The organism is Novosphingobium sp. (assembly GCF_031424035.1).
Taxonomy (GTDB): domain Bacteria; phylum Pseudomonadota; class Alphaproteobacteria; order Sphingomonadales; family Sphingomonadaceae; genus Novosphingobium.
This window is the reverse complement of the sequence record NZ_JANPGP010000115.1, coordinates 1-55625: the sequence shown is the minus strand read 5'-3', so window position 1 is coordinate 55625 and position 55625 is coordinate 1. Positions and strand designations below refer to the sequence as shown.

General features: G+C 64.8%; 58 protein-coding genes (1 of these 58 running past the window's edge). 30 read left to right on the top strand and 28 right to left on the bottom strand.

Translation table 11 applies throughout. The annotated features are described in order from the left end of the window. From RMO89_RS15995 to RMO89_RS15970, 6 genes are all read right to left on the bottom strand, one after another. Positions 1–149: the beginning of an SDR family oxidoreductase gene (locus RMO89_RS15995; protein WP_310534370.1), read on the bottom strand. It extends 637 nt beyond the left edge of the window; 149 of the gene's 786 nt are visible here — the first part of the coding sequence; it begins with the start codon at positions 147–149; the stop codon falls past the left edge of the window. A 193-nt stretch (positions 150–342) separates the two neighbouring features. Continuing rightward, on the bottom strand, positions 343–789 hold the full coding sequence (locus RMO89_RS15990; RefSeq protein WP_310534369.1) for a nuclear transport factor 2 family protein: 447 nt from the start codon (positions 787–789) through the stop codon (positions 343–345). Between the two features lie 23 nt (positions 790–812). Further along, positions 813–1475: a carboxymuconolactone decarboxylase family protein gene (locus RMO89_RS15985; RefSeq protein WP_310534368.1), complete on the bottom strand. Its 663-nt coding sequence runs from the start codon at positions 1473–1475 to the stop codon at positions 813–815. A gap of 96 nt (positions 1476–1571) precedes the next feature. Then, complete coding sequence (locus RMO89_RS15980; protein ID WP_310534366.1) at positions 1572–2342, bottom strand: SDR family oxidoreductase; 771 nt, start codon at positions 2340–2342, stop codon at positions 1572–1574. A 110-nt stretch (positions 2343–2452) separates the two neighbouring features. After that, positions 2453–3826: a class II 3-deoxy-7-phosphoheptulonate synthase gene (locus tag RMO89_RS15975; RefSeq protein WP_310534365.1), complete on the bottom strand. Its 1374-nt coding sequence runs from the start codon at positions 3824–3826 to the stop codon at positions 2453–2455. A gap of 88 nt (positions 3827–3914) precedes the next feature. After that, positions 3915–6866 carry an insulinase family protein gene (locus RMO89_RS15970; protein WP_310534363.1) on the bottom strand — a complete coding sequence of 984 codons (2952 nt, stop codon included), beginning with the start codon at positions 6864–6866 and terminating at the stop codon, positions 3915–3917. Positions 6867–7055: 189 nt separating this feature from the next. Here RMO89_RS15970 and RMO89_RS15965 point away from each other — a divergent pair, with 189 nt between their 5' ends. Then, the gene (locus tag RMO89_RS15965; protein ID WP_310534362.1) at positions 7056–7568 is read left to right on the top strand and encodes a hypothetical protein; all 513 of its coding nucleotides are present in this window, start codon (positions 7056–7058) and stop codon (positions 7566–7568) included. Between the two features lie 21 nt (positions 7569–7589). Here the strand turns inward: RMO89_RS15965 and RMO89_RS15960 are convergent, their stop codons facing one another. Both RMO89_RS15960 and RMO89_RS15955 read right to left on the bottom strand, forming a co-directional pair. Then, positions 7590–8114: an FKBP-type peptidyl-prolyl cis-trans isomerase gene (locus RMO89_RS15960; protein WP_310534360.1), complete on the bottom strand. Its 525-nt coding sequence runs from the start codon at positions 8112–8114 to the stop codon at positions 7590–7592. A 24-nt stretch (positions 8115–8138) separates the two neighbouring features. Continuing rightward, positions 8139–8633, bottom strand: coding sequence for a hypothetical protein (locus RMO89_RS15955; protein ID WP_310534358.1), 495 nt, complete (start codon positions 8631–8633; stop codon positions 8139–8141). 154 nt (positions 8634–8787) lie between these two features. On the opposite strand from RMO89_RS15955, the gene RMO89_RS15950 reads away from it, so the two are divergent. The 13 genes from RMO89_RS15950 to RMO89_RS15890 all read left to right on the top strand — a co-directional run bounded on the left by RMO89_RS15950 (position 8788) and on the right by RMO89_RS15890 (position 19265). After that, entirely contained in the window at positions 8788–9363 is a 576-nt protein-coding gene (locus RMO89_RS15950; RefSeq protein WP_310534357.1) for a NifU family protein, read from the top strand. Then, complete coding sequence (locus tag RMO89_RS15945) at positions 9360–9959, top strand: malonic semialdehyde reductase (protein ID WP_310534356.1); 600 nt, start codon at positions 9360–9362, stop codon at positions 9957–9959. Before RMO89_RS15950 ends, RMO89_RS15945 begins: the two co-directional genes overlap by 4 nt. A 14-nt stretch (positions 9960–9973) precedes the next feature. Continuing rightward, positions 9974–10642, top strand: a complete 669-nt coding sequence (gene tsaB / locus RMO89_RS15940) for a tRNA (adenosine(37)-N6)-threonylcarbamoyltransferase complex dimerization subunit type 1 TsaB (protein WP_310534355.1) — start codon at positions 9974–9976, stop codon at positions 10640–10642. Continuing rightward, positions 10639–11094 (top strand): GNAT family N-acetyltransferase, encoded by a 456-nt coding sequence (locus RMO89_RS15935; protein ID WP_310534354.1) that lies wholly within the window; start codon positions 10639–10641, stop codon positions 11092–11094. The genes tsaB and RMO89_RS15935 overlap by 4 nt, the downstream gene beginning before the upstream one ends. A 163-nt stretch (positions 11095–11257) precedes the next feature. Then, the gene (locus RMO89_RS15930) at positions 11258–11740 is read left to right on the top strand and encodes a MucR family transcriptional regulator (protein ID WP_310534353.1); all 483 of its coding nucleotides are present in this window, start codon (positions 11258–11260) and stop codon (positions 11738–11740) included. A 91-nt stretch (positions 11741–11831) separates the two neighbouring features. Next, positions 11832–12275, top strand: coding sequence for a Fur family transcriptional regulator (locus RMO89_RS15925; RefSeq protein WP_310534351.1), 444 nt, complete (start codon positions 11832–11834; stop codon positions 12273–12275). Further along, complete coding sequence (locus RMO89_RS15920; RefSeq protein ID WP_310534349.1) at positions 12275–13042, top strand: 1-acyl-sn-glycerol-3-phosphate acyltransferase; 768 nt, start codon at positions 12275–12277, stop codon at positions 13040–13042. The genes RMO89_RS15925 and RMO89_RS15920 overlap by 1 nt, the downstream gene beginning before the upstream one ends. Positions 13043–13066: 24 nt before the next feature. Next, positions 13067–14203 carry a sterol desaturase family protein gene (locus RMO89_RS15915; RefSeq protein WP_310534348.1) on the top strand — a complete coding sequence of 379 codons (1137 nt, stop codon included), beginning with the start codon at positions 13067–13069 and terminating at the stop codon, positions 14201–14203. Between the two features lie 53 nt (positions 14204–14256). Continuing rightward, positions 14257–15633: a tRNA (N6-isopentenyl adenosine(37)-C2)-methylthiotransferase MiaB gene (gene miaB / locus RMO89_RS15910; RefSeq protein ID WP_310534347.1), complete on the top strand. Its 1377-nt coding sequence runs from the start codon at positions 14257–14259 to the stop codon at positions 15631–15633. A 108-nt stretch (positions 15634–15741) separates the two neighbouring features. Beyond that, on the top strand, positions 15742–16761 hold the full coding sequence (locus RMO89_RS15905) for a PhoH family protein (protein ID WP_310534346.1): 1020 nt from the start codon (positions 15742–15744) through the stop codon (positions 16759–16761). A gap of 177 nt (positions 16762–16938) precedes the next feature. Then, positions 16939–17424 (top strand): rRNA maturation RNase YbeY, encoded by a 486-nt coding sequence (gene ybeY / locus RMO89_RS15900; RefSeq protein WP_310534344.1) that lies wholly within the window; start codon positions 16939–16941, stop codon positions 17422–17424. A gap of 60 nt (positions 17425–17484) precedes the next feature. Next, positions 17485–18387 carry a hemolysin family protein gene (locus tag RMO89_RS15895; protein WP_310534343.1) on the top strand — a complete coding sequence of 301 codons (903 nt, stop codon included), beginning with the start codon at positions 17485–17487 and terminating at the stop codon, positions 18385–18387. Then, the gene (locus RMO89_RS15890; RefSeq protein ID WP_310534342.1) at positions 18387–19265 is read left to right on the top strand and encodes a LysR substrate-binding domain-containing protein; all 879 of its coding nucleotides are present in this window, start codon (positions 18387–18389) and stop codon (positions 19263–19265) included. Before RMO89_RS15895 ends, RMO89_RS15890 begins: the two co-directional genes overlap by 1 nt. 6 nt (positions 19266–19271) lie before the next feature. Here the strand turns inward: RMO89_RS15890 and RMO89_RS15885 are convergent, their stop codons facing one another. Next, positions 19272–20630 (bottom strand): hypothetical protein, encoded by a 1359-nt coding sequence (locus RMO89_RS15885; protein WP_310534340.1) that lies wholly within the window; start codon positions 20628–20630, stop codon positions 19272–19274. Positions 20631–20712: 82 nt separating this feature from the next. Next, the gene (locus tag RMO89_RS15880) at positions 20713–21168 is read right to left on the bottom strand and encodes a peptidylprolyl isomerase (protein ID WP_310534339.1); all 456 of its coding nucleotides are present in this window, start codon (positions 21166–21168) and stop codon (positions 20713–20715) included. Positions 21169–21278: 110 nt separating this feature from the next. On the opposite strand from RMO89_RS15880, the gene mgtE reads away from it, so the two are divergent. Together mgtE and RMO89_RS15870 are read left to right on the top strand one after the other, a co-directional pair. Next, on the top strand, positions 21279–22724 hold the full coding sequence (gene mgtE / locus RMO89_RS15875) for a magnesium transporter (RefSeq protein ID WP_310534338.1): 1446 nt from the start codon (positions 21279–21281) through the stop codon (positions 22722–22724). After that, complete coding sequence (locus tag RMO89_RS15870; protein WP_310534337.1) at positions 22724–23122, top strand: DUF1489 domain-containing protein; 399 nt, start codon at positions 22724–22726, stop codon at positions 23120–23122. Before mgtE ends, RMO89_RS15870 begins: the two co-directional genes overlap by 1 nt. Here the strand turns inward: RMO89_RS15870 and nudC are convergent. Genes nudC through RMO89_RS15855 form a run of 3 tightly spaced genes read right to left on the bottom strand, consistent with a single transcriptional unit; the run spans position 23119 to position 26361 of the window. Continuing rightward, positions 23119–23985 carry an NAD(+) diphosphatase gene (gene nudC, locus RMO89_RS15865; protein ID WP_310534336.1) on the bottom strand — a complete coding sequence of 289 codons (867 nt, stop codon included), beginning with the start codon at positions 23983–23985 and terminating at the stop codon, positions 23119–23121. The two genes, RMO89_RS15870 and nudC, sit on opposite strands and share 4 nt — an antisense overlap. Beyond that, the gene (locus RMO89_RS15860) at positions 23985–25307 is read right to left on the bottom strand and encodes a serine hydrolase domain-containing protein (protein ID WP_310534335.1); all 1323 of its coding nucleotides are present in this window, start codon (positions 25305–25307) and stop codon (positions 23985–23987) included. Before RMO89_RS15860 ends, nudC begins: the two co-directional genes overlap by 1 nt. Next, positions 25300–26361 carry an A/G-specific adenine glycosylase gene (locus RMO89_RS15855; RefSeq protein ID WP_310534334.1) on the bottom strand — a complete coding sequence of 354 codons (1062 nt, stop codon included), beginning with the start codon at positions 26359–26361 and terminating at the stop codon, positions 25300–25302. The genes RMO89_RS15860 and RMO89_RS15855 overlap by 8 nt, the downstream gene beginning before the upstream one ends. Positions 26362–26390: 29 nt before the next feature. Between RMO89_RS15855 and RMO89_RS15850 the strand changes: the two genes are divergently transcribed. The 4 genes from RMO89_RS15850 (at position 26391) to RMO89_RS15835 (ending at position 32008) form a co-directional block, all read left to right on the top strand. After that, positions 26391–26978: a DUF721 domain-containing protein gene (locus RMO89_RS15850; RefSeq protein WP_409035569.1), complete on the top strand. Its 588-nt coding sequence runs from the start codon at positions 26391–26393 to the stop codon at positions 26976–26978. Then, positions 26979–27674, top strand: coding sequence for a thioredoxin domain-containing protein (locus tag RMO89_RS15845; RefSeq protein ID WP_310534330.1), 696 nt, complete (start codon positions 26979–26981; stop codon positions 27672–27674). It abuts the gene before it with no gap. Positions 27675–27782: 108 nt separating this feature from the next. Then, positions 27783–28550 carry a thioredoxin domain-containing protein gene (locus RMO89_RS15840; protein ID WP_310534328.1) on the top strand — a complete coding sequence of 256 codons (768 nt, stop codon included), beginning with the start codon at positions 27783–27785 and terminating at the stop codon, positions 28548–28550. Between the two features lie 29 nt (positions 28551–28579). Further along, on the top strand, positions 28580–32008 hold the full coding sequence (locus RMO89_RS15835; protein ID WP_310534327.1) for an AAA family ATPase: 3429 nt from the start codon (positions 28580–28582) through the stop codon (positions 32006–32008). Between the two features lie 18 nt (positions 32009–32026). Here the strand turns inward: RMO89_RS15835 and RMO89_RS15830 are convergent, their stop codons facing one another. After that, complete coding sequence (locus tag RMO89_RS15830) at positions 32027–33844, bottom strand: DUF885 domain-containing protein (RefSeq protein WP_310534325.1); 1818 nt, start codon at positions 33842–33844, stop codon at positions 32027–32029. A 77-nt stretch (positions 33845–33921) separates the two neighbouring features. Continuing rightward, the gene (gene soxR / locus RMO89_RS15825) at positions 33922–34362 is read right to left on the bottom strand and encodes a redox-sensitive transcriptional activator SoxR (RefSeq protein WP_310534324.1); all 441 of its coding nucleotides are present in this window, start codon (positions 34360–34362) and stop codon (positions 33922–33924) included. A 110-nt stretch (positions 34363–34472) separates the two neighbouring features. Here soxR and RMO89_RS15820 point away from each other — a divergent pair, with 110 nt between their 5' ends. Next, the gene (locus RMO89_RS15820; RefSeq protein ID WP_310534323.1) at positions 34473–34847 is read left to right on the top strand and encodes a VOC family protein; all 375 of its coding nucleotides are present in this window, start codon (positions 34473–34475) and stop codon (positions 34845–34847) included. Here the strand turns inward: RMO89_RS15820 and RMO89_RS15815 are convergent. After that, the gene (locus RMO89_RS15815; protein WP_310534321.1) at positions 34844–35494 is read right to left on the bottom strand and encodes an SOS response-associated peptidase family protein; all 651 of its coding nucleotides are present in this window, start codon (positions 35492–35494) and stop codon (positions 34844–34846) included. The two genes, RMO89_RS15820 and RMO89_RS15815, sit on opposite strands and share 4 nt — an antisense overlap. Next, complete coding sequence (gene ubiA, locus RMO89_RS15810; RefSeq protein ID WP_310534319.1) at positions 35494–36414, bottom strand: 4-hydroxybenzoate octaprenyltransferase; 921 nt, start codon at positions 36412–36414, stop codon at positions 35494–35496. The genes RMO89_RS15815 and ubiA overlap by 1 nt, the downstream gene beginning before the upstream one ends. Positions 36415–36603: 189 nt before the next feature. Between ubiA and RMO89_RS15805 the strand changes: the two genes are divergently transcribed. From RMO89_RS15805 to RMO89_RS15790, 4 genes are read left to right on the top strand one after another with little or no spacing between them, the layout of a single operon-like run. Further along, positions 36604–37455, top strand: a complete 852-nt coding sequence (locus tag RMO89_RS15805) for an OmpA family protein (RefSeq protein ID WP_310534318.1) — start codon at positions 36604–36606, stop codon at positions 37453–37455. 59 nt (positions 37456–37514) lie between these two features. Continuing rightward, positions 37515–38264: a 16S rRNA (uracil(1498)-N(3))-methyltransferase gene (locus RMO89_RS15800; protein ID WP_310534389.1), complete on the top strand. Its 750-nt coding sequence runs from the start codon at positions 37515–37517 to the stop codon at positions 38262–38264. Positions 38265–38320: 56 nt separating this feature from the next. Next, positions 38321–39694, top strand: a complete 1374-nt coding sequence (locus tag RMO89_RS15795; RefSeq protein WP_310534317.1) for a glutamate--cysteine ligase — start codon at positions 38321–38323, stop codon at positions 39692–39694. Then, the gene (locus tag RMO89_RS15790; RefSeq protein WP_310534316.1) at positions 39694–39996 is read left to right on the top strand and encodes a putative quinol monooxygenase; all 303 of its coding nucleotides are present in this window, start codon (positions 39694–39696) and stop codon (positions 39994–39996) included. The genes RMO89_RS15795 and RMO89_RS15790 overlap by 1 nt, the downstream gene beginning before the upstream one ends. Here RMO89_RS15790 and RMO89_RS15785 read toward each other — a convergent pair whose 3' ends face one another. The 5 genes from RMO89_RS15785 to RMO89_RS15765 all read right to left on the bottom strand — a co-directional run bounded on the left by RMO89_RS15785 (position 39997) and on the right by RMO89_RS15765 (position 45677). Further along, a complete protein-coding gene (locus RMO89_RS15785) occupies positions 39997–41358 on the bottom strand; it encodes a methyltransferase family protein (protein WP_409035568.1) in 1362 nt (453 codons plus the stop codon). A 40-nt stretch (positions 41359–41398) separates the two neighbouring features. Continuing rightward, a complete protein-coding gene (locus tag RMO89_RS15780) occupies positions 41399–42739 on the bottom strand; it encodes a PQQ-binding-like beta-propeller repeat protein (protein WP_310534314.1) in 1341 nt (446 codons plus the stop codon). Between the two features lie 31 nt (positions 42740–42770). Further along, positions 42771–43544, bottom strand: coding sequence for a tetratricopeptide repeat protein (locus RMO89_RS15775; protein ID WP_310534313.1), 774 nt, complete (start codon positions 43542–43544; stop codon positions 42771–42773). A gap of 106 nt (positions 43545–43650) precedes the next feature. Beyond that, complete coding sequence (locus RMO89_RS15770) at positions 43651–44778, bottom strand: glycosyltransferase family 4 protein (protein WP_310534312.1); 1128 nt, start codon at positions 44776–44778, stop codon at positions 43651–43653. A 14-nt stretch (positions 44779–44792) separates the two neighbouring features. Next, positions 44793–45677 (bottom strand): alpha/beta hydrolase, encoded by an 885-nt coding sequence (locus RMO89_RS15765; RefSeq protein WP_310534310.1) that lies wholly within the window; start codon positions 45675–45677, stop codon positions 44793–44795. Between the two features lie 80 nt (positions 45678–45757). Here RMO89_RS15765 and RMO89_RS15760 point away from each other — a divergent pair, with 80 nt between their 5' ends. Together RMO89_RS15760 and astD are read left to right on the top strand one after the other, a co-directional pair. Beyond that, positions 45758–47185 (top strand): protein adenylyltransferase SelO family protein, encoded by a 1428-nt coding sequence (locus tag RMO89_RS15760; RefSeq protein ID WP_310534309.1) that lies wholly within the window; start codon positions 45758–45760, stop codon positions 47183–47185. A 34-nt stretch (positions 47186–47219) separates the two neighbouring features. Beyond that, positions 47220–48632, top strand: a complete 1413-nt coding sequence (gene astD, locus RMO89_RS15755) for a succinylglutamate-semialdehyde dehydrogenase (RefSeq protein WP_310534308.1) — start codon at positions 47220–47222, stop codon at positions 48630–48632. Positions 48633–48638: 6 nt separating this feature from the next. Here astD and RMO89_RS15750 read toward each other — a convergent pair whose 3' ends face one another. Then, complete coding sequence (locus RMO89_RS15750) at positions 48639–49340, bottom strand: hypothetical protein (protein ID WP_310534305.1); 702 nt, start codon at positions 49338–49340, stop codon at positions 48639–48641. Positions 49341–49455: 115 nt separating this feature from the next. Beyond that, positions 49456–49923, bottom strand: coding sequence for a glycine zipper 2TM domain-containing protein (locus tag RMO89_RS15745; RefSeq protein ID WP_310534303.1), 468 nt, complete (start codon positions 49921–49923; stop codon positions 49456–49458). A gap of 200 nt (positions 49924–50123) precedes the next feature. On the opposite strand from RMO89_RS15745, the gene rarD reads away from it, so the two are divergent. Further along, on the top strand, positions 50124–51014 hold the full coding sequence (gene rarD, locus RMO89_RS15740; RefSeq protein WP_310534302.1) for an EamA family transporter RarD: 891 nt from the start codon (positions 50124–50126) through the stop codon (positions 51012–51014). A 4-nt stretch (positions 51015–51018) separates the two neighbouring features. Here rarD and pyrC read toward each other — a convergent pair whose 3' ends face one another. Beyond that, complete coding sequence (pyrC, locus tag RMO89_RS15735; RefSeq protein ID WP_310534300.1) at positions 51019–52053, bottom strand: dihydroorotase; 1035 nt, start codon at positions 52051–52053, stop codon at positions 51019–51021. Between the two features lie 38 nt (positions 52054–52091). On the opposite strand from pyrC, the gene RMO89_RS15730 reads away from it, so the two are divergent. Beyond that, positions 52092–52787 (top strand): folate-binding protein, encoded by a 696-nt coding sequence (locus RMO89_RS15730; protein WP_310534298.1) that lies wholly within the window; start codon positions 52092–52094, stop codon positions 52785–52787. Positions 52788–52955: 168 nt separating this feature from the next. Here RMO89_RS15730 and RMO89_RS15725 read toward each other — a convergent pair whose 3' ends face one another. Then, entirely contained in the window at positions 52956–53546 is a 591-nt protein-coding gene (locus tag RMO89_RS15725) for a helix-turn-helix domain-containing protein (RefSeq protein WP_310534297.1), read from the bottom strand. Between the two features lie 30 nt (positions 53547–53576). Here RMO89_RS15725 and RMO89_RS15720 point away from each other — a divergent pair, with 30 nt between their 5' ends. Next, entirely contained in the window at positions 53577–54449 is an 873-nt protein-coding gene (locus tag RMO89_RS15720; protein ID WP_310534296.1) for a metal-dependent hydrolase, read from the top strand. A gap of 15 nt (positions 54450–54464) precedes the next feature. Here the strand turns inward: RMO89_RS15720 and RMO89_RS15715 are convergent, their stop codons facing one another. Continuing rightward, complete coding sequence (locus tag RMO89_RS15715) at positions 54465–55019, bottom strand: GNAT family N-acetyltransferase (protein ID WP_310534295.1); 555 nt, start codon at positions 55017–55019, stop codon at positions 54465–54467. A 230-nt stretch (positions 55020–55249) separates the two neighbouring features. Beyond that, entirely contained in the window at positions 55250–55516 is a 267-nt protein-coding gene (rpmA, locus tag RMO89_RS15710; protein WP_310534294.1) for a 50S ribosomal protein L27, read from the bottom strand. Between the last annotated feature and the right edge of the window lie 109 nt (positions 55517–55625).

Sequence of the window (55625 nt, the reverse complement as noted above, 5' to 3'; positions counted from 1 at the left end):
GCTTCGGCAGAGACCAGTTCCAGCCGGCGCGCGGCCATAACGACCTTCGCGCCTTCCTCCACCAGCATCCGCGCCATGACCGGGCCAAGGCCCGTGCTCGCGCCGGTGACGATGGCGACCTTTCCGGCAAAGCGCGGTGGGCGGTTCAAGTGCTCATCCCCCCGATTCCGTCATCCTGAACTTGTTTCAGGATCCATCGTGCCTGAAATCCTGGAAGTCGTGATTGTGAAACAACTGCGCCGTTGCGCGCCCAAACCGACATCCGGGCGAGAGGCGAAATGGATCCTGAAACAAGTTCAGGATGACGATTCTGGTTTGGGCCAGAGAAGGTTGCGATGGTCATCATATCTCCAGCACTTTCTTCATCGTCGCGTGGCTTTCCGGCGAACCATCAAGCGCGCGGTTGAAGCGTTCGGCGATGCGCCAGCCTTCGGCCGTGCGCTTCAGCGTCCAGTGATTGACCGCCGCGCGCCAGAGGAACCAGCGGTCGCCCTCTTTCAGGATCACCACCGAATAGCCGACCGCCTGCGCATCATCGCCGTCGACAGTGATCTTCGGCGTCGCGGTCATGTGCGCGCAGCCGGTGTTCACCAAATCAAGGTGTCCCGGCCAGCCATACATGCCGGCGATTTCATCGGGCGCGGCAAGGCGCTTGGTGCCGCCGTCTGGCAGGGTGAAACTGTACCCCCCGCCATCAACCCATAGCGCCCCTGCCGGTTCCGCCGTGGCGGAATCGACCAGCGGGCCGTAGGTCATCAGCAGGTTCTGGATTTCGAGCTGGTCTTCCACCGCCCGAAGGCGGCTTTCAAGCTCTAGTAGCCGCGCTTCTCGATCCAATCTTCACTCTCCCCGGGACGATAGGTCACGCCGGGTGTACGCCCCGACTTGGTCTTGAGATCAAAGCCGATGGCATCGGCGCCGCCTTCGATAGGCACGCCGAATGCCGACAGGCCCCAGCTGGTCATGACATAGTTGCCGATCAGGAAGACGAGGTCCATCATCTGATCCTGCCGCAGCGTCTTTTGCAGCGTGGCCCAGGTGGCATCGGTAATATTGTTGCCCTTGATCAGTTCACCGCAGGCGCTGATGATCGCGGCCTCTTCGTCGCTGAAGGTATGATCGCCGTTCGGGAAGTCACGGATCGCCGCGATTTCTTCCAGCGTGATCCCTTCCTGGATCGCATAGCCCACGTGGTTGTGCCATTCGTAGGGCGAGTTCACCAGCACCGCGACCCGCAGAACGACAATCTCAAGCTGGCGCTTGCTCAGTGTGTGCCCGATCATGAAATACTTGCCGAAATGGCTCCACGCCATGGCCAGCGGCGGGTGGTTTGCCATCACATTGATGACGTTGGTTTTGGACCCCTCTTCCCACGAATTAGGCTCACCCCAGAAGGATTGCACTTCGCGCGTGGCGTCGGTCCACGTTTCCTTCGGCGGCCATGTGATGCGGAATTCGTTGGGAACGGACGACAAGGAAGCTCTCCCGGAAAGACGGTGGAATTTGGACCAAGGTTCAGCGCGTCCACCGCGCCGGGTCAAGCAGCTAGACCAGCCTATCGCCGGGGCGTGTCAGGTAACCGACCAGCCGGCATCCACGCAGATCGTCTGGTTGGTCGCATAACGCGCGGCGGGTGAGACGAAATAGGCAACGGCCGCGGCAATGTCCGACGGCTCGCAGAAGCCGAGCGCCGGCATCCGCCGCGCCGGGCCTTCTGCCGGCGGGCCCTTGGCGCCAATCGCGCCGGGCGTGCCAACGCCTCCGGGGAGCACGGTGTTCACCGTGATGCCGTGTTCCGCGAGTTCCAGCGCCGAAGCCTTGGTCAGCGCCGCCAACGCGCCCTTGGAGCCCATGTAGCTCGCCAGACCCTTGATCGCCTGTCCGCGCAAGGAACACGAAGCGAGGTTGACGATGCGACCTCCCTGCCCGGCAGCCACCATCGCGCGGCCAACCTCGCGGGTCAGCAGGAACGGCCCGCGCGCGTTGATCGCGTTGTTGCGGTCCCATTCCTCGGCCGTGCCTTCGAGCAGCAACTGCCGGTCCTGCACGCCGGCATTGTTGACCAGCGCCCATGGCGTGCCGAGCTGTTCAACCACGGCGGCGGTCATGGCAATGATCGAGGCTTCATCGCCCATATCGACGGCAAAGGCCTGTGCGCTGTCGCCCAGTTCGGCGGCCAGCGCCTGCGCCTTGGGCAAGTCGCGGTCGGCGATGGCAACCACCGCGCCGCATTGGGCGAGCATTCGAACCACGCCTTCGCCAATGCCCATCGCACCGCCGGTGACGATGACTACCCTCCCACCAAGGGAAAATGGGCCATCAAGGGAAAATGGATTGCTCACTGCCCGCTCCCGCAAATTGCTTGCGCGAACAGAGCAAGCGCGGCCGCCGGGTTCAATCCTTGCCCGCGCTTAATCGCGCAAGCGTTGAACGGACCCGGCGCTGGATGCGTTCAAGCCGCCTTCTTCGTACGCTCGACCGCTTCGAGGTTGAGCATCTCGGCAATCAGGAACGCCAGTTCCAGCGACTGCGCGGCGTTGAGGCGCGGATCGCAATGCGTGTGATACCGGTCGGCCAGCGCCTCGTCAGTGATGCCCATCGCGCCGCCGGTGCATTCGGTGACGTTCTGGCCGGTCATCTCGATGTGGATGCCGCCGGCGTGGGTGCCCTCGGCGCGGTGGACGGCGAAGAAGCCGCGCACTTCGGCAAGGATGCGCTCGAAGGGCCGCGTCTTGTAGCCGCTCGGGCTTTTGATGACGTTGCCGTGCATCGGGTCGCACGACCATACCACCGAGTGGCCTTCACGCTGCACGGCGCGGACCAGTGCGGGCAGGCCGGTTTCGACCTTGTCGTGCCCGAAGCGGCTGATCAGCGTGATACGACCGGCCTCGCGCCCCGGGTTGAGCGTGTCGAGCAGGCGCAGCAGCGCGTCCGGCTCAAGGCTGGGGCCGCACTTCATGCCGATGGGATTGCCTACGCCGCGCAGGAATTCGACGTGCGCCGAATTGTCGAAGCGGGTGCGGTCGCCGATCCACAGCATATGGGCGGAGCAATCGTACCAGTCGCCGGTCAGCGAATCGCGGCGGGTCAGTGCCTGCTCGTAGGGCAGCAGCAGCGCCTCGTGGCTGGTGTAGAAGCTGGTGCCCTGAAGCTGCGGGACGCTGGTGGGATCGATGCCGCACGCCTGCATGAAATCGAGCGCTTCGCCGATACGGTCAGACACTTCGGCGAACTTCGCGGCCCAGGGGCTGCGGCCCATGAAATCGAGCGTCCACTTGTGGACCTGGCGCAGGTTGGCATAACCGCCGTGGCTGAACGCGCGTAGCAGGTTAAGCGTCGATGCCGACTGGCTGTAGGCCTGCACCATACGCTGCGGATCGTTGACCCGGTCCTGAGCATTGGGCTCTATACCGTTGATAATGTCGCCGAAATAGCTGGGCATCTCTACCCCGCCAACGGTCTCGGTCGGCGCTGACCGCGGCTTGGCGAACTGGCCGGCCATGCGGCCGACCTTGATCACCGGCTGCTTGCTGGCAAAGGTCATGACGACCGCCATCTGCAGCAGCACGCGGAAGGTGTCGCGGATGTTGTCCGGGTGGAATTCGGCAAAGCTTTCGGCGCAGTCACCGCCCTGCAGCAGGAAGCCGCGGCCGGCGGAGACTTCGGCAAGATCAGCCTTCAGGGCGCGGGCCTCACCGGCAAAGACCAGCGGCGGATAGTTCGTCAGCGTCTTTTCAACGCGCGTCAGTTCTTCCGTGTCACCATAGACGGGAAGGTGCCGTGCTTCGGCGTTCTTCCAGCTTTCCGGGGTCCAGTTGCTTGCCACAGTCTTGCTCCTTTGAGGGGTGCGCCCATAGGCCCTGCCCCGCCAGATTGCAAAACCGGCTTTTCTGCACTGTCCGAAAGCTGCGCTTTTATCGCGTGGCCGGTGCGCCTCCCGACGCTGGTGAGGCACCGACCGAAGCCAGCGTCTGGCCCTGCGGCAGGACGGCAAGCCGCCATGACCGCTGCTTGACCAGATACTTGGCCGCCAGCGCCTGCATCGCCTGCGGCGTGGTGACGGTCGAATCGATCATCAACGAACGCAGCGATCCGAACAGTTCAGGCCGCTGGGTTGCGCCTTCGAGCATGAGCATGAAATAGCTCGATCCGGTCGAGGCGCGGGCGATCTGCTGACGCAGCGGCTCGGTCACGCGGGCCAGTTCGTCATCGGTTGGCGGGTTGGCGATGAGGTCGGCGGCGATCTCGTCAGCCGTGGCGTAGAAGGTCTTGAGCTGGCCCGGTTCCAGCATACCCAGCGCGAGGATCGAACCACCCGAAGGAAACTCGGTCGGCCAGGTCGAATAGACCTGCGGCGAATAGCTCGCACCCAGTTTTTCGCGCAGCCGGTCAAGCAGGCGGTTGGAGAACACTTCGGACAGGATGCGCAGCTGGCGGCTTTCGCGCAGGCCGGCTGTGCCGCCACCAGTGGGCCAATAGACCATCGCGGCGGACTGTCGCGCATCGCCATGGTGAGTGAGAACCACCGGCTGATCGCTGCCGGCAGGCACGCGGTACGGTGCAGCGGCCTTCTCGGCAGGAAGCGCGGTGCGAGGCGTCAGCGCGCCGAAGCTGCGTTCCAGAGCGGCAGTCGTTTGCGCCAGATCGACATCGCCATAGACCTGAACCTCGACCGGCCCCATCGACAGGATCGGCTCCCACAGCTTGCGGAAACCTTCTGGCGTGGCCGCGTCCAGTTCGGCCGGGGTCGGCGCCCGGTAGCGCGGATCGCGGTCATGCTCGATCCACTTGAGGTCACGCTCGAGCACGCCGCGCGGGGACGAGGCATAGGCATCGGCGCGCAGCTTCATCGCCGCCTTGGCGCGCAGCACCGGGTTCGGGTCCCAGCGCGGCATGGCGAGCTTGGCGGCAAAGAGGTAAAGCTGGTCGGCCAGATCCTCGCGCCGGGTGTTGGCGGTGAAGACGAAGTCGGCATCATCGATGGCAAAATCAAAGCCCATCTTGCGGCCGGTGGTTATGCGGTCGAGGTCTTCCTGACCCAAGGGCCCGATGCCCGATCCGACCAGCGCGAGATCGGCCATCGCGGCATTGGCCTGATCGTTCGGACCGAAGGCACGGTAACCACCGCCGAAGCGGACCTTCACCGTGACGCGGCCGGGTTCAACCTCGCTCGGCTTGATCAGCGCCTTGACGCCGTTGGCGAAATCGACCTGCGAAATTTCCGGAATGCCGGTTGCGACCACAGTGCCCTTGCCGGCTGCGCCGATGGCCGGGAGCGACTTGAAATCGATCGGCTTGTACGCCAGCCGCGATCCGGCATCGCCGGTGACCGGCTCGGCCAGAGCGGTGCGCAGCGCGGTCTCGTCGGCCTCGCCGATGGCGGGGGTGATATAGACCCCGCGCGTCACTGCGCCCTTGAACTGCGAGCGCGTGTGGGCCAGCACATTGGCCGGGGTGAACTGCGGGCGGGCACCGTCGAAGATCGTCAGGATCGCCGCCGGATCAGCCACGGCCTCGCGAATGTCGAGCGCACCGACAATCTCATCGCCCAGCGCGGAACTGGCCTGCAACGTGCGCTGTTCGGAAAAGGCGGTGTAGCCCACGCGCATTTCCGCAACCTCGCGGTCAATCTCTTCCTGCGTCGGTGCGGTCTTGAGCGCGTCGGCAATTACCGCGCGGACATCGCGCACGGCGGTTTTCCAGTCGGGGCCGAGCGGGGTGACGGTGACAAACGTTCCGTCGACGGAGCGCAGCACGTCCTGCTGCTCGATCCCGGCGGCAAGGTAGCTGCCCCCGGCGCGGGCGCGGGCTTCAAGCCGGCGGTTGATGATCTCGCGCGCCAGACGATCAACCATCAGCCCCTGATTATAGGCAACGGTATCGTTGACTGGCCGCCACGGGCGCAGCACGGCCCATGAAAAGCTGCGCGGCAAGTCAGGCTCGACCGCGACCTTGACTTCGCCCACGGGCGCTCCGTCAGCCTTGATGGCATCTCGTGGAGCGATGGGATCGCCGAAGCTGGGCGTCGGCATACGCGCGCCGGAGACCGGCCAGTCGGAGAACCACTTGGCGATCAGCGCGGCGAACTGCTCGGGCGTGCCATCACCGGCAACAACCACGACGGTGTTCTCGGGACGATACCAGCGCTTGTGGAAAGCACGTACCGAATCCTGCGTCGCAGCGGTGAGCGTTTCCTCGGTGCCGATCGGCGATCGGGTGGCGAGCAATTGCCCGGTATAGACCGTCTCACGCATCATCTTGTCTATGCGTTCGTCAGTGCCGCCGCGCTCGCGCTTTTCGGCGAGAACGATGGGCAGGTCAGCCTTGATATTGGCGTCGCTCAGCGTCGGATAGATCATCATGCCCGACAGCAGCTTGAACGATTCGTCTAGGCCCGATGCAGAGGCCTCGGGCAAGTCGATCTTGTAGGTCGTGGCGATCGGCGTGGTCTCGGCATTGGTGTCCGAACCGAAAGTCGCCCCCAGACGCTGCCATGTCGGGATCGCCTGGGCATCGCCGATATACTTCGACTGGCGGAACACGAGATGTTCGAGGAAGTGGGCATAGCCGCGCTCGCTCTCGGTCTCGTTCATCGATCCGGCATCGACGCGCACGCGGATCGACACCTGCCCCGGAGGAACGCCGTTGTTGCGCACCGCATAGCGCAGCCCGTTGGGCAGTTCGCCGAAGATCCACGCCTTGTCCTGCGGAACGTCACTGCCCCGGTAAAGCCACGGCCCGCTATCGGTTTTCGCGGCGGCAGCGGAGGATGCAGGCTTCTTCTTCGCTTGGCCCATGACGGGGGCCGCGAAGACGAGCGGAACAAGGACGGCAAAGTGCGCGGCAGCGCGGAACGGGGATATCATGGCGCTGGGTATAAGGGGCAGGATTGTGAAGGGCCAGTGAATAGAACTCCTGGCACAGGCTCAGGAAAAACTCAGGCGACGCTCCGGAAAAAGACGTTCAAGTGCCTTGCCTCGGCGCCAGCTTGAAGGCAGGTATTGCCCTGAGTGGGTGGCTGCGGTCGCCCCGGGGAATTTACGAAGGGCATCTGCATGGCACGCTTCTCGACCGTGGTTCTGGCTTTGGCGCTGACTTCCGCCAGCACTCCGGCACTTGCACAGACGGCGGCATCGGCGGCTTTCCCTGTGCACAGCGCTTATGGCGAAACCGATGATGATAACATGGCAGCTTGCAAGGTCACCCATGCCTCATCGGTCGCTGCGACTGAACGGACACTGCGCAGCAACGGCATCCGCACCGTGACTCACACGGAGAACACGTTGTCGCGCGACGTGGTGCTGGCCTATATCAATATCAACGCCTTGCCCGTCCGTCAGGGCGGCAAGGAAACCGGGGCCTGCGCCTACAGCATCAATTACGAGCTGTACGACAACACCAATTTCACCAACCCGGTGACCAAGGGCTCGCACTTCGGCAAGGTCATGTACTGTAATCAGGGTGGACTTCTGGTCTGGTCAGCCGCCACCGCGCAGGCGCAGGTCAACAAGGACCTGCAGAACTACGTCAGCGCCTGCGTCAAGGAATATACCGCAAGCAAGAACTGACGCCTGCGTGGCGCGCGTTCATTACTTGGGTGCGACTTTGGGCTCGGCCTGTGTCTCAGCCTGCTTCTGCATCGCCTCGATCTCAGCCATAGATTTGAAGTCGATCAGTTCGACTTGAAACACCAGGTCTGAATTGGCCGGAATCGGGCCACTGGCCTGCGCGCCATAACCGATCGCCGCCGGGATGCAGAGCCTCATCACACCGCCCTTGGCCGTCAGCTTGATGCCTTCGCCAAAGCCCGCGATCACGCCGGACACCGGCATGGGGGTGCGCTGCGCCTGATCGAAGACGGTGCCATTTGCGGCAAGGTAACCAAGGTAATTGATCAGTACAACATCGGCATCACCCGGCTTGGCGGCACCGGCGGGAGCGGCGCGCAGCTCGGTATAACCAAGGCCCGAGGCGGTCTTTGCCGTGCAGGAGCGGTGTCCCGCATCGACCACCGGGTTAAGCGGCAGCGGGATGATCGGGCTGGCGACCTGCGCCGATGCAATAGCGGGAAAGCCCAGCAGGGCGGCGGCGAAAGCCTTGATCGTGATGTTCATAGGCCCCGCATCTAGGGCCAAGAATCAAGCCTCGCCAGCAGAATCGTCCACCGGTTCGCGCCGGCGCTGGCCGGTCAGCAGGTGCGGCCAATGCTGCGCCACGATCAGCACCAGCGTTGGCAAAACCATGGTCAAGGCGATGTCCTTGGCCATTTCCCCCAGTTGCTGCGGCACTTCGTTTGCCCAGATCTCGAAGAAATAATCATTCACCTCGTTCGCCAGTTCGATTGCAAGAACGAGCAGCCAGGGCAGCCAGTCCGCCAGCGACCGGCGCAGCAGCACGGCAAAAACCAGCGCCAGACCCATCCCGGCCATCACGTGCAAGGCATCGTTATGAAACGCCAGACTGCGTTCCAGGAACATCTTGGCGAAATAAATCGTCTTGGGAATATCAATGGGCATCGCGGCTTGCGCTAGGTGATTGCGGGCGGGCAGGCAATGGACCGGGGCCATGTCGTACGCGGCTCCGCCATGTCCTACACAGCGCCTTTCAGGCACAATCGCGCGCATGTTCAGCACGCTGCATCCTTGCCCGTCATGCCATTTCGCGAGTCACGGGAGCCAACTGGACACTTTCTCTCAGGACTGTGTCCACTGTGTCCAGTCGATAGGGATTTCTGCGGCTTTCGCGCTCTCCCTTGACCCTCAGCCCCATCTTCCTAAATGCAGTGCCATGTACATAGAAACCGAAACCACGCCGAACCCTGCGGTTCTGAAGTTCCTTCCTGGCCGCGAGGTCATGGCCGCCGGCACGCGCGATTTTGCCGAAGAGGAACAGGCGCAGGCTTCGCCGCTGGCCGCCGCGCTGTTTTCGCTCGGTGACGTTTCCGGCGTTTTCTATGGCCGCGATTTCGTTTCGGTCACTGCCGGCGAAGGGGTGAGCTGGTCGGCGCTCAAGCCGCAGGTTGTTGCCGTTCTGCTCGATCACTTCGTTTCCGGCGCGCCGCTGTTCAACGAGGCCGATGCCAGCGGCATCATGGTCCCGGCCGACGATGACCTGTTCGGCGATGATCCCGGCACCGAGGATATCGTCGTCCAGATCCGCGAACTGATCGAAACCCGCGTCCGCCCCGCCGTGGCCAATGACGGCGGTGACATCATCTATCGCGGCTTCCGCGAAGGTGTGGTTTTCCTCACCATGCAGGGCGCCTGCGCCGGTTGCCCCAGCTCGACCGCGACGCTCAAGCAGGGGATTGAAAGCCTGCTCAAGCATTACGTCCCCGAAGTCGTCGAAGTCCGCGCGGCATGAGCGCTGCCTTGTCAGATGCAGCGCTCGACCAGCTTTTCCGCACAGCGCGCACTTATAATCACTATCTCGACAAGCCGGTCGGGCAAGATGTGCTGGCGGCGATCTGGGATCTGGTGAAATTCGGCCCGACCTCGGCCAATTCGCTGCCCGCGCGCATCGTCTGGTGCGTCAGCGACGAGGCCAAGGGAAAGCTCGCACCGCTGTGCAGCAGCACCAATGCGGAAAAGGTGCGCAATGCCCCGGTTACCGCAATCATTGGTATGGACGTCAATTTCCATGACAACCTGCCCGAATTCTTCCCCCACGCGCCGGCGATGAAGACGATGATGGACGGCTTGCCCGAAGCCGCTCGCGAAGCCATGGCGCTGCGCAATTCCTCGCTGCAGGGCGCCTATTTCATTATCGCTGCCCGCGCTTTGGGTCTCGATACCGGGCCGATGTCAGGCTTCAACAATGCGGCCGTCGACGCGGCATTCTTCGCCGACATGCCGGGGGTGAAGTCGAACTTCATCGCCACGCTGGGTTACGGTGAGTCCGGAACGCCCCACGCCCGCCTGCCGCGCCCCGATTTCGCGCGCTTCAACACCATCGCCTGAGCTTGCCGGCGACGATGCGCACCCTGGTCATTGATTGCGCCACCGAAGCCTGCTCGGTCGCCTTGTTCGAAGGAGGTGCGCTGGTTGCCGGCGATTGGCACCTGCTGGGCCGCGGCCATGCCGAAGCGCTGGTGCCGATGATCGCCGCGCTTCCCGACAAGGGCCGCGCCGACCGGATCGCTGTATCACTCGGACCCGGCAGCTTTACCGGTCTGCGCGTCGGACTTGCCGCCGCACGGGCGCTGGGGCTGGCGTGGAAATGCCCGGTTCTCGGCTATCCGACTCTGTCACTGGTCGCGGCGCAGGCGCTGGACGCGAGCAAGGCGGAGGAGGTTCTGGTCTGCATGACCGGCGGTCACGGCGAATGGTTCGTGCAAGGTTTTGACCGCAATCTGGTGACGACGGCGCCGCTGGCCTCGCTGCCCCCCGCAGAAGCTGCCGCTGCCCCGCAAGTCCTTGTGGCGGGAACCAAGGCCAGCGAACTGGTCGAGCTGCGCAGGTCTGGCGAGGCGCTGGCCATCCACCCCGACGCGCGCAGCTTTGGCCTGCTGGACTTCGCGCTGCTGACCAGCGACATCGCGCTGATCTATGGCCGCGCGCCCGATGCGCAGCTCCCACAGCAAAAGCCAAAGCCGGAACAGCGGGGGGGACGAACGGGTCAGGTGGCAGGGCAAGCCGCATGACCGACGACATCGACCGCATCATGGCTGTGATGCAGGCCGCCTTCGACCCGCTTTATGGCGAGGCCTGGAACCGACGGCAGGTCGAGGATGCCATGGTATTCGGGCACACCCATTACCTCCTTGCCGGGATTGGTGGCGAGGACCCGGCGGATGATGACGCCGTCGGTTTCTCGCTGTCGCGCTATGGGTTCGAGGAAGAGGAGCTGCTGCTGTTCGCCGTCCATCCCGACCATCGCGGCAAGGGTATCGGCACCCGCCTGCTGGCGCGCTTTGCCGAGACGGCGAAACGGCGCGGGGCGCGGCGCCTTCTGCTCGAAATGCGGCACGGCAATCCTGCAGAGCGATTGTATCGCGGCTTCGGATTCGTCCAGATCGGCGAGCGACCCAAGTATTACCGGCAAGGTAATGGCGAAAGTATCGATGCCCTTACGTTTTCCTGCCCCCTGGAGTGATTTAACTGCCTGTTTTGACTTGAGACAAGGCATTGGATTCACAATTCCTAGATCAAAGCTTGAATCTCGCTGCCGTTCGGGACTAAACGCGGCGATGCAGTGCCGGTTTAGCGCGGCGCGCATGAATAAAAAAACCTCGGTCGCAAAAGAACAGGATACAGGAATGAATAACCCTGAAAATGATATGACGGAGACGCTGATTACGCTCACGTCCGACATTGTCGCAGCCCACGTCAGCAACAACAATGTTTCACCTGATGAAGTCTCCGCGCTGATTACCAACGTCTACAAGGCCCTTGCAGGGCTGGGTACCGTCGAAACGCCAGTCGTTGAAGCCGCCAAGCCGGCCGTTTCGGCCCGTGCCTCGGTCAAGCCGAGCAAGGTGGTCTGCATGGACTGCGGCATGGAACTGCAGATGCTCAAGCGCCACCTGATGACGCACCACGGCATGACGGTCGATGATTACCGCGCCAAATGGAACCTTGCGGCTGACCATCCGATGGTCGCTCCCAACTATGCCGAACGTCGCCGCGAACTGGCGAAAAAGATTGGCCTTGGCCGCAAGCCCGGCACCAAGATGCCGAAGAAGGTTGTCTCTCCGGATGCGCCGCCCGCCAAGCGTGGCCGCCCGAAGAAGGTCGCCTAACCAACTACCTGACCAGAACCGGTATCGCCGGTTGCACAAATGCCTCGCGGGACTAATATCCCGCGAGGCATTCTGTTTCGGAACATAACCCTTGCACCAAGCAATCGACATTGAGGCCCTCTGCGCCGAACGCGGCCTGCGCATCACCGACCAGCGCCGGGTGATCGCCAAGGTGCTGTCGGAAAGCACGGATCATCCGGACGTGGACAAGCTGCACGAACGCGCTGTCGCCATCGATCCGGGCATTTCGATCGCCACGGTCTATCGCACCGTGCGCCTGTTCGAAGAGGCCGGCATCCTTGACCGGCACGATTTCGGCGATGGCCGCGCCCGCTATGAAGCTGCTCCTGAAGCGCACCACGATCACATGATCGACGTGGAAAGCGGCAAGGTCATCGAATTCGTCGATCCCGAACTGGAGGCGCTGCAGCGCCAGATTGCTGAAAAGCTGGGCTATCGTTTGGTCGATCACCGCATGGAACTGTTCGGCGTCAAGCTGGTGCGCGAAGGCGGCGGAGCTTCGGGCGAAAGCTGATGGCAGCCGCGGTGCAGGCCTCGCGCCGCCGTTTCGGCCTTTTTGCGATCCTGCGCATCATCGTTCGCGTGTTTGCGATGGTGGTCCTGCTGCTGGCCTGCCTGCTGCCCTATTATATTTTCGCCCTGCTGCGGCTGCGCAATCCGTGGCCGCGCACTTTTCTTGCAGGCATCTGCTGGATCGCCGGCGTGCAGATCAGGGTGGTTGGCGAGCGTCCGAAGGGCAGCGCCTTCCTGATTGCCAACCATGTCAGCTGGATCGACATTCCGGCCATCGCCCAGGCCACGGGCAGCGCCTTCGTCGGCCATGACGGCCTCGCCTCTGTCCCACTGATCAAGCACCTCTGCGCGATGAACGACACTGTGTTCATCGCCCGCCACGACCGCGCCAGCATTCATCAGCAGGTGGAGGACGTGCGCCGCGCCATTCGCGATACCGGCGCGCTGACCATCTTTCCGGAAGGAACCACCAGCGACGGCACCGGCCTGCTGCCATTCAAGTCTTCGCTTCTCTCAGCGCTGGAACCAGTGCCGGAAAGCGTACGCGTGGTACCGGTGCTGCTCGACTACAGCGCCGAAGCCGCGTCGCTCGCCTGGGTGGGTGAGGAGCACGGGGTGGACAATTTTCTGCGCATGCTGGCCCGCCGCCGCCCGGTGGTCTTGATCATGACCTTCTGCCCGCCGCTATCAGGCGAACAGGTGCGTGACCGCAAGACCATGGCCGCAGCGGCGCGTGAGGCGATGTTGCAGGCCTTGCAGAAACCTTAGACGTTCAATCCGGGGGGGTTTTTCATGACATTCGTCAAGAAACTGGTGCGGGACCTCGAATCTCCGCCCGAAGTGCGCGGCTTCGGCTCCGGCTGGTTTGCGGGCTTTTTCGCGATCCTGCTCGGCGTAATCGGCCTGTGCTTTGTCGCCGCGCTGCGCTGGCAGATGAGCTTTGCCATGCCCGAACTGGCCGCGATCCGCGAGTGGGCGGGGTTCCGCAGCCTCGTTCATTTCACGCTGCTGGCAGCCTATGGACTGGCCTTGCTCAGCCTGCTCCTGCGCCCCCGCAAGGCCATGGGCATGACGGCGCTGGCGATCTCGCTGATTGCCACCGTGCTGGGCGGAGCCGCAGTCCAGCCGCACGAAGTCAACGAATGGGGCATGTTTTTCGGGCTCGACTTCTTCGCCGTGAACCTGCTCGCCACCGGACTGATGTTCGCCCCGCTCGAACGCTTCGCCCCGCAGCGGCGCGAACAGCGATTGTTCCGGAGCGAATGGAACGAAGACCTGTTCTATTATCTGGTCAGTTCGATGTTCGTGCAGATCATCACATTCCTCGCCCTGGCACCATCCAGCTTCATCAATACCAGATTTGGCTGGCTCGAAGGCACGCAGTCCGCGATCGGCGCGCTGCCTTGGCTGGTGCAGTTCCTGCTGGCGATGGTGGTAACCGACATTGCCCAGTACTGGTTTCACCGCCTGTTCCACCGCGTGCCATTCCTATGGGGATTCCATGCCGTCCATCACAGCGCGAAGACCATGGACTGGCTGGCCGGTGCGCGGATGCACTTCATCGAAATCGTGCTGCTGCGCGGGGTAACCTCGCTGCCGCTGCTGACGCTGGGCTTCCTGCCTTCGGTAATGCAGGCCTATGTCGGTATGGTCTATGTCTATGCCTCGCTGGTCCACGCCAATGTGCGCGGCAATTTCAACGGGCTGGGCAAGTACCTCGTCGTGCCGCGCTTTCACCACTGGCACCACGCCATCGAGGCTGAAGGATTGGACAAGAACTTCGCAATCCATTTCCCGATCCTCGACCGAATATTTGGCACCTATTACTTTCCCGATGATGTCTGGCCGAGCGGGTACGGTGTTCCCGAGGCAGTGCCAAAGGGCTATCTGGCCCAAGCGCGCTACCCCTTTGTTCGCCCACGAACCTGATCCGGAACAGCGCCCCTTCATTTCACCTGCGTTTTCGCGTAAGCGCGCGGCCCATGTCCTCAACCCCGCCGCCCTCAACTCCGCCGTCATCAACCCCGCCCCCCCGCACTTACCGCGTCAAGAGCTTCGGCTGCCAGATGAACGTCTATGACGGGGAGCGCATGGCCGAACTGCTCGCCGATCAGGGCATCGCACCTGCTCCCGAGGGCGAGGAGGCGGACCTCGTCGTGCTCAACACCTGCCACATCCGCGAGCGGGCGGTCGACAAGGTCTATTCGGACATCGGCCGGCTGGTGAAGAACTGGACGCGCGATGACGGCACCGCACCGCTGATCGCCGTCGCCGGCTGCGTCGCGCAGGCCGAGGGCGAGGAGATCATGAAGCGTGCACCGGCGGTGTCGATGGTCGTCGGCCCGCAGGCCTATCACCGCCTGCCCGGTATGATCGCCGAGGCGCAAGAAGGTCGCCGCCCGGTCGATACCGACATGCCGGCCGAAATGAAGTTCGATTCGCTCCCTGCCCGGCGCAAGGTGGGGCCGAGCGCGTTCCTCACCGTGCAGGAAGGCTGCGACAAGTTCTGCACCTATTGTGTTGTGCCCTATACCCGCGGCGCAGAAGTTTCCCGCCCGTTCAAGGATCTGGTCGACGAAGCTGCCAGACTCGTCGATGCCGGCGCGCGCGAGATCACCCTGCTGGGCCAGAACGTCAACGCCTGGAGCGGCGAAGATGCTGCTGGCCGCGCGGTCGGCCTCGATGGCCTCGCAAGAGAGCTGTCCAAATACCCGGACCTGCATCGGATTCGCTACACCACCAGCCACCCCAACGACATGACCGAAGGCCTGATCGCCGCGCATGGCGAACTGGATAAGCTGATGCCGTTCCTCCACCTGCCCGTGCAGTCGGGCAGCGACCGCGTGCTGAAAGCGATGAACCGCAGCCACTCGCGGGGCAGCTACCTCAAGATCCTCGACCGCGTCCGCGCGGTGCGGCCGGACATCGCCCTGTCGGGCGATTTCATCGTCGGCTTTCCCGGCGAAACCGACGCGGAATTCGAAGAGACGCTGAGCCTGATCGACGCGGTCGGCTATGCCCAGTGCTTCAGCTTCAAGTATTCGCCGCGCCCCGGCACGCCTGCCGCGACGATGGACGGACAGGTGCCGGCCGAAGTCATGGACGAACGTCTCCAGCGCCTGCAGGCCGCGGTCAACCGCGACCAAGTGGCCTTCAACCTCGCCACCGTAGGCAAGCGCTGCCGGGTTCTTGTCGAACGGCGCGGCAAGTTCGAAGGCCAGTGGCTCGGCAAGACGCCGTGGCTGCAATCGGCGCATTTCACCGGCGATGCTGCGATCGGCGATCTCGTCGAGGTCGAACTGACCGAGGCGGGAGCCAATTCGCTGTCGGCGCGCCTGCTGCATCCTGCGCTCGTCTGAGCAGTTTTCCACCGTCACCCGTCGCAGCACGGCTTGCGCCCGGGTTTGCTTGGCCTATCTTGATCGCAGTCGGGCCGCTGCCCTGCGGCCCCATCGTGAAAGGAGCGCATGGCCCGCAAAGCTGCACGTGCCCACAATGTGGCGCAAATCAGGCCCGAACCACCTCAGCGTGCCCGGGCCGAACTGGAATTCGATGAACCGGCCGTTCTCGGCGCGTTGTTCGGACAATTCGATGCCAACCTGGTCCAATTGGAAAACAGGCTCGGCGTGTTCATTTCGGCTCGCGGCAACCGCATCCAGATCGAAGGCAGGACCGACGACGTGGCCCGCGCGCGTGATGTCCTTCGCGGGCTTCACCAACGCCTTTTGCAAGGACATGACATCGATGCCGGCGCAGTTGAATCGCTGATCGCCATGTCGGCCGAACCCACGCTTGACGGTATTGTCTCGAAGGAACTCGAAAACCCTTCAGTAATGATCCGTACCCGCAAGAAGACGATCGTCCCGCGGTCGACCACGCAGATCGAATATATGCAGGCGCTGGCGCGCGAGGATATCATCTTCGCGCTCGGCCCGGCGGGCACCGGCAAGACCTATGTCGCCGTGGCGCAGGCGGTGAGCCAGTTGATGGCGGGATCGGTGCAGCGGCTGATCCTTTCGCGACCGGCGGTTGAGGCTGGCGAGCGGCTGGGCTTTCTGCCCGGCGACATGAAGGAGAAGGTCGATCCCTATCTTCGCCCGCTCTACGACGCGCTCAATGATTGCATGCCGCCCGAACAGGTCGAGCGCCGCATCGCCAGCGGCGAGATCGAGATTGCGCCGATCGCCTTCATGCGCGGCCGCACGCTCGCCGATGCCTTCGTCATCCTCGACGAGGCGCAGAATACGACGCCAGCGCAGATGAAGATGTTCCTCACCCGTTTTGGCCAGAACAGTCGCATGGTGATCTGCGGAGATCCCAAGCAGGTCGACATTCCCGGCGGTCCGCAAATGAGCGGATTGAAGGACGCGGTCGACCGGCTGGAAGGCATAGAAGGCATTGCCACCGTCCGATTCTCCGCTGCCGACGTCGTGCGCCACCCGATCGTCGGACGGATCGTTGAGGCTTATGAGGGCAAGGACGCGTAGCAACACACCTTTCGTCATTCCCGCGTAGGCGGGAACCCATCTCCAGACGTTTCGTAACGCATCAACGTCTGAGCGACTCGATAGATTGGGAGATGGGTTCCCGCCTAAGCGGGAATGACGATGAGTGATGGGGTTTGGATGCTTGTCGAAGCCCCCGCGCTCGCCTAGCCCGGCAACATGGACCTTGAGATCGATATCGATGCCCCCTGGCCGGGCACGCCTGACTGGGCGGACCTGGCTTTTCAGGCGGCAGAGGCGGCGGCTTCAGTCGCACCTGAACTCGGCAATGTGCGCCTGACTGCCAGCCTGCTTTTCACTTCGGACGCCGAAGTCCATGTGCTCAACCGCGAATGGCGGGCCAAGGACAAGCCGACCAACGTGCTGTCATTCCCGATGATCGAACGCGATGACCTGCTCGATCTCGAACCGGACGGCCCGCCCGAAATGCTCGGCGACATCGCGCTGGCGCATGAGACCTGCGCGCGGGAAGCGGCGGACAAGGGCGTGCCGCTGGAACATCATGCCGCGCACCTGCTGGTTCACGGGCTGCTGCATCTTGCCGGCTTCGACCATGAAATATCGAGCGAGGATGCCACCGAAATGGAAGCGCTCGAAACAAAGGCGCTTGCACTGATGGGCATTGCCGACCCATATTGCGGTTGAACGAAACGCAAGTGCCAGCGATTCTCAAAAGCCAGCGATTCTGAGGGACTGCTTCCAGTAATGGCCGACCATAATTCCGGAGACGCGGACAGTAGGCGCTCGCTGCTCGGCAGCCTGCGCGCAATGCTGGGCATGACCAAGGACCAGAGCTTGCGCTCCCAGCTGGAAGACGCGATCGACGAGCACGAGGAAGACACCTCGCCCTCGCCCGCCGGCGACCTTTCCCCGATCGAGCGGCAGATGATGCGCAACCTGCTGCATTTTTCCGAACACGATGCCGATGACGTAGCGATCCCCCGGCGCGAGATTGTCGCCGTGCCCACCTCGCTCACCTGGGAGGAACTGGTCGCCGCCTTCGCCGAACACGGCCACAGCCGTATGCCGGTCTACCGCGAAACCCTCGACGAGGTGAAGGGCATGATCCACATCAAGGACGTGTTCCCGTTCCTGGCCGGGCCCAAGGCGCCGCCGAAGGACTGGACCACACTGATGCGCCAGCCCCTGTTCGTGCCGCAATCGCGCAATGCCATCGACGTGCTGGCCGACATGCGCGCCAGCCGCACGCACCTCGCCGTGGTGTTCAACGAGTATTCGGGCACCGAAGGCATCGTCACCATCGAGGACCTCGTCGAGGAGATCGTCGGCGATATCGAAGACGAACATGACGACGCGCCGACCGACCTGTTCGTTCCGCTTGAGGGCGGCATGTGGGAAGTCGATGCCGGGGCTGAACTCGAGGACGTGGGCGAACGGATCGACCCGCGCCTTGGCGAAGTGGAAGAAGACGTCGATACACTGGGCGGACTTGCCTCCCTGCTCGCCGAGCAGGTGCCGCCGGTGGGTGCCATGCTTGACCATTCGAGCGGCTGGCGGCTCGAAGTGATCGCCGGCAATGAACGCCACGTCACACGGCTGCGGCTGCATCCGCCGGTCGGGGCGCCCCAGACAATCGTAGTGGACTGATGCGCCGCCTTCCCCCACTCCGCGCGCTTGAAGCGTTCCTGCGTGTCGTGCGCCAGGGCTCGGCCAAGGCCGCCGCCAGCGAGCTCGGCCTCAGCCCCTCGGCCCTGTCGCGGCGCTTGCAGGCGCTGGAGGAATTCCTCGGCAAGAAGCTGTTCCTGCGCCAACATCAGGCGCTCAAGCTGACCGAGGAAGGCCAGGCGTTCTACGAGGTTGTCAGCCCGCTGATCGAGGACCTCGCCGAAGCAGTCGAGGCGCAGATCGACACCGGCAAGCTGCTGCGTCTGCACCTTGGCACGCCCTCGTTGTTTGCCGAACAGCGTCTGTTCCCGCGCCTGCTGGAACTGCGCAAGCTGCACCCGCGTCTGCACATCGATATCGACACTGGCCCGCATCTTGATGCGCGGCTGGGCGACACGCTCGACGCGGCGATTGTCGTGGCTGGGGCGCCTGACGACGCGCTCTATTCGGTGCGGCTCGACCACAACAAGGTCTATGCTTTCACCTCGCGGGCGCTGGCGGAGGAACTGGGCAGCAATCCCGACGCCGCCAAACTTTCGCGCCAGACCTTCCTGATCCACAACGAGCTGCCCGACAGTTTCACAGCGTGGAAGGAAGCGCTGGGCCTGACCAAGCTGGAACCCGCAGCGATCGACCATTTCGATTCGGGCCAGCTGATCCTTGAAGCGGCGGCCCAGGGCCTCGGCATTGCCATCATGCACGATGACCATTTCCGTCGCTCGGGCGACCAGCGGCTGGCGCGGCTCTATGATGTCGAGGTGGAGAGCCCCTATTCCTACTGGTTCGTCTGCCGCCCGCGCGCGTTGGATGCACGCCCCGTCCGGCTATTTCACGACTGGCTGGTGGGCGCCGGTATCTGACGGCGGTTACTGCGCTTTCACGAAGAGCAGCGCCTTGCCATCGCCGGGAACTTCCCGCCAACGCGATGGCGCAGCGCGCAGGTCCGCCACCAGACGTTTGGCATCAGTCGGCGCAATCAGCCAGGCATCAGGATCGAACTGCGTCTCGACTTCGGCCAGCCCAGCCTCGCCGCCGAAGGTACGGTTGTAGAGCCGCCATTCGTCCTCGCTGAAGCGGTAATAGCGGCCATCGTAGAGCGACTGCCACTTGCGCCCAGTCTCATCCGCGATGATGCCGCCGAAGTAGGAATTGGCGAATATGCGCCCCCCCTCCGGCATGGCCTTGAGCTGGGCGATGGCAGTCTGTGGCGCAAGCGGCCATGTGGGAACCGGAGTCTTGGCCACAGCCAGCGCCGCAAGAACCGGGAAGCCGGCAGCGAAGCCCCAGCCCTCATGCCGTCCCTGCGTTTCAACTTTCTCGCGAACGGCCAGCAGCGGCACCAGCGCAATCGCCCACGGCAGCATGAACCGCGCCCAGACAAAGCTGAGGGCCAGAAATGCCAGCGCGCCCAGCGCCTCCCCCCAGTCGATCCGCTTCCAGTTGACCGCGATCATCGCCAGCACGCCGGCATGGAGAGTGAGCAGCAACGGATGCAGGTCCCTCGCGCCGGGATCGCTCACTGGCAGCCATTCAGTCGCCGCCATGAAGACGCTCATCTTCTGGTTGGCGAGACTGACCGCCAATACGTCGAAGCCCGCTGGCGTGGCAAACTGGGCGGCAGCGGCGATGGCAGCCAGCGCAGTTTCAGGCAGCGGAATGGCAGACAAGTCCCGCGAACGCAGCGCCGAAAGCCAGCCCGGAACCGCGCGCGCCCCCAGATAGAGCGCAGCGATCATCACTGATGGGTGCATGTTCTGCCACAGCACCAGTACCGCGGCTCCGGCAGCGAGTTGCCACGCCAGCTTGCCGCGCCATGTCAGGATCCACAGGATCAGCCCGAAGCCCAGCACCGACCAGCTCTGCGGGCGCAGCGAGAGGAAGGAAAGTGCGATGCCGCAGGCGAGGACCAACGCCGCAGCGGTGGTCACCATGCCCGCCCCGCGCCGTCTTGCGGCGAGGCCAGCGAAGAAAAACCCGCCGGCACACAGCGCGGCGTCAAATATCTGCACCGCGCGCCAGTCGCCCAACTGGCGGACCAGCGCGAGGATCACTTGCCCCAGCGCGGAAAGCGGCGGCGTGGGCGTGCCGGCATAGGTCGGGGCCAGAACCTCGCGGGGGATCGGCCCGCCGGCCTGCAGCGCCAGGTCCCCCAGCGCTGCCTGCCAGTAGATATCGGAATCGTTGATTCCGCGCTGGAGGAGCAACCAGCCCAGCAAAAGCGGCACGCCGATCCATGCGGCCCCAGTCAGGGCCTCGTATATCGGGCGCCGCTCAGCGGAACCGGGCGCCCCCCGCGCCAAGTTCCCGTCAGCCTTCGCTCAACGTCGCCTTGACGATCTTGCCCGGCTCGCGCGGCGGCTCGCCCTTGGGCAGCGCGTCGACGTTTTCCATGCCTTCGACGACCTGACCCCAGACCGTATACTGGCGATCAAGGAAGCTGGCATCGTCAAAGCAGATAAAGAACTGGCTGTTGGCCGAGTGCGGTGCGCTGGTGCGGGCCATCGAGCAGACGCCGCGAACGTGGGGTTCGGCGTTGAATTCGGCCTGCAGGTCGGGCTTGTCCGAACCGCCCATGCCGGTGCCGTTGGGGCAGCCGCCCTGCGCCATGAAGCCGGGAATCACGCGGTGGAACTTCACGCCGTCGTAGAAACCTTCGCCGACCAGTTCCTTGATGCGGGCAACATGGCCCGGCGCAAGGTCAGGCCGCAGCTTGATCTTCACGTCACCGGTGTCGAGCGAGAGGGTGAGATATTCTTCGGCCATTTGCGTAGTCTCCAGTAATTTCGGGCACGATATAGGGTGCCGGGGAATAAAGTCACGCCCCTGCGTTTGCTGCGGTTGCAATTGGTTTCGAGTCGCCTAGACCGAGCCGCATGACTCCCGAGGATCGTGACATTTCCGTGTTGATCGAACCTGTCGATTTGGCCGGTGTCGGTGCTGGCGACACGCAGGAATCGAACACCCTCGACGAGGATAACCGGCTCAAGCCGGCATTCGTCCGCAAGGTGCGCGAAGCACTCGAAGCAGGCGAGCGCGATGTGGTCTACGACCTTGTCGAACCGCTGCACCCCGCTGACATCGCAGACCTGTTCGAACTGGTCGATGCCGATGAACGCGGCGCTCTGGCACGGGCGATCTCCGACCAGATGAGCCCGGAGGTCTTCGCAGAGCTCAACGACCACGTCCGCGAACTGATCGTTGAAGACCTACCGGCAGATCAGGTCGCCGACATCGCCGAACAGCTCGAAACAGACGACGCTGTCGCCATGATCGAGGATCTCGACGAGGAGGACCGCGAGGCCGTCCTTGCCGAAATGGAGCCCGAGGACCGCGCCGCCATCGAATCGGCACTGGCTTTCCCGGACGAGTCCGCCGGCCGCCTGATGAGCCGCGACTTCATCGCGGCGCCCGAGCATATGAGCGTCGGCGACCTGATCGATTACCTGCGCGAACGGCCCAACCTGGCCACCGAATTCTGGGAAGTGTTCATCGTCGATGCGCGCCACCACCCGGTCGGCACGTGCTCGCTCAGCTGGATCCTGCGCAGCCCGCGCAACGTTGCCCTGTCCGACGTAATGAAGCGCGACCAGACGCTGATCGACGTCAGCATGGACCAGGAAGAAGTCGCACTGCGCTTTCAGAAATACGCGCTGATTTCCGCCGCCGTGGTCGATGTCAGCGGGCGCTTGGTTGGCCAGATCACCGTCGATGACGTGGTCCACATCATCCAGGAAGAAGCCGGCGAAGACGCGCTGCTGCTGTCCGGCGCCGGCGATGGCGACATCAACGAGCCGATCCGCGATTCCTATTTCGCCCGCGTGCGCTGGCTGATCGCCAACCTTGTAACGGCGCTGGTTAGCGCGACGATCATTTCCAGCTTCGGCGGCGCGATCGAGAAGCTGGTGGCGCTCGCCGCACTGTCCCCGATGGTCGCCTCGATCGGCGGCAATGCCGGCACGCAGACCATGGCCGTCACTGTCCGCGCGCTGGCGACCAACCAGCTGACCCGCACCAATACCCGCCGCATCCTGTGGCGCGAAATGCGCGTCGCCATGCTCAACGGGGCAACCGTCGCCACGCTGATCGGCTGTGCGACATGGGCTTTCTTCGGCAACCCGTTGCTGGGCGGCGTGATTGCGACGGCCGTCATCCTCAACATCCTCACCGCCGGGATCGCGGGCCTTGTCGTCCCCGTCCTTCTCGATCGCTTCGATCAGGACCCCGCCGTGGCCAGTTCGGTCTTCGTGACGATGATCACCGATTCGATGGGCTTCTTCGCCTTCCTCGGCCTAGCCGTAGCCAGCGGACTGGTCGGCTGATGGCGCTGTCGATCACCAAGGTCGCCTATGGCGCGCAGTCGCTCGAGGAAATCGGCGAGTGGTTCACCGGGCGAGGCGATGAAGTGTACCTGACCACACGCTACCTGCCCAAGCGGCACGAAGAGATTATCGGCGGCGGATCACTGTTCTGGATCTTCAAACACCAGCTCGTCGCGCGGTCACCGATCCTGCGGTTTGAAGAGGCCGCCGATGGCCGCACCGAGATCGTCATCGCCGCAAAGATGATCCCGGTTCACCCCCGCCCCAAGCGCGCCCACCAAGGCTGGCGCTACCTCGCCGAGAATGACGCCCCGCGCGACATTGCCGATGGCGAGGACAGCGGCGACCTGATGCCGCCCAAGCTGGCCGGCGATCTGGCGCGGCTGGGACTGGTCTAGCGCGCCAGCCACCAGCGCAGCAGCTGGTGCGCGATTGCAGCGACCGGCGGCGCGATGAAGGGAGCTTCGGGATCACCCGCCATCGCGGCTTCAACCTCGGCGCGGGAAAACCAGCGCGCTTCTTCCAGTTCGTTCGCATCAATGGTGATCGCCGTGCCTTCCGCAATCGCGTGGCAGCCGATCATCAGCGAGGATGGGAACGGCCAAGGTTGGCTGGCGACATAGGTCACATCGTGCACCGTCACTCCAGCCTCCTCCAGCACTTCGCGGGCTACGGCCTCCTCCACCGTCTCGCCCGGCTCGACAAAGCCGGCGAGCGCTGAAAATCGCCCAGCGGGAAAGCGTGGCTGGCGGCCGAGGAGCAAGTTGCCGTCATGCTCGACCAGCATGATTGTCACCGGATCTGTGCGCGGGAAGTGTTCAGCGGGGCAGGCGGTGCAATTGCGCTGCCAGCCACCCTTTGTCAGCACGGTCGCCCCGCCGCACTGCGCGCAGAAGCGGTGCCGCGCGTGCCAGCCGACGAGCGCGCGGGCGACGCCATATGCGGCGAGGTCGGCGCTCGATACCGCCGCGAGCGCCTGCCACAGGCGCGGATTCGGCGGGCCGACATTGGCGCTGACGGGCACTGGCGCAAAGCAAGCACGGCCATCCTCGACGCCAAGGAACACCAGTTCTCCGTCCGGGTCAGCCTCGGCAAGGCTGGTCCAGACCAGTTCGCCATCCGCCGTCAGCGCCGGATCGAGGCCCTCCATTCCAAGCAGCCGCGCATGGTGCGTCATCAGCGCGCCCAGCGCCGCCGGATCGCCGCGCAAGTGATCGGCGCGGTCGATGCGGCAGCCGGAGAACGCGATATCGAGCTTCATCAGGCAGCCTTCTTGGTCAGCATCGGGGCGACGTCCAGCCTCGCCGCGGCGAGGAATTCCTTTTGCAGCGGGTAGATCTCTGGCGGCATGAACTGCGCGAACAGCGCCGCGCGCAGGCCGATGCGGCGCTGGACGAAGAACAGCGTCCCCGCTGCGCCCGACCAGCCGAACATGCCCGCATCATCGCCCAGACCAACGCGCCCACCCGCGCCATATCCCGCGCCTTCGATTCCTGTGCCCTTGGTCACCGCGCCCGCCGGCAGAAGATTCGACACCGCCAGCCGCACCGCCGCCGGGTCGATTACCTTCTTGCCACCCAGCTTTCCGTCATTGACCAGAACTTGCGCGAACCGGTCAAAATCGCGCGGGCTGGAAACGAGGCCCGCGCCGCCGAATTCAAAGGCCGGCGCGTCCAGAAATACCGACTTCGCGCCCGGATCGATTGGCAGCGGCATATTGCCGAGCACGCCGTAATTTGTCGTCAGCCGCCCAACGTCTGCCTCGCGCACGCGAAAGCTGGTGCTGGTCATGCCGAGCGGCCCGAGAATCCGTTCCTGCATCAGGCGCGACAGCGGCTTGCCGGTCATTTCCTCAAGCATCAGGCCGAGAATATCGATGCTCATCGAATAGCGGAACTGCACGCCCGGATCGAACATCAGCGGCACTTCGGACGCGCGTCGCAGGAATTCCTTCGGCCCGGGAGTAGGCGTCGGCGAGGTCACGCCCGGGATGATCTGCCGAGACACCGCCCCCGGCACCACGCCGCGCTTGGTGAGTTCAAGGCTCACCGCGTCACGCCCGATGCCGCCATAGCCGAAGCCTGAGGTATGGGTCAGCAGGTGCCGCACGGTGATCGGCTTGTCGGCTGCTCGCAGCGGCGCGCTCGCCTTGCCCCCGTCCTGCACTTTCATCGCGGCGAACACGGGAAAGACGTCTGCCAGCCGCATATCGAGCGACAGCTTGCGCTCGGCAATCAGCAACGCCGTCAGCAGGCCGGTGACCGGCTTGGTCATCGAATAGATGCGGTAGAGGCTGTCGAGACCGACCGCAGCAGCATCGCCAAAGGCCTGACTGCCCAGCAGCAGCGAGCGCGGCGGCGCGTTGCCCCAGCCGAAAGTGGCGACCACGCCGGGGAGCTTCTTTTCGGCCACATAGCGCCGGATCAGATTGGCCACCTGCGGCCAGTCTGCCGCAACATCGCTGGCAAGAGCAGCCGAAGCTGCGCGGGCTAGTTCAGGATGCGCGAGCAGCAAACTGGCGAGACTGCCACCGAGGAAGGCACGGCGCGAAGGGTTGGCGAAGGGCATCGGCACGTCAGTCATCTCCCCGCAGCGCCAGCGCCAGCCGCGCCGCCTTGGCAAACAGGGTGGGCAGGCCAGCCTCGTCGAGGCGCGTGACCGGCCACCACTCGCCTTCGTCATTCGCCGTTCTAGCGTGAACGCGGCCCGAATAAAGCTTTAGCGACAGGATCAGGTTGAAATGGGTAAAGGTGTGCTCCACTTGCCCGGCGGCCTGCCATTCCCCGGCGAGCGGAGGTTCGCCATTTCCGTCAGCCCGCGCGTTCCAGCCATCGTCAGGCAGCGCGCGCATGCCGCCAAGCATGCCCTTGTCCGCCCGGCGGACAACCCAGACCTCGCCATCACGCTCAATCCAGAACGCAGTGCCGGTGCGCTGCGGCCTGGCCTTCTTCGCCGGCTTCACCGGATAGCGTTCGGGCGCGGCTTTGCCCCGGCACGACGCGCTCAACGGGCAAAGCAGGCAGCGCGGGCTCCGCAAGGTGCAGATGCCCGAACCGAGGTCCATCATGGCCTGCGCGAAGTCGCCCGAGCGCTCGTCCGGAGTGATTCGATCCGCCGCCTCGCGGATTGCCTTGCGCCCGGTGGGGAGCGGCGTGTCGATCGCGAACAACCGTGCAACCACGCGCTCGACATTGGCGTCGATCACCACAGCGCGGCGGCCAAAGGCGATGGCAGCGACGGCGGCGGCGGTATAGTCGCCCAGCCCCGGCAAAGCTCGCAGTTCGGCCTCGGTATCGGGGAAAGCTCCGCCGCGCGCCGCAATGGCCCGGGCGCAGGCCAGCAGGTTTCGGGCGCGGGCGTAATAACCCAACCCGGCCCATGCGCTCATCACATCGGCATCGTCCGCCGCCGCGAGGTCCATGACGGTCGGCCAGCGTTGGGTGAACTTTGCAAAGTAGGCCTGCACCGCCGCCACAGTGGTCTGCTGCAGCATCACTTCGGACAACCAGACGCGGTAAGGCCAGTTACCGTCCTTTGGTGCGGGCGATCCCGGCCGCGCGCGCCACGGCAGGGTGCGGGCGTGGCTGTCATACCAGCCAAGCAGGCTTCCCGAAATGTCCTGCACACTGGCGTCCATCGGCTCGCTATGGCATGGCGCGAAGCGCAATGGAACGGGATGGCGACAGCAAGGGCGGCAAGCCCGCGAAGGGCGAAAAGGCCAAAGCCAGCTCAAAGGCCAATGACGGCCTTGGCCAGCGCCGCTATGAACGCCCGCGCGGCGGCGCGGCGCGCGCCGTGGCGGATCTGATGCCCGATATCGGCCGCACCGCCTTTCGCCGTTTCGGTTTCGTGCAATCGAGTGTCGTCACCCGCTGGCCCGAGATTGTCGGCGCCCGCCACGCCCGCGTCTGCATGCCAGAGGCGATCCGCTTTCCCCCCGGAGAAAAGAGCGAGGGCATCCTCGACCTTGTCGTCGTGCCCGCCCATGCGCCGATGATCCAGCATGTCGTGCCCGAGATCATTGACCGGGTGAACCGCTTCTTCGGCTATAACTCCGTGGTCCGCGTCAAGCTTCGGCAAGGTGCGGTTAAGCCGCCGCCTGCTGGAGAAAAACCGTCCGCTCCGCCCAGTCTGAAGCCTATTCCGATGGAATTGGGCGAAAGCCTGCGCGATATCGGCGATCCGGAACTGCGCACCGTGCTCGAATCACTGGCGCGCAGCATCGATGCCCGTTCTGACAATGGAAAAGCCTGAATGACCGTTCTTCGATCCGCCCTTCTCGTACTCGCCGCCGCCACTTCGATCGGCGCGGGCAGGCCCAGCCCAAAGCTTGGCCCCGTGGCACCGGCCAACTGGACTGCAACCGTGGTGCGCACGGCCAGCGAGGCGCACCTGCTCGGCAACCCTGCGGCGAAGAACAAGTTGATCGAATATGTCAGCTACACCTGCTCGCACTGCGCCGATTTCGAGATTCAGGCCGGCAGCGAGCTGGCGCTGGGCTTCATCAAGCCGGGCACCGGATCGATGGAATTCCGCCCCTATTTCCGCAACCCGATCGACATTGCCGCCACCCTGATGGCCTATTGCGGCCCGCCCAGCCGCTTCATGGGCAACCACGCCGCCTTGCTGCGCGGGCAAAAGGGCTGGCTGACCCCGGTGACCAACGCACAGATGCGCCGCTGGCAGACCGGCACTTTCGCCAGCCAGATGCAGGCCGTGGCCAGCGACCTCAAACTCTACGATCTGTTCATAAAGCGCGGCTACAACCGCATCGAACTGGAACGCTGCCTGACTAACGAACCGCTGGCGCGGCGCATAGCTTCGGAAAACCGGACGGCGGAATCTGTGATCGGCATCCAGGGTACGCCCAGCTTCCTGCTTAATGACCGGCTGATCGACGCGGGCGACTGGCGCTCGCTGCGCCCCTACCTCGCTGCCGCCACGCGCTGAATTCCTGTCCGCCCCGGCTGCGGACTCATCTGGGGGCTGGTCAGACTTGCCCCTTCCCTTAAAACCGCCGTTTGCTAGCCTGCATGGCCCATATCCAAGGATGCTGAAATGACCTTCCGAGTCGCCCGCCGCTTTGCCCTGACCACCACTGCCGCCGCTCTCGTCCTCGGCCTTTCATCCTGCGGCAAGGACGATCCTTCGGCCGCGGCATCGGGCACGCCCATCGTCTCGGCCACACCGCATGCCGCGATTGCCCCGCCGGCTGGAAAATCGTGGGTCGAAGTGGTCGAGGTGACCCCCGATGGCGGCTACCGCGTCGGCAACCCGAACGCACCGGTGAAGCTGCTCGAATACGGCTCGCTGTCGTGCCCGCACTGCGCCAAGCTTGCGCAGGACGGCTTCAAGAAGCTGTTCGGCGAATATATCACTTCGGGCCGGCTGAGCTTTGAATTCCGCTCCTTCGCCATCCACCCGCAGGACGTGCCGCTGACCGTGATGGTCCAGTGCGGCCCGAAGGAAAGCTTCGTCAACCTGGTCGAGCAGGTCTACGCCAACTTCGATGAACTCGGCCAGGCCACCCAGCGCGGGGCGCAAGCTGCCGAACAGGCGCTGACTTTGCCGGAAAACCAGCGCTTCGTCGCGATGGGGCAGGCGATCGGGCTGACCGACTTCTTTGCCAAGCGCGGCATTTCGGTCGATCAGGGCAAGGCCTGCCTCGCCGATTTCAACAAGGCCACGCAGGTCGCCAAGAACGCCGAGGCTTACGGCGCCAAGGGCATCGATTCGACGCCGACGCTGTTCATCAACGATGTTCAATTCGGCAAGACCGACTGGAACGATCTCGACGCCGCCCTGATGGCCGCCGGCCTGCGGTAAACAGGCCGAGGGGGCAGACGGGCACGGCGATGCGGATCAAGCGGCTCAAGCTCAGCGGCTTCAAAAGCTTCGTCGAGCCGGCCGAACTGCGGATCGAATCGGGCCTTACCGGGGTGGTCGGCCCCAACGGCTGCGGCAAGTCCAACCTGCTCGAAGCCATCCGCTGGGTGATGGGCGAAAATTCGGCCAGGTCGCTGCGCGGCGGCGGCATGGAAGACGTAATTTTCGCCGGCACAGCCCAGCGCCCATCTCGCGATTTCGCCGAAGTTGTGCTCCATGCCGAGGATGGCGAGGGTGAGGAACTGGAAGTCGTCCGCCGGATCGAGCGCGGCGCCGGCAGCGCCTACCGCGTAAACGGGCGTGACGTGCGGGCGAAGGACGTCGCGCTGGTCTTCGCCGATGCCGCCACCGGGGCCCATTCCCCCGCGCTGGTCAGCCAGGGCAAGATCGCCGCGGTCATCGCCGCCAAGCCTGCCGAGCGCCGACAGATGCTCGAAGAGGCCGCCGGGATCGCCGGGCTGCACGTGCGCCGCAAGGACGCCGAACAGAAGCTGCGCGCAACCGAGGCCAATCTCGCCCGGCTCGAAGACATCATGGGCCAGCTCGACCAGCAGATCGGCGCGCTGCGCCGGCAAGCACGGCAGGCCGAACGCTACACCGCGCTGTCGGAGAAGATCCGGCTTGCCGAGGCACGGCTGGTCTTCGCCCGTTGGCGCGATGCCGCCGCCGCCGCCGATGCCGCGCGAGCCGAGGCGCAAGGGGCGGAGGCCCGCGTCAACGAGGCGCAGGCCGTGCTCAAGGCCGCGCAGACGGCGCAGTTCGAGGGCGCGGAAAAGCTCGCCGAGGTGCGCGACGAACTGGCTGACCGGCGCGACGATGCTTCTGCCCATGGCCACCGGCAGGCGGCACTGACCACCCAGCTCGAAGCGGCGGAACAGCGGCTCAAAGACCTCGACCGGCAACGCACCCGGCTGGAGGAGGATCGCGGCGATGCCGACCGCCTGACCCGCGATGCTGCCGAGGCTCTCGCCCGGCTGGAACGCGATCTGGCCGAAGGTCTGGCCGCACTTGAACGCGACGAAAAGCGCCGCCCCGAACTGGCCTCTGCGCTCGACAATGCCGACCGCGCCGCGCGGCAGGCCGAACTGGCATTGGCGCAGGCGACTGCCGCGCAGGCCGGGGTCGAAGCCGAATGGCGCGTCGCCGATGCGGCCCTGTCAGCCGCGCAGCAGCGGCTGCAACGGCTGGACAACGAGATTGCCCGGCAGACCGACCTGCGCGCCGCGCTCGCCCGCGAGGGCGATCCCGCCGCCGCGCTTGCCGCCGCCGATGCGGCGCGCCAGCAGGCCGAAGCCGCGCTCGCCGATGCCCGCGCCGCGCTGGAAAACCAGCAGGCACGCAAGGCAGAATTGCAAGCCGAACGCGATGGGACAAGCTCCACCCTCGCCTCGACCCGCGCTGAACTCGCCGGGGTCGAGCGCGAACATGCCGCGCTTTCCCGCGACCGCGAAGCCCGCGCCCGGCAGGCAAAGGGCGGCCACGGCCTCACCGCCGCGATTGACGCCCTGCGCGCCGCGCCCGGCTATGAACGCGCGCTCGCCGCCGTTCTGGGCCGCGATGCCAAGGCGGGATTAGGCGCTGCGCCCGCAGGCGCGGAAGGCCGGTTCTGGGCCGGCGCCGAGGCCCCTGCCCCGGTGAAGGACAACCTTGCCGCACATGTCAGCACGTGTCCGCCGCAACTCGCCGCCCGCCTCGCTTTGGTTCACGTTGCCGATGCCGACGATGGCCGCAGCCTCGCTCCCGGCGAATGGCTGGTCACCGGCGACGGCGCGCTGCGCCGCTGGGACGGCTTCTTCGCGCGCGGCGAAGGGGCGTCCGAGGCTGCCCGGCTGGAAGCGGAGAACCGCTTCGCCGCGCTGGAAGAGGAACTACCCGCGCTGCGTGAAGCTGCCGCCTCTGCCGAAGCAGCCGCGCAGGCGATCCAGTCCGAACTCGGCGAATTGCAGCTGAAGGTGATCGCTTCGGAACGCGAAGTGGCCGCCGCAACCGATGCCGAACGCAGCGCCCTGCGCGCGCTCGATCAGGCCGAGGCCGCCAAGGCGCGGCTCGAAGCGCGGCAAGTCGAACTCGCCGCCGTTGCCGATGACCTTGCCGCTCAGCGCGCCACTGCCGAAGGCGAACTTTCCGCCGCCGAACGCGCCCGCGCCGCGTTGCCCGATCCTGAAAGCGGCCGCGCCCAGCTAACCGCCGCGCAGGCGAAGAACGATGCCGCGCGCACCGCGATGCAGGCCGCCACCGCCGCACTCGCCGCGCATGATCAGGCACTCGCCGTCGCGCGCGAGCGGACCAATGCCCAGCGCTCCGACATGGCCGGCTGGCAGGCCCGCTCCGGGGACGCCGCCAACCGCCTCGCCCAGATGGGCATGCGCTTTGAAGAGATCGAGGCGGAGCGCGCCATTGTCGGGGCCAAGCCGGCATCGCTGATGAAAGAGATCGAGGCCGGCGATGCCGTGCGCGCGCGGCTGACCGCAGAACTCGCCGCGGCCGAAGCCGCCGTCACCGCCGCATCCGATGAGGCGCGCAAGGCCGACGCCGAATTCGCCCGCGCCAACGAAGTGCTCGCCACCGCCCGCGAATCCCGCGCCGGTGCCGCCGCCCGCGCCGAAAACGAGGAAGAGCGCCGCGCGGAGATGGGCCGTATTTCGGGCGAGCGCTTCCAGTGCCCGCCGCCGCTGCTGCCCGAGCGCTTCACATTCGCCGCCGCCGAAGTCGCCGGATCGGGCGAGGAATCGGCAACGATGGACCGGCTGGTGGCCGAGCGCGAACGCATCGGCCCGGTCAACCTCGTCGCCGCCGAGGAACTCAAGGTCGCCGAGGAGCGCCACGGCACCAGCTTGGCCGAACAGGCCGAGCTCGCCGAAGCGGTGAACCGCCTGCGCGGATCGATCGGCAATCTCAACCGCGAGGGGCGCGAGCGGCTGCGCGCCGCTTTCGAGGCGGTCAACGGCCACTTTCAGGTGCTGTTCGCCAAGCTGTTCCAGGGCGGACAGGCGCACCTCGCGCTGGTCGACAGCGACGATCCGCTCGAAGCTGGGCTGGAAATCTTCGCCCAGCCGCCGGGTAAGCGGCTGCAATCGCTGACGCTGCTTTCGGGCGGCGAACAGGCATTAACCGCAGTGGCACTTATCTTTGGGCTGTTCCTAACCAATCCGGCACCGATCTGTGTGCTCGACGAGGTCGATGCGCCGCTTGACGATGCCAATATCGAACGGTTCTGCGATCTGCTCGATGCCATGGTCGGCGAAACTGACACCCGCTACCTGATCGTCACGCACAATGCCGTAACCATGAGCCGCATGCATCGCCTGTTCGGCGTGACCATGGTCGAACAAGGCATCAGCCGCCTAGTCAGCGTCGACCTTGGCGGGGCGGAGGAACTGCTGGCGGCGGCACAGTAGACCGCCGCCAGGACATTCTCACTTCTGCGCGGCGATCCAGTCGTCGACCCGGCGCTCCAGCACCGGCAGCGGCATCGATCCGCCGCCGACGACGAGGTCATCGAAAGCCTTGATGTCGATCCTTGCGCCAAGTTCCTTTTCCGCCTTGGCTCGCAGGTCCATGATCTTGATCATGCCAATCTTGTAGCCGGTCGCCTGCCCCGGCAGCGTAATATAGCGGCGGACTTCGGAACGTGCCTGCTGGGCGGGCAGCCGGCCGGTGGCCGTCATATAAGCGGCTGCCTGATCCTCGCTCCAGCCCATGGCGTGGAGGCCGGTGTCGGTGACGAGACGCGAGGCGCGGAACAGTTCGGCGTCGAGCCGCATGAAGTCTGCCGCGACATCCGGGTAAGCACCCATTTCCTTGCAAAGCAGCTCCGAATAGAGCGCCCAGCCCTCGCTGTAGGCGACATAGCCGCTGGCGGTGCGGAACTTTGGCACGCCGGTCTGCCGCACGGCGATATCGCCCTGCATGACGTGGCCGGGGACGCCTTCGTGGCACATCAGGTCGAAGGTCTTGGCAGGGTCGAGCGTTTCACCGAGGAGGTGGAGATAGACGCGGCCCGGTCGCGTTCCGTCCGGGCTCGGGCCGGAGGCATGAGCAGCCCCGCCCGCGACTTCGCTGAACGCCGGTTCGCGGATAACTTCGATGCGGTGGATAGGCTTGAGATTGAACCGCGCACCCAGCAGTTCGCGGTTGCGGGCAATGGCCGCGTTCGAGGCATCTAGGTAGGCCTTGCGCAGTTCGTCGGTGTACGTCTGCGGCGGGAACTTCTTCGCGCGGTCGGCGTAGAAGGCGTGCCGGTCAGCCAGCCCCGCAGCCTGCGCGAGCGCGTCCTGCTCGGCCTCGATGCGGCTGACCTCGCCAAGGCCGATGGCGTGGACCTGCGCGGCCGACAGATCGAGCGTGGTGTTGAGCTTGAGCGCGGCGGCGTACCATGCCTCGCCACCGGGGAGCGAAAGGGCGCCGACCTTACCGGCGGGCGCACCCGGCAGCGCGGCCTTGGCCCATGCTCCGACCCGGTCATAGGCGGGCTTGGCGGCAAGGATGGCCGCGGCTGCATCAGACAGCAGAGCCTTGGCCTCGTCCGCGCTGACCTTGCCGTCCGCCTCCAGCTTGCCGATCTTGGTGCGGGCGTCGGCCATCAGCGCCGAATCCGCCCCGCCATCGAACGGCGCGCCGCTGGTCAGCGCCTTGGCCGAACCGATGATCCGCTCGACCTGGAACTTCGGCACACGAATGCCCTGGGCCTGCGCCTGCACCGTCTGCACGCGGGCGACGTCGAGCATTTTGGGCAGGCCCTTCAGCCGCGCGATGTAGCCGCGCATGTCGGCAGCGTCCTTGACCGTGTGCGAGTTGATCAGGAAGTCGGGCAGCTGCGCGTGAGCGGAATAGAGCGTCGAATAGAACGGCGGCTGATAGCGGCGAAACTTGTACTGCATTTCGAGCCGTTCGAGTTCGACTAGCCACATGTCGTAATTCGCCTTGCCCGTGGCTGAAAGCCCCGCGCGGTTGAACGCGGCCTTCATCCGTGCCGCGCTTGCACGGCGTGCCTGCAGGCGGGCGAGTTGGCCAGCGGCGGTCGTATCATCCCAGCGGTCGATCCCGTCCTTGATCCCCAGCCGCGTGGCGAGCTGCGGGCGCAGTTTGAGGTCGGCGGCGAATTCCTTGTCGAGGAAAGCGGTCAGCCGCGCGTCCTCGGCATCGGCGGAAGCAGCAGCGGGTGCGGCGAGGATCGCAGGTGCGGTGAGCGGAACAAGGGCGACGACGGCAATTGCGAGCAGCGAACGCTTCATGGAATTCTCCTTCATGGGAGGCAGCCTAACAGGCTTGCCGCCGCACTCAACTGGCGGGCGCGACTATTCGACCAGCGTCAACCGAGCACGAAGCGCGGGCCTGCCCCGGCTGCCGAAATCTTGTCATCACGGTTGTAGAGCTGGCAGCGTTGCAGGCTGAGGCAGCCGCAGCCGATGCACTCGTCCAGCTTGGCGCTGGTGCGGGTGAGCAGCTGGATCCGCGCATCGATCTGCGCGCGCATCGAGCGGCTGATCGCTTGCCAGTCCGCGAGCGTCGGGGTCCGCCCCTGCGGCAGGCGCGAGAGCTGCTCCTCGATCTCGGTCAGATTGAGCCCGAGCTTCTGCGCAATGAGGATGAACGACAGCCGGCGGATGTCGCTGCGCAGGAAACGGCGCTGGTTTCCCATGGTACGGAACGCCTGCACCAGACCGCGATCCTCATAGAAGCGGATCGCCGATACCGCGAGCCCGGTGCGCCGGGCGAGTTCGCCGATCGGAAGCAGGTCGTTCTTGTCCATGGTCGCCCTTTCGGTCGATTTTGCTTGACCTCAAGTTAGCTTGAGGTTGCACAAAGATAAAGCGCTTTGATTCGAAGCTGCAGTAAATCCATGTAATCAGGAGCTTTATTGTGCCAAACGGATTCCTAGAACATACCAACATCACCGTCAGTGATCCCGACCGCCTGTCCGGCCTGTTGCAGAAGTTGTGCAACTGGCACGAACGCTGGAGCGGCCCGGCGCAGCTTGGCGGGCGGACAATCCATGTCGGAACCGAGCAGCAATACCTCGCGCTTTATGCCCGCGCCGACGGTGCTGCCGGGCCGTTCACAAAGGGAGCGCCGCTCAACCATGTTGCGCTGGTGGTCGACGATATTGAGGCCGCCGAATCGCTCGTCATGGCGGCCGGGCTTCAGCCCTTCGCCCACGGTGACTACTATCCCGGCCGACGGTTCTACTTCTTCGACTGGGACGGGATCGAGTTCGAGATCGTCACCTACGGCTAGAACAAGCCGGGCTGGAAAGGCTCCTCCGGCGGCGCAGTCGTGGCCGCGCCACCCCCGGCCCAGCGCTCCTGCGTCCGCTCGACGGTCAGCGATTCTTCCCACGTCGCACAGAGCGCGAGGGCCTCTTCGGGTGTGCCTTCCAGCCAGTACCTCTGAGCCGCGCGCGAAAGGATCAGCGGCATCCGGTCATGCACCTCGGCCATCTGCGGATGCCCGTCTACCATGACGATCGTGTAGACCTCGCCCCACTCCTCGCTGCGCCGCCACAGGCCGGCGACGGCGAAAAGGTCTTCTCCCGGCAGACCATACCAGGTGCGGGTCATCCGGCCCTTCTCGCCCTCGGCCTCGGCCCAAGCTGTGACCGGGACAAGGCAGCGGCGCTGGACGAAGCTGTCGCGCCAGAAGCCGGTCAGCAGCTTGTCCTCTCGCGCGTTGGTCACCGGCTTGGGTTTCAGCTTTTGCCCCTGCTTGCCCTTCAGCGCGAGCGGGAAGCCCCAGGTCATCGAGCGCACCTGCCCTTCTGCAACGACCAGGCCCGGGTAGCCGGGGTACAGTTCTTCCGCGACATTCAGGCCGACCGGTGCCTCGACCTCGAACAGCTTGGCGACTTCATCCGTGCCCTTGGTCATGCGGTAAAGGTTGCACATCAGGCGTTCCCGACGACCCAGCAGGCCAGCGCCATCAACAGGCCGGCCGTGCGGTTCGAGCGGAAGCGGGCGAGCGCATTGTCATTGTCGCCCGGCATAAGCGTGGCCACCTGCCATATCAGGTGTGCAGCCATAGGCAGCAGCGCAAGGCTGGCGATCAGGTCCGGGCGCAGCAGCCAGAAGGCCGCAGCCCAGCAGACAATCGCCGAACCATAGAACCCCGCCACGCCGCCGCGCACCTTGCCGCCCAGTGCCCGCGCGGAGGAGCGGATGCCGACCAGCGCGTCGTCCTCGCGGTCCTGCAGGGCATAGATCGTGTCGTAACCGATCACCCAGGCAATCGATCCGGCATAGAGCAGCGCCAGCACCTCCAGCCGGTCGAGCCGCAATTCACTCCACCCCACCAGCGCGCCCCACGAAAACACGAGGCCTAGCCACGCCTGCGGCCACCAGGTGATACGCTTCATGAAGGGATAGGCCGCGACCGGCGCGATCGAGGCGAGCGCCACGATCTGCGCCTCCCAGCGCAATTGCAGCAGCACGACCAGCCCGATCAGGCACAGCGCCAGCAGCCAGATCCACGCCGCGCGCTTGCTCACCCGCCCGCTCGCCACCGGGCGACTGGCGGTGCGCGTCACTTGCCGGTCGAGGTCTGCATCGACGAGATCGTTATAGACGCAGCCCGCTCCGCGCATCGCGATTGCGCCCAGCAGCAGCCAGGCGATCAGGTCCCACCGCGCCTGCCCTCCGGAGAGCAATACCCCCCAGGCACAGGGCCAGAACAGCAACCACCAGCCGATCGGCCGGTCGAACCGGGCGAGCAAGGCATAGTCACGCAAGCGTTGCGGCAGCGCGGCAACGATGCCGCGATGCTGCGTATCGGGGACGATGTCGGACTTGCGGGCGGGAGTGTCGATCATCGACTCACCATGGCACAGGGAGGCCTTTCAGGACAACTTGCAGCGTCCCGTAGTCAAAGTAGCCAGTTGCCCGGAGCCTCCGCTCGTCGCGCCAAGCTCACCGCCTGCCCCCGCCTGACTGCGCGTTCATCTGGCCGCAAGGTTGCCCGCAACACGGGTCCGCGCAGGTTCAACATCAAGGATGACTCCATGCAATTCATTTCCGGCAAAACGGGGGCTCATATCGCGCTGGCCATGATGGCGCTGCCGCTTTCGGCAGGCGTCCATGCTCAGCAGGACGCAGCGAATACGAACATCGTCGTCACAGCGCCGGTGCTGACCCCCGGGCCGGAAATCAAGGGCGTGATCACTGCGCGCAATGAAAACCGGATCAAGGTTACGGCGATGGACGGCACGGCCACGGTTATCGATCTGGGCGAAACGACGAAGTTCAAGACGAGCGGCGGCGGCTTCTCAAAGAAGAACCCGGCATCCAGCGCCGCCCTGCTCAATGGCATGCCGGTGACGGTCAAAACAATGCAGTCCGAAGCCGGGCTGGTCGCCAGCCAGATCAGTTTCAAGAGCGGCGATTACAAGACAGCCGCAATGATCCGCAACGCCACCGACCAGCGCTTTGGTGAGCAGACCGCCGCAACCGAAGCGCTCAAGGGCCGCATGGGCGACATCGACAAGTACAACGTCAAGGCAACGACCAACGTCTATTTTGACACCGGCAAGGCCGCGCTGAGCGAACAGGCCCGCGCCGAACTGTGCAATGCCGCGACTGCGGCGGAAGGCACCAACAACGCGTTGCTGCTTGTCGTCGGCTACACCGATTCGGTCGGCAGCGATGAATTCAACCAGGTCCTCAGCGAAAAGCGCGCCAACAGCGTGATCAATTACCTCCAGCAGCAGTGCCACTGGAAGCCGTACCGGATGCTGACGCCGACCGGCATGGCGAAGGCTGACCCGCTGGCGGACAACACCACCGAAGAAGGCAAGGCCCAGAACCGCCGCGTGGCGGTGAACGTGCTGGTCAGCAAGGGCCTCGACGGGCTGTAAGAACCGGGCGTGACGCGGGCAGGCGCAGCCGTTATGGCTGCGTCATGCCCGCAACGCCCCTGCCCAAGGTTCCGGCCTGGCCGCCCAAAAGCGCACCGCGCCTGTTCGTCGAACAGGTGCTGGCCGAGGGCGCATCGATCTCGATCGAAGGCCCGCAGGCCCATTACCTTTCCCGCGTGATGCGCGTGACCGAGGGCGATGCGGTGATCCTGTGCGACAACGTGACTGGCGAGTGGGCTGCGCGGGTTACTTCCGCCGGCAAGCGTGAGGTCCTGCTTTCGCCTGAGATCTTGCTGCGTCCGCGCGAAGGCGTGCCCGATTTGACGCTCTGCGCCGCGCTGCTGAAGAAGGACCGGTTCGACCTCGTGCTCGAAAAGGCCTGCGAGCTGGGCGCGGCGCGCATCCAGCCGGTGCTGACCCGGCGCTGCGTGGCAGACAAGCTCAACCTTGAACGCGCCCGCGCCGTGCTGGTCGAAGCGGCCGAGCAATGTGCGCGTACGGCCCTGCCCGAGATTTCCGCGCCGGTGAAACTCGATTCCCTGCTGCGCGATTGGGACGGAAACCGCGCGCTGTTCTTCGCGGACGAGAATGGCGGGGAACCGGCAGCGGCGGCTTTTTCTGCTCATCCCGGCCCGGCAGCCCTGCTCACCGGCCCCGAAGGCGGCTTTGACGAGAGCGAGCGCGCCGCGATCCGAGCCTTGCCGCAAGCCCGCGCGATAACCCTCGGCCCCCGCGTACTGCGCGGCGAAACTGCGGCGATCGGCGGCATGGCGCTGTGGATGGGGATCGCGGGCGACTGGGCCGATTGATTTTTGCACTGATTTTTGCACTGGCGCCGGCCCGAACAAAACACTACCTCGCCCGCATGAGCACAAGACAGGTTTCAGATCGCAACGAGCCCGTGATCGAGCGCCGCGAGGATCTCGTTGTGCCGATGGCCAAGGGCGAAAAGCCCCGCGAAAACTGGCGTATCGGCACTGAGCATGAGAAACTGGTCTATGCGCTGAGCGACCATCACGCCCCCAGCTACGACGAAAAGGGCGGTATACTCGACTTGCTGGTCGCGCTGCAGGACTATGGCTGGGAGCCGATTCTGGAAGGCGGCAAGATCATCGCGCTGTCGGGCGTGGACGGCAATGTCAGCCTGGAACCCGCCGGCCAGCTTGAACTTTCCGGCGCGCCGCTGGAAAACCTGCACCAGACCTGTGCCGAAACCGGCCGCCACCTGGCGCAGGTGAAGGAAATCGGCGAGAAGTTCGGCATCGGCTTCCTCGGCCTTGGCATGTGGCCTGACAAGACCCGCGAAGAGCTGCCGATCATGCCCAAAGGCCGTTACGAGATCATGCTGCGGCACATGCCGCGCGTCGGCTCGATGGGCCTCGACATGATGCTGCGCACCTGCACGATCCAGACCAACCTCGACTATTCAAGCGAGGCCGACATGGTGCAGAAATTCCGCGTGTCGCTCGCCCTTCAGCCGCTGGCGACCGCGCTGTTCGCCAATTCACCGTTCACCGAGGGCAAGCCCAACGGCATGCTCTCATACCGCAGCCACATCTGGTCGGACACCGATCCGGCGCGCACCGGCATGTTGCCTTTCGTGTTCGAGGACGGCTTCGGGTACGAACGCTATGTCGACTACATGCTCGATGTGCCGATGTACTTTGTTTACCGCGACGGCAAATATATCGACGCCGCCGGCCTCAACTTCCGAGATTTCCTTGACGGCAAGCTCTCGGTCTTGCCCGGTGAAAAGCCGACGCTGAGCGACTGGAACGACCATCTGTCCACCGCCTTCCCCGAAGTGCGGCTGAAGTCCTTTCTCGAAATGCGCGGCGCTGATGGCGGCCCGTGGAGCAAGATCTGCGCCTTGCCGGCCTTCTGGGTCGGCCTGCTTTACGATCAGGGCGCGCTCGATGCCGCGTGGAACCTCGTCAAGGACTGGGACATGGAAGGCCGCGAGAAACTGCGCGCCTCGGTGCCCAAGCTGGCGCTCGATGCGCCGATTCCCGGCGGCGGCACCCTGCGCGACATCGCGGCCGAAGTGCTGGCGATTTCTCGCTCGGGCCTGAATGCGCGCGGCAAGCTCAACGCTGCCGGTGACAACGAAAGCGGCTACCTCGGCCCGCTCGACGATATCGTCGCCAGCGGCAAGGTGCCAGCCCAGCGCCTGCTTGACCGGTTCCACGGCGAATGGGGCGGCGACGTTTCGCGCGTCTACGAAGAAAAGAGCTTCTGATGAGCGTCATTGTCATGGGCGAGTTCCGCTTGCCCGCCGAAAACCTCGAAGCCGCGCGTCCGGCGATGGAACGGGTGGTCACGCTGACCCGTGCGGAGGACGGCTGCCTCGGCTATTCCTACGCGCCCGACCTGCTCGATCCCTGCCTGATCCGCATAGCCGAGAAGTGGGAAAGCGCCGAAGCGCTTGGCCTGCACCTCGCTACGCCGCACATGGACGAGTGGAAGCGGGTGCGTGAGAGCTTTGGCCTGACGGGCCGCTCGGTGACGATGTACGAAATCGCGAGCGAACGCGCCGTCTGACTACTCAGCCGGCTGCACCACCGCGCCGCGCTGTGGCTTCAGCCCCGCCAGCAGCCGGTTGAAGAAACGCGTTACCGTGGCATTGCGGTCCATCCAGGCGTGATATTCGCGGTACTTGGCATCTTCGGACAGCAGGTGCTTTTCCTCGGTCTTGGCGCGCCAGAAATAGATCGCGCTGACGCCGGCGAGGCAGACAGCATTGCGCACCGCGTCCGTTGTCGATCCGTTGGTGACGAGGAATGGCATCGTCGCAAGCCACCAGAACAGGTTCTTTGACAGGTAGGCCGGATGCCGCGTCCAGCGGTAGGGGCCATGAGTCAGCACGCCACGATAGGTCAGGTTCGAAAAGCGCATGCCGAAGGCCACTGTCGCCGAGGCATAGATGCCGGTGAGGGTAACCAGCAGCGCCGCCCAGAGCCACAGCAGCACCGTCTGCCCCTGCAACCACCAGGTCCAGTCCGCCGTCGCCGCCTCGTAGAACAGCGGGCCGCCCTGGTTCATCATCTGGAACGGCGGATAGCACATCAGCGCCGCGACCCAGCCCGCCAGGAACGGATTGGCCGATCGGATCTGCGCGTCGAGCGGTTTCATGGTGAGGATATAGCCGACCGTGCCGATCTGCTCGTCCACCACGAACATCATCAGTACCAGCAGGTTGGCGATGGCGACGGGATCGCGCCATATACCGGCCCAATCGCGCCCGACAAGGTCGGCAAAACCGCCCGGAACGATCGAGATCATGAAGGCGGTGAAAAAGCCCTTCACGGCCCATGCCCGCAAGTGAATCGCGATCTGCGCCGGGTCATGCGCCTCGCGCCCGATCAGCCATGCGCCAAAGTGCCAGCAGGCATCGCGCGGCTCCACCAGCACGCGGTCGAGCCAGAGGACATAGGGCACCGAGAGCAGAAACAGCGGCACCGCCGACCAGCCGAGCACCGTCATCGCCACCTGATAGGGGCCATCCCAGTACCAGCGGAACAGGCAATAGAGGAAGCCGATGATCGCCCATGTCGCCCAGAGGCCTGCCAGTTTGGTGATCGAAATGTCGACCACCGAGGCGAGCGGGCGTTTGATCTTCCAGTCAATCCCGGTCGAGGCCCGCAGGTGGACCTTTTCGACCAGCACCGACCACAGGACCATCGGCAGGGCGCAGAAGACCAGCCCCATCAGCGCCGCGTTCGGCCCGGTCAGCCGCTCGCGCGGGCTGTTGAGGGCGAAGGCATCGACGATCTCTGGCCAAAAGTGGCAGAAAGCGATCCACACCGCGAGGCCCAACAGGCCGACGAGCCCGACGGCTCCGGCAACGTCACTCTTGGGCCGCGGATCGGCGACAGGCGCAGGCGTGTTCACAGCCTGCGCCATAAGGCCAAATGGTTAAGCGCCCGGTAAAGCGCCCCCGAAATCAGCGGAAGCTGTTGATGCGCCCGCTGTCGTCGAGAATGTAGAGCGTGTTACCGGCAACGATCGGCGCCAGGCTGACGCTGCTCGACAGCTTGGTGAACAGGGCCACCGAGCCATCCGTCACGCTCGCCGAGTAGATCTCGCCCTCAGTATTGGCGACCCACAGGCGGTTGTTCGCCAGCACCGGGCCGGTCCAGTAGATCGGGTTCTTCTTTTTCTTCACATTCTCGAAGGCCTGGAACTGGGTTGACCAGCGCACCTTGCCGGTGCCGCGCGCGATGCACAGCAGCTTGGCATCGTCGGTCAGCGTGAAGATCCATTCGCCGGCAATCGCCGGGGTGGAAATGCCCGCAAGGTTCAGTTCCCACACGCGCTGGCCCGTGAGCAGTTCGTAGGCCGCCATGCGGCCGCCCTGACCGAGCGCGAAAACGCGGCCACGATCGATGATCGGATCGGCGTCAATGTCCGTCAGCACGCCCACGGTGGTCGAAAGCGAGGTGCGCGCCAATGCGTCGGACCACAGCGTGCGGCCGTTTTCATAACGGTAGGCAACCAGTTCGCCGGTCGAATAGCCGGCGATCACCGATCCCTGCCCGACCGTCGGCGCGGCAACGCCGAAGATGCCCGACAGGCCGTTCGACCCGCTTTCATTCCACAGCAGCGCACCATCGGGACCATTGAGCGCAATAAGCTGGTTCGACTGGGTCATGACGAAGACCTGATCGAATTCCACGGTCGGCGAACCGCGCAGCGGGCCGGCGGGCTTCACCTTCCACAGCTGGCTTCCGTCATTGGCATTGAGCGCGGCAACTTCACCGACGCCGGTGGTGATATAGACCTTGCCGTCATCATAGGCAGCACCGCCACCGAACACCGAGCTGGCGCCGTCACCGGTGATCTTGAACGACTTGGTCCAGCGCTGGGCGCCGGTGGCCGCGTCAAAGGCGTGAACCACGCCGGCGGTGTCCATCACGAACATCATGCCGCCGCCGATCACCGGCGATGCGGCAAGGCGCTGGCTCTTGCTGTTGCCCTGGATCGACTGGGTCCAGCCGCGCGCCGGCGCTTCGGCCAAGGCGAGGTGGCCGTAGGACTTGGTCGGCGTGTTGCCGGCCTGCGGCCAATCGGCATTGGGCTCTGCCGGCGGCAGCACGACCGCGACCGAGGCGAGGTTGGGATCGACCTTGGCACCCGATTCGACCCGGCTGAGGATCGGCACCCGGTTGCCCACGGTGGGGGTGGTCGGGCCCTTCTTGCCGAATACGCCGCAGCCCGAAAGCGTCACCGCCATGGCAAGCGCGGCCAGAGTCGCCGCGCGGCGAAGCGGGGTCTTGGAGGTCATCGGGGCATCCTTCATTTTAATCCCAGTCATCTTATTGTTGCCCCTGCTGCGGCGCATTGGCCGCGGTCACGTCCTTCACGGCCGCGTTCACGTCATCGACGGCATCGACGCCAAGGTATCCTGCCATCTGCCGCGCGCGGCGGCGCAGGCTGTCGGGCACGGTCTTGTCGCGCGCAATCGAGGCGAAAAGCGGGCCGGCGAGATCATTCTTGCCCTGCTTGAGATAGGCCATGCCCAGCAGTTCCGCTGCAGAGCCGAACCACGGCTTGCCCGGCACTGCCAGCGGCTTCATCGCGGCGACAATCTTGTCAGGCGCGGCGCTATCGAAGATCAGCGCGGTCTGGCGGATCGTTGCGAGATCGCGGTAGGCCTGCGGGGCGCTGCTGTCTGCAGCGATCGCGGCAAAGGCCTTGGCGGCATCGTTGCTCTTGCCCTGTTCGGCAAGAATCCCGGCCTGCAGCATCCGCGCCGAAGCCTGGCTGCCGTCATTGCTACCCTTGGTCAGTGGATCAAGCAGCTTGCTCGCTTCATCGAGCTTGCCGGCTTCAAGCTGGTCGAGCGCCTTCACATAGGATTCGGCACGCTCTGCGCGGCCCTGATCCTGATAATAATCCCAGCCGATCCACGCGCCAAGGCCAGCAAGGCCGACGAAAATCGCCGCGCCAATCGGCTTGCCCCAGCGCTTGATCAAATCAAGTGCCTGGTCTTCGCGCAGTGCCTCGTCCACCTCGCGCATGAAGCCCTCTTTCTGGGCATCATCGCGGCTGAGTGCAGGGGATTTCGAATTTTCAGGGCTGAGGGCCAAGTCTGGTGTCTTTCGGCAAGCGGGTCCGGTTTGGCGGCTGTTTAGGGTTCGGACCGGGCCTTTTCAACGGAATTGATCGTGAAGCCCGCCTGAATAACCGGGTTTGTCACCCGAATCGTTCGCGTTTCATCGCTTTCGCGTACACCTGACGGTAAGCGGCGACCATCGTCGCCTCGTCGAATTCGGCCCGCGCCCGTGTGCGGTTGGCCTCGCCGACCTTTTTCCGGCCCACCGGATCAAGCGCCAGTGCCTCAAGCGCGTCGACATAGTCGCTCTCGCGCTCCTTAGGAATCACGTAGGGCCGGTTGGCTTCCGAGACCATCTGCGCAACATCGCCGACATCGGTGGAAACCACCGCGAGGCCCGCCGCCATCGCCTCCACCACTGAGATCGGGAATTGCTCGCTGTCAGACGACAGGGCGAACAGATCGAACAGACCGATGACCTTGGCAGGATCAGCGACGAAGCCCGGCATATGCACGCGGTAGCCGACATCGAGGTCCATGGCCTGCTTCAGAATCGCCTCGCGCTCAGGCCCTTCGCCCAGGATCACCAGTTGCCAGTTATCGGGCAGATGCGAAAAGGCGCGGACTAGCCGGGGCAGGTTCTTGACCTCACGAAGCCCCGCAATCGTGCCAAGCCACGATTCCTCGCCATGCTTGATCACGCGCGGCAGGGCATCGCGCTTGGCCTTGCGGCCATAGTCCGATGTCTGGATGCCATTGGCGATGCGGTGAACCTTGCCGCGCGGCTGCGACCAGGCGGTGAGCGCGATGTGTTCCAGCTGGCGCGATGGCACGACCAGCGCCTCGGCATGGGCGAGCGCCAGCCGGCGATACCAGTTGCGCGAAGTCTTGAGCTTGATCGCCTCATCCGCGTTGAAGCCGTCCTCGTGATGGACCAGCGGCGGCAGGCCCATGCGGGGGCCAAGCAGCGTGTGCGCCATCACCGCGTCCATCGCGCCCCAGTTATAGGTCAGGACGAGGTCATATCCCGCCATGGCCTTGGCAATGCGCTCGATCCGGCGCGGCAGCGGCTTGCCCTGAAGCGAGGGGAAATCCGTGGGATAGTTCACCCTGGCGCGCGGCGAGATCGCGACCTGCGCGCCCATCGCGCCGGGAATGGCCGAGACGATATCGTGTTCGATGCCGGGACCAAAGGCGTTGATCAGCTTGGCGCAGCGCAGCTCCTTGCCGCCCGCGTTGAAGCTGGAATGGAGATGCAGGACGCGCATGTTGGGCCTTGCTTTCAGCCGACCCGGGCGAGCAGGCGGTCAATCGCGGCGACGGCTTCCGGCTCTTCGAGAGTGGGCGCATGGCCGACGCGCGGCACGGTGACCAGTTCGACGTCCTGCCCGCATTCGCCCATCTTGCGGAAGGTCTCGGCAGAGATCAGCTCGGTAAGTTCGGCGCGCAAAGCCGCGACCGGCCCCGCAGCCAGCGCGTGGAACCCCGGCCACATGTCCGGCTGGCTGGTATAGTCGACGCCCTTAAACGGCTCGGCGATCTTCATGTCATAGTCGAACACGATGCGGCCATTGCTGGACAGGGTCATCGTGCGCTTGGCCATGACCAGCCAGTCATCGATTTTCCAGTCCGGAAATGCGGCTCCGTGCGTTTCCTCGATAGCGCGGGCGGCGTGCATCCATGTGGGGAAAGTGCGCCCCTGCCCGAGATAGTCCATGATCCGGTCGAGGCCGACGGTCTCCACCTCCGGCCCGATATCGTTGAGCAGGCAGCCGGCGATGCGATCCGGCATGGTGTAGCCCATGATGATCGTCATCAACCCGCCCATCGACGTGCCGATGGAAACGAAGCGGTCGATCTGCAATTGGTCGAGCAGAGCGGTGACGTCCTGGACATATTGCACCGGGTTGTAAGTCGCCGGGTCCTTGGCATAGGCGCTGTCGCCCCGGCCGCGCATGTCAGGGCAGATGACGTGCCAGCCGTTTGCCGCCAGCCGCGGCGCGACGACTTCGAAATCGCGGGCATTGCGGGTCAGGCCATGCATGCACAGTACGGGCGGGCGGCCATCGGGTGCGGCCTCCGTTGCTGGCCCATTTCCGGCATAGTCGCGGTAATGGAGTTTGAGCCCGTCTTGGCTCGTCCAATAGCGGTCTTCGAACTGGCTCACATGGTTCCTCTGCAGGTCAGGGCGCAGGCCCGGATCGCGCGCCGCTTGCACGGCGATGGTCTAGCCCCCACTATCGCGTGATGCGCGACGAACCGCAAGCCAATGCATATAAAGCCGATCCTGCGATCCTGCCGCTGGCGGGATGGCTGGCCGATCCTGTTGCGCCTGCGGACTTTCCGGAGACGCGCCTGCGCTTTCGCAATGACCGCTGGGCGCCCTCTGTGGGCCTCGATGGGTTGACGGACGAGGAATGGGTGCGCCACTTCGGCCGCTTCACCCCCCTGCCCGGCAACCTGCCCCAGCCGCTGGCGCTTCGCTACCACGGCCACCAGTTCCGCCACTACAACCCGGACCTTGGCGACGGGCGCGGGTTCCTGTTTGCCCAGATGCGCGACGGGAATGGCCGATTGCTTGACCTTGGCACCAAGGGATCGGGCCGCACCCCGTGGAGCCGCGATGGCGACGGACGGCTGACGCTGAAAGGCGCGGTGCGCGAAATCCTCGCCACTGAAATGCTCGAGGCGCTGGGGGTCAATACCTCGAAGACCTTCTCGGTGATCGAAACCGGCGAATCGCTGATGCGCGGGGATGAGCCTTCGCCGACGCGTTCCGCCGTGCTGGTGCGGCTCAGTCACGGCCACATCCGCATCGGCACCTTCCAGCGATTGCTCATGCTCGAAGAGCGCGGGCACATGGAGGAACTGGTAAACTATTGTCTCACGCAGTTCCCCGGACCGCCGCCGCCAGCAGACGCCCCCGGCGCTGACGAACCTGCCGTTCGCTTGCTCCATCAGGTCGTCGAGCGGCTGGCCAACCTTGCCGCAAGCTGGATGGTCGCCGGCTTCGTTCACGGCGTGCTCAATACCGACAACATGAACGTGTCGGGCGAGAGTTTCGACTATGGTCCGTGGCGCTGGTTGCCGCGCTGGGACCCGGCATTCACCGCCGCCTATTTCGATCACTCCGGACTTTACGCCTTTGGCCGCCAGCCAGAGGCCTTGCTGTGGAATTGCAGCCAGCTTGCAGTGGCGTTGCGCATGCTGGCCGAGGCACCGCCGCTGATCGCCGCGCTCGACCGGTTCGGCCCGCTCTATGAGGCCGCGATGGCGCGGCATTTCAGCCGCCGACTGGGCATTGCCTCGCCTTCGCCGGAGGATGCGCGCGCCCTGATCGGCGCGGCGGAACAGCACATGCGAGAGCGCGAAATCGGCCCGGATGCGTTCTTTTTCACCCACCGCGGCGGCCGCAATGCCCCCGATGGTCCGCTCCGCGAAGCGCTGGCCAAGGCCCGCCCGCTACCCGGCGCGCTGGACCATGCGTTCTGGTCGCAGCCCGCCCCACCGAGCATGGTGATCGACGAAGTGGAACGAATCTGGTCCGCAATCGATGACAAGGACGATTGGCAAGCGCTTGCCGACACTCTATCCGCTATACGCACCCTCGGCTCCGCGCTTCGCGATGTTGGGGGTTCGGGCGAAGTTGAGGATTTGGCAACAGATTCGGTATAGTAGCCCGTAAATTGAGAGGGATACTCCAAGTTCCATGAGCAACGAAATCGTCTCCTACGAACCTGCGACCGGCGAAGAGCTGTGGCGCGGCAAGCGGAGCGACGTCGATGACGTGGTGGCACGCGCACGCCGCGCCTGGCCGGCATGGGCCGCCCAGCCACTCGCAACCCGCATGGAACTGGTCCGCCGTTTCGCCAACGAAGTGCGCAAGGAAGCGGACAAATTCGCCGATCTGATCTCCCGCGAAACCGGCAAGCCGCTGTGGGAATCCCGCAGCGAGGTCGAAACCGTCGTCGCCAAGGTTGAAATTTCGATCCGCGCCTATGCCGAGCGTACGTCGCAGCGCAAGCTGGACAATGCGATGCAGGGCACCATGGCTGTGCGCCACAAACCGCATGGCGTGATGGCGGTGCTTGGGCCGTTCAACTTTCCGGCTCACCTGCCCAACGGCCACATCGTTCCCGCGCTGATCGCCGGCAATGTCATCGTCTTCAAGCCTAGCGAAAAAACGCCGGCAGTGGGCGAATTCCTCTGCCTGTGCTTCAACCGCGCGGGCATTCCCGCCGCCGTGGTGCAGATGCTCGTCGGCGGCCCGGAAGAGGGTCAGGCGCTGGTCGCCCACGAAGGCATCGACGGTGTCCTGTTCACGGGATCGGCCCATGCCGGCATCGCCATCAACCGCAAGCTCGCCACCCGGCCGGACAAGATCGTCGCGCTGGAAATGGGTGGCAACAACCCGATCGTCGTTTGGGACACGCCCAAGATTGCCGACGCCGCCGTACTGGTGGTGCAAAGCGCGTTCACCTCTGCCGGCCAGCGGTGCAGCGCCGGGCGGCGGCTGATCGTCAAGGGTGCGCTGTATGATGCGCTGATCGACGAAGTTAAGCGGCTGGCTGATCGGATCATCGTCGGCGCCCCGTTTGACGATCCCTCGCCGTTCATGGGCCCGGTGATCGACAATGCGGCAGCCGACGGCTTGACCGAAAGCTTCGTCTACCTGCTGTCGAACGGCGGCAAGCCGATCAAGCACATGGTCCGCCAGGATCCCAAGCTGCCCTTCCTTTCGCCGGCGATCATCGATACGACCGCGATGAAGGAGCGCCCCGACGTCGAACTGTTCGGCCCGATGCTGCAAGTCATTCGGGTCGACGATTTCGACGAGGCGATTGCCGAGGCGAACAACACCCGCTTCGGGCTCGCCGCATCGCTGGTCGGGGGCACGCCTCAGGAATACAACCGCTTCTGGGCCAATGTCCGCGCCGGCATCATCAACTGGAACCGGCCGACGAATGGTGCCAGTTCATCGGCCCCGTTCGGCGGCGTGGGGCTTTCGGGCAACCACCGCCCGGCAGCTTTCTACGCGGCGGATTACTGCGCCTATCCGGTCACCAGCACGGAAATGGAACAGCCGCGCGCGACCATCGGCGTGGGCTTGCGCAACTCCTGATCGGACTTAACCGCCGCTGGTGACGATGTGCACTTCGGTGAGCCCGTCCGGTCCTGGACGCATGTAGATCGTCGCAGACAGCGCACCCTTGCGAGTGACCAGCGCATGGGCATCTCCGTCGGCGCGGTGATCGACTGACAAGCCAGCCTCCGCCGCCTGCGCGGCATGGAAATCGAGCGCTTCGGCTGGCGTCACGCCGATCCGATAGGTGACCGCACGGAGGTGGCAGGTGTCATCATCCGCGCCGAGCGCTTCCTCAACATGACCGCGCGGATAGGGCGCAAGTGGCTTCGGCAGGCGCGTGGCCCAGATTGCCGACCAGTTCGCCGCGCCCTCGCACGGCAGCTTGCCATAAGCGCGGCGCAGCGAATCCAGCGCAGTCTGGCCACCGATAGCTTTTTCAGAACCACTTGCAGTTGGGGCAGCGGGGATCGCCCCACCCAGCTGCGCCTTTGCCTCTGCCTTTGCCGCAGCAATCGCTTCGGGAGTGTAGAGGTTTGCCGGGATCTGGGCCGATGCCACGCCCGTCCCGGTCAGCGCCCGCCCTGCGCCATTCATCGCAGCAAGGTCGGGCTCGGTCAGCAACGGCCCGGCCAGAGCGGCGCTCACCGCCGGATCGACCGGCTCTGCCTCCTGCGCCGAATCGCGCGAACAGCCCGCAACAGCGAGCATCAGCACGATCGGGACAAGAGTGTAGCGGAGCGCCATGGCCCGCACTTATCGGAGGTTTTGGTTAAGGATGAACGAAAGCGCCCCCGGACGGCTGGTCCGGGGGCGCTTCGGTCTGGGGCCGAGCCCTGCGCTTTTTCTGACGGGGCAGAACTTAGCGGCAGCTGCTGCCCGAACGGTCGATTGCGCGGCCGGCAAGGGCACCGATGCCCGCACCGAGGATCACGCCAAGCGTCTTGTCACCGCGGCGACCAGCCACTTCGTTACCGATCAGGCCGCCAACCGCGCCGCCGATGATCAGGCCGGTCGTGCCGTCCGAACGGCGGCAGTAGTAGCGGCCATCATCACCGCGCCATGTGCGAGTGTTGCGATAGACCGGCTCGTCGTAGCGGTCGTTATAGCCGCCGTTGTACCCGCTCTGGTAGCCATAGCCGCCATCGTTGTTACCCCGACCCTGCCAGCCGCGATGACGGCCACGGTCGCTGTGGTTGTAGCTGTCGTTCTGCGACCAGCCGTTGTCATTTCCGCGATCATAGTCACGGGCCTGCGCAGCCGGCATGGCGGTGACAAGGAGCCCCGGGGCAACCAGCGCCAGGGCGGCGTTCTTGAAGATGTTGGTCATGGGTCACTCCTTCACTTTTGAACTCTGGGCCGACTCGGTGTCGGTCGATGTGTTCATGTTTAGACCTACGAACCTGAACGAACGACAACCGCAGTGTCAGGATTGAATTTTGCGACAAACCGAGTGACTCTGCCCGTCGAATGCCAGCTTGCCGCAGGGATTCACCCGGTCTAGTCGCCGGACATGATAGCGACCTTCACATGAACGCAGCGCCGGAAAGGCAGGGCGGTCTGCCGCTGGCGCTGGGCGCCTATGTCATCTGGGGGCTGCTGCCCCTCTATCTGCAGTTCCTGCGCCATGTGCCGCCGTTCGAATTCGTCGGCTGGCGCATCGTCTTCACCTTGCCGGTCTGCCTGCTTGGCATCACCATTGCACGGCAATGGAGCGCGGTGGGTGCGGCAATTTCCAGCGGCAAGACGTTGGTGATCATGCTGGCCAGCGCCCTGCTGATCGGGATCAACTGGCTGGTCTATGTCTATGCTGTGCAGACCGGACACGTGCTGGCCGCGAGCCTTGGCTATTACATCAACCCGCTGGTCAACGTGCTGCTCGGCACGGTTTTCCTGAAGGAACGGCTGACCCGGCCGCAGTGGCTGGCGGTCGCCTTGGCCGCTATCGGCGTGACATTGCTGCTGTTCGGCGCGCTCGACATGCTTTGGATCAGCCTGTCATTGGCGGCCAGCTTCGGCACTTACGGCATGGTGCGCAAGATTGCTCCGGTCGAATCGCTGCCAGGGCTGACCATCGAGACCGCCATCCTGGCTCTGCCCGCCGTGGGCCTGATCGCTTATCACGCCCAATTACCGGCGGGCTCCGCCTTTGGCATCAGCGGGCAGACCGATGCGCTCATCGCGTTTTCAGGCGTGGTCACCGCCGTGCCGCTGGTCATGTTTGCCGCCGCAGCGCGCCGCATGGACTATTCGACGCTCGGCTTCATCCAGTTCCTCACCCCGACGGTGGTCTTTCTCGAGGGCCTTTTCATATTCAACGAGCCGCTGCGCCCGGTGCAAATGGGCAGCTTCGTGCTGATCTGGGCCGCGATCGGCCTGTTCGTGGCGGACCTGCTCGGCCGCCGGCGCAAAATAGCTTGAGACTTTAGGGCCTGATCCGCCAGCCGAGCGTATCGCCGGCATGGAAGGGGACGACATTCGTGCCATTGGCATCGATGCTCGCCGGCACCGGCTGCGGCACCTTTTCCAGCGTTATCGTCGCCTCATTCACCGGCAGGCCGTAGAACGCCGGACCATTGAGCGAGGCAAAGGCCTCGAACTTGTCGAGCGCGCCTTCTTCCTCGAACACGGCGGCATAGCTTTCGATGGCGAAAGGCGCGTTGAAGATGCCCGCGCAGCCGCAAGCCGCTTCTTTCGCGCCGACGGCATGGGGGGCGCTGTCAGTGCCGAGGAAGAACTTCGCGTGGCCCGAAGTGGCCGCCTTGCGCAGCGCCAGCCGGTGCTGCTCGCGCTTGGCCACCGGCAGGCAATACATGTGCGGACGGATGCCGCCGACAAGCATGGCGTTGCGATTAATGTGGAGGTGCTGCGGCGTGATCGTTGCCGCCACGTTCGGCCCGGCGCTTGTCACGAAACGCACAGCTTCCTCGGTCGTCACGTGTTCGAACACCACCTTGAGCGCCGGCAGATCACGCACCAGCGGGGCGAGCGTACGTTCGATGAACACCGCCTCGCGGTCAAAGATATCGACATGGGCGTCGGTAACCTCGCCGTGGACGAGCAACGGCATCCCGATCCTGGCCATGCGTTCGAGCACGGCGCGGATATTGACCACGTCCGTCACACCGTGGGCCGATCCGGTCGTGGCGTGGGCAGGATAGAGCTTTGCCGCGACAAACACTCCGCCAGCAAAGCCGCGCTCGACCTCGTCCGGGTCCGTGCCGTCGGTCAGGTAGAGCGTCATCAGCGGAGTGAAATCCATTCCCGCCGGTAGCGCCGCCATGATCCGATCCCGATAAGCGGCAACACCGGCGCAATCGGTCATCGGCGGGGAGAGGTTGGGCATGACGATCGCCCGGGCAAACTGGCGGGCGGTAAAGGGCAGCACGCCTTCCAGCACCGCGCCATCGCGCAAGTGAACGTGCCAGTCATCGGGGCGGCGGATCGTAAGCGTTTCCATGGCTTCCCCTTAGTCACCTCGCACCCTATCTGTCACCCATGACTGCAACGCTCCTCTCCAATCGCGCCGTGATCCGCCTGTCCGGGGAGGACGTGCGCGGCTTCCTGCAAGGGCTGGTGACGAATGACGTGGGCAAGGACCTGCCGGTCTGGGCGGCGCTGCTCACCCCGCAAGGCAAGGTACTGTTCGACTTCCTCGTCTGGGCGGACGGGGATGACCTGCTGCTCGATTGCGAGGTCGACCACGCTGATGCGCTTGCGAAGCGCCTGTCAATCTACCGCCTGCGCCGTCCGATCACGATTGCCCGCGATCCCGCGCTCGGGGTTCACTGGCACCCGGAGGTCAGCGGCGATGACCCCCGCCTTCCCGCGCTGGGCAATCGCTCGCTGGGCGCACCCGATGGCGAGTCCGCCGACGCAGCATGGTTGGCGCACCGGCTTTCGCTCGGCGTCTGCGAAGGCAGTGCCGAACTGGCGGACCTGCTCTGGCTGGAATGCAACGCCGCCGAACTGAACGGCGTGTCCTTTACCAAGGGCTGCTACGTCGGGCAGGAGAACACCGCGCGGATGAACTGGCGACAGAAGGTCAACCGGCGGCTGGTGGTCGTGCCTTTGGCGGAGAGTGATCCAGCTCGTCAACGCGCGGCCTATCGCGAGCTAGGGGTTGCGGTCGATCACCGGCGGGTGGAGGATATTTCAGCGGAGCGGAAGGCAGCATGGATGACTGAGGCTTAGCCTCGCCACGAATTCAACGAACTCCATTGTTCGTCATTCCCGCGAAGGCGGGAACCCATCTCCTGCCGTAGCGGGTCGAACCAGCGCTTGATTGCGCCGCGATCGTCGTAGATGGGTTCCCGCCTTCGCGGGAATGACGAACTTAGGATTAGCTGCGCTGCCCCAGGCTTAACCCTTGGCCAGCGTAATCCCCGCACGCTCCGCCGCCTCGATCAACATCTTTTCCGCCTGATCGCGCGCGGTTTCGCGGCCCAGGCCGAGCGATCCGCTGAGCGCTTCGCCCATCATTGCATCGCCCAGCGCCATCAGCACCAGCGACAGCGTGACTTCGTGCATCGGCTCGTCGTCATGGCCGTTCACCTTGTCGACCATGTCGTGAATCGCCTCGACAATCGGGTCGAGTGCATCCTCGTTACCCGACAGCAACATCCAGCTGGCCAGCGCGCCGCCGCCTTCCTTGCCGAACGCGTCGAAAGTGAGGTCCACCACCCGGCGCGGGCTGCCGATGCCCGCGCGGGTAGCCAAAACAGCCTCAGCAATGGTGGCGCAGATGGTCTTGGCAAGGTGGCTCGCCAGCGCCTTCTGCAGCCCCGATGCCGAGCCAAAGTGGTGGAGCAGGTTGGCATGGGTGCGCCCGATTCGCGCCGCCACGGCCTTCAGCGTCACCGCCTGCGGCCCCGCCTCGATCAGCAGCGCGCGGGCGGCCTCCATGGCGGCGGTGCGGCTCTCTTCCTGGGTCAGGCGGCGCCTTATTGACATTGCTGTAAGTTAACCTATCTTCACCGGGCTATGAACGCCCATACGCCCATCGAACTCGACGCGCGGCCCCTGTCCGGTTCCGCCCCCGAAAACCATGAGATCGTCGTGCGCGACCTGCGCTTCAACCGCAAGGAAAAACCCCGACGCTGGTGGCTGGCGAACGACCCTGTCGGCACCGCGTGGCACAATGCGCTATCCGCCACCTTCCCGCGCGGCGAGGCGTTCTTCATCGAATCGGTGAAGGCCTTCCGCGACGGCGCGCCACCCGCGCTGGCTGAGGAAATCCGCAGGTTCATCCAGCAGGAGGTCAACCACAGCCGCGAGCACCTCGCTTTCAACCGCGCGGCCGTGGATGCCGGCTACGACCTCACGCGCATCGATGCTCACGTGACCGATATGCTCAATCTGGCAAAGGGCCGCCCGCCGGTCGTCAACCTTGCCGCGACGATGGCGCTCGAACACTTCACGGCGATCCTCGCGCACTTGCTGTTGACCACGCCAAAGATTCTAAACGATGCCGAGCCCGAAGTCGCCGCCATGTGGAGATGGCACGCGGTTGAGGAGATCGAGCACAAGGCCGTCGCCCATGACACCTTCCTCCACGCGACAAAGCATTGGCCACGCCGCCGCCGCTGGCTGCTGCGCTCCATCTCGATGCTGTCGATTACGCGCCGCTTCGTCTCACACCGCATCGACGATACGGTCGACTTGCTGACACAGGACGGCATCACCGGCTGGAAGGCCCGCGCGCGGGTGCTATGGTACGTTTTCGGTTCGCCCGGCTACTTGCGCAAAGTATTCCCGGCCTGGGCGGCGTACTTCCTTCCGGGTTTCCACCCGTGGAAGCACGACGACCGGCATCTGATTCCTTCAGGCGAGGCCGGGCTTCAAGGTTACGCCTGATACCCGGCCGACGCGTCAGGCCGCGCGCTTGACGTCCATGTCATCGTCGCAGTCACTGGGCTCGCCCAGCGTCGTGCTCAACACGGCGGACGGCGCAACCTTGCCGCGCGCAAGGCTATAGCGATCCTCGACGCGGCCCGTCGGGCAGAAGCCGACCTTGCGCAGCACGCGGCCCGATGCCGGGTTATCGAGGAAGTGCGTCGCCTCGACCCGGCGGTGGCCCAGCGTGCGGGCGAGGCTGAGCACAGCGCGCGATGCCTCGGTGGCAAAGCCCTGCCCCCAGTGGGCGCGGCCGATCCAGTAGCCGAGCTCGGCCCCGTCATGCGTTGGCCCCAAACCAATGGCGCCGACCAGTTCGACGCCCTGCGCGGTGGGCAAGGTGATCAGGAAGTGCGGGCAGCGCCGGTCCTGGCCCAGCGCGGCATACTGGCGCGCGGCTTCGGGCGTATAAGGCCAGGGCACGCGACTGAGATTACGCACGACCGCCTCGTCGGCGATGACTGCGAAAATCGCGTTCCAGTCCTCGGGCCAGCCGGGCCGCAGGAACAGCCTTTCACTGCGAATGAACATCTTTCAAACTCCACTCAGTGCCCCGCGAGCCACGCCTTAGGTGGGCCGCATGACAGGCGCATTACGCTTGCGTCCAGCCGCGCCGCCTTCGCGGTACGGGCTTGGACATGTGCTGAGGGAGAGACGAAAAAAGGGAGACGGGTTGCCCCTCTCCCTCTTTCGAAACCGGAATCGCAATGTTCCGGTCTGGGGGCTATCCGTCAGAGGACAGCCCGTTATCGACTGTCCGATTATTCGGCGGCTTGCGCCATATCGACCGACACATATTTGCGGCCGAGCTTGCCATCGTGAAAGCGCACGCGGCCTTCGACGAGAGCAAACAGGGTATGGTCCTTGCCAATGCCCACGCCGGCGCCAGGGTACACGCGGGTACCGCGCTGACGGATGATGATGTTGCCGCCGATCACTTCCTGACCGCCGAACTTCTTCACGCCAAGGCGACGACCGGCCGAATCACGACCGTTACGCGATGAACCGCCTGCTTTTTTATGTGCCATGGAATACTACTCCGGAATCTTATTCAGCAGCCGAGGCAGCGGCGGCCTTCTTGGCCGGTGCCTTCTTGGCGGGCGCATCGGCGGCAGGAGTTTCAGCAGCTTCCTTCTT

Bases quoted from the DNA above. Each gene is read 5' to 3' on its own strand.
- RMO89_RS15970 (WP_310534363.1), bottom strand. From the start codon at position 6,866: ATGATATCCCCGTTCCGCGCTGCCGCGCACTTTGCCGTCCTTGTTCCG.
- RMO89_RS15965 (WP_310534362.1), top strand. From the start codon at position 7,056: ATGGCACGCTTCTCGACCGTGGTTCTGGCTTTGGCGCTGACTTCCGCC.
- RMO89_RS15960 (WP_310534360.1), bottom strand. From the start codon at position 8,114: ATGAACATCACGATCAAGGCTTTCGCCGCCGCCCTGCTGGGCTTTCCC.
- RMO89_RS15950 (WP_310534357.1), top strand. From the start codon at position 8,788: ATGTACATAGAAACCGAAACCACGCCGAACCCTGCGGTTCTGAAGTTC.
- RMO89_RS15945 (WP_310534356.1), top strand. From the start codon at position 9,360: ATGAGCGCTGCCTTGTCAGATGCAGCGCTCGACCAGCTTTTCCGCACA.
- tsaB (WP_310534355.1), top strand. From the start codon at position 9,974: ATGCGCACCCTGGTCATTGATTGCGCCACCGAAGCCTGCTCGGTCGCC.
- RMO89_RS15935 (WP_310534354.1), top strand. From the start codon at position 10,639: ATGACCGACGACATCGACCGCATCATGGCTGTGATGCAGGCCGCCTTC.
- RMO89_RS15930 (WP_310534353.1), top strand. From the start codon at position 11,258: ATGAATAACCCTGAAAATGATATGACGGAGACGCTGATTACGCTCACG.
- RMO89_RS15920 (WP_310534349.1), top strand. From the start codon at position 12,275: ATGGCAGCCGCGGTGCAGGCCTCGCGCCGCCGTTTCGGCCTTTTTGCG.
- RMO89_RS15915 (WP_310534348.1), top strand. From the start codon at position 13,067: ATGACATTCGTCAAGAAACTGGTGCGGGACCTCGAATCTCCGCCCGAA.
- miaB (WP_310534347.1), top strand. From the start codon at position 14,257: ATGTCCTCAACCCCGCCGCCCTCAACTCCGCCGTCATCAACCCCGCCC.
- RMO89_RS15905 (WP_310534346.1), top strand. From the start codon at position 15,742: ATGGCCCGCAAAGCTGCACGTGCCCACAATGTGGCGCAAATCAGGCCC.
- ybeY (WP_310534344.1), top strand. From the start codon at position 16,939: ATGGACCTTGAGATCGATATCGATGCCCCCTGGCCGGGCACGCCTGAC.
- RMO89_RS15895 (WP_310534343.1), top strand. From the start codon at position 17,485: ATGGCCGACCATAATTCCGGAGACGCGGACAGTAGGCGCTCGCTGCTC.
- RMO89_RS15890 (WP_310534342.1), top strand. From the start codon at position 18,387: ATGCGCCGCCTTCCCCCACTCCGCGCGCTTGAAGCGTTCCTGCGTGTC.
- RMO89_RS15880 (WP_310534339.1), bottom strand. From the start codon at position 21,168: ATGGCCGAAGAATATCTCACCCTCTCGCTCGACACCGGTGACGTGAAG.
- mgtE (WP_310534338.1), top strand. From the start codon at position 21,279: ATGACTCCCGAGGATCGTGACATTTCCGTGTTGATCGAACCTGTCGAT.
- RMO89_RS15870 (WP_310534337.1), top strand. From the start codon at position 22,724: ATGGCGCTGTCGATCACCAAGGTCGCCTATGGCGCGCAGTCGCTCGAG.
- nudC (WP_310534336.1), bottom strand. From the start codon at position 23,985: ATGAAGCTCGATATCGCGTTCTCCGGCTGCCGCATCGACCGCGCCGAT.
- RMO89_RS15860 (WP_310534335.1), bottom strand. From the start codon at position 25,307: ATGACTGACGTGCCGATGCCCTTCGCCAACCCTTCGCGCCGTGCCTTC.
- RMO89_RS15855 (WP_310534334.1), bottom strand. From the start codon at position 26,361: ATGGACGCCAGTGTGCAGGACATTTCGGGAAGCCTGCTTGGCTGGTAT.
- RMO89_RS15850 (WP_409035569.1), top strand. From the start codon at position 26,391: ATGGAACGGGATGGCGACAGCAAGGGCGGCAAGCCCGCGAAGGGCGAA.
- RMO89_RS15845 (WP_310534330.1), top strand. From the start codon at position 26,979: ATGACCGTTCTTCGATCCGCCCTTCTCGTACTCGCCGCCGCCACTTCG.
- RMO89_RS15840 (WP_310534328.1), top strand. From the start codon at position 27,783: ATGACCTTCCGAGTCGCCCGCCGCTTTGCCCTGACCACCACTGCCGCC.
- RMO89_RS15835 (WP_310534327.1), top strand. From the start codon at position 28,580: ATGCGGATCAAGCGGCTCAAGCTCAGCGGCTTCAAAAGCTTCGTCGAG.
- RMO89_RS15830 (WP_310534325.1), bottom strand. From the start codon at position 33,844: ATGAAGCGTTCGCTGCTCGCAATTGCCGTCGTCGCCCTTGTTCCGCTC.
- soxR (WP_310534324.1), bottom strand. From the start codon at position 34,362: ATGGACAAGAACGACCTGCTTCCGATCGGCGAACTCGCCCGGCGCACC.
- RMO89_RS15815 (WP_310534321.1), bottom strand. From the start codon at position 35,494: ATGTGCAACCTTTACCGCATGACCAAGGGCACGGATGAAGTCGCCAAG.
- ubiA (WP_310534319.1), bottom strand. From the start codon at position 36,414: ATGATCGACACTCCCGCCCGCAAGTCCGACATCGTCCCCGATACGCAG.
- RMO89_RS15805 (WP_310534318.1), top strand. From the start codon at position 36,604: ATGCAATTCATTTCCGGCAAAACGGGGGCTCATATCGCGCTGGCCATG.
- RMO89_RS15795 (WP_310534317.1), top strand. From the start codon at position 38,321: ATGAGCACAAGACAGGTTTCAGATCGCAACGAGCCCGTGATCGAGCGC.
- RMO89_RS15790 (WP_310534316.1), top strand. From the start codon at position 39,694: ATGAGCGTCATTGTCATGGGCGAGTTCCGCTTGCCCGCCGAAAACCTC.
- RMO89_RS15785 (WP_409035568.1), bottom strand. From the start codon at position 41,358: ATGGCGCAGGCTGTGAACACGCCTGCGCCTGTCGCCGATCCGCGGCCC.
- RMO89_RS15780 (WP_310534314.1), bottom strand. From the start codon at position 42,739: ATGACCTCCAAGACCCCGCTTCGCCGCGCGGCGACTCTGGCCGCGCTT.
- RMO89_RS15770 (WP_310534312.1), bottom strand. From the start codon at position 44,778: ATGCGCGTCCTGCATCTCCATTCCAGCTTCAACGCGGGCGGCAAGGAG.
- RMO89_RS15760 (WP_310534309.1), top strand. From the start codon at position 45,758: ATGCGCGACGAACCGCAAGCCAATGCATATAAAGCCGATCCTGCGATC.
- astD (WP_310534308.1), top strand. From the start codon at position 47,220: ATGAGCAACGAAATCGTCTCCTACGAACCTGCGACCGGCGAAGAGCTG.
- RMO89_RS15750 (WP_310534305.1), bottom strand. From the start codon at position 49,340: ATGGCGCTCCGCTACACTCTTGTCCCGATCGTGCTGATGCTCGCTGTT.
- RMO89_RS15745 (WP_310534303.1), bottom strand. From the start codon at position 49,923: ATGACCAACATCTTCAAGAACGCCGCCCTGGCGCTGGTTGCCCCGGGG.
- rarD (WP_310534302.1), top strand. From the start codon at position 50,124: ATGAACGCAGCGCCGGAAAGGCAGGGCGGTCTGCCGCTGGCGCTGGGC.
- pyrC (WP_310534300.1), bottom strand. From the start codon at position 52,053: ATGGAAACGCTTACGATCCGCCGCCCCGATGACTGGCACGTTCACTTG.
- RMO89_RS15730 (WP_310534298.1), top strand. From the start codon at position 52,092: ATGACTGCAACGCTCCTCTCCAATCGCGCCGTGATCCGCCTGTCCGGG.
- RMO89_RS15725 (WP_310534297.1), bottom strand. From the start codon at position 53,546: ATGTCAATAAGGCGCCGCCTGACCCAGGAAGAGAGCCGCACCGCCGCC.
- RMO89_RS15720 (WP_310534296.1), top strand. From the start codon at position 53,577: ATGAACGCCCATACGCCCATCGAACTCGACGCGCGGCCCCTGTCCGGT.
- RMO89_RS15715 (WP_310534295.1), bottom strand. From the start codon at position 55,019: ATGTTCATTCGCAGTGAAAGGCTGTTCCTGCGGCCCGGCTGGCCCGAG.
- rpmA (WP_310534294.1), bottom strand. From the start codon at position 55,516: ATGGCACATAAAAAAGCAGGCGGTTCATCGCGTAACGGTCGTGATTCG.